Below are 41,069 nucleotides of genomic sequence, written 5' to 3'. Positions count from 1 at the left end.
GGTACCCGCCTTGACCTCGGCCAAGCCCTGTCTCCGGCTGACTGTCGAGAGGTGTGGGTCCTCAGGCCCGTCCGTGGCGCAGTTGACTACCGAGAGGGGGTCGGCGGTGGCCGCGACTGGAGTGATCGCGGGTAGGGAAACGGCAACGAGGAGGCCGATCCCTAGTGTCGCAAGTGTGGTTTTCATGATGCCGGAGCGTACGGCCTGTTAGATCTGAATAAGATTATTTCATGACTTCGCGTCATCGCGCCGAAGGGTGCGACCCCGGTTCAGCCGCCGATTGCCGCGGGCGCTATCTGCGGGGTCGCCCTCAAGTTCGATGGCGGCCTGTCGATAGATGCGGTACTGGCCCCCTCCAAGGCAGCCGAACGCCGGCCCGTCACCTCAGTGACAGGCCGGCGTTCGCACGTTCGTACCGTGTCGGTCAGCGATCCCGGCCGTCGGATCCGGCGCCGAGCTGAGCGGCGGTCCGGTCGTTCCCGGTTCCGGTTCCCAGCTGGGCGGCGGTCCGCTCGTCGGCCTGCGGCGCCGGGTTGCCGGCCACCGCGCTGGCAGCCGCGGCGCGCTCGGCGGCCTGGGCCTCCAGGCCGGACTCCATCCGCAGCTTCACCTCTTTGAGGAAGAAGCTGAGGATGAACGCCGGCAGCACCACGAAGGCGGCCACCAGGAAGACCCGGTCCATCGATTCGGCGAACCCGGCCAGGAACGGCTCGCGCAGCACCATGGCTCCGTGCTGCAGGAAGCTGGTGTCGTTCAGCTGGCTGGTCGAGCCACCGGCCATGGCCCGCAGCGCCCGGGCGATCAGGCCGTTGGCCGGATCGCGCAGCGCGGCCTGGAACTGCGGCGTCTGGCTGGCGGCCTGCACGTTGCCGGTGATGTGGGTGGCCGCGCCGGAGAAGAAGATCGTCAGGAAGATCGCGGTGCCGAAGGTGCCGCCCATCGAGCGGAAGAAGGTCGCCGACGCGGTGGCCACACCCATCTGCGACGGCGGCACCGCGTTCTGGGTCGCCAGCACCAGGGTCTGCATGCAGCAGCCCAGGCCGGCACCCAGCATCAGCATCAGCGGCACCAGCACCGCGTAGTCGGTGGTGTAGCTGATCCGGGACAGGCCCAGCAGCGCCGCGATCAGCACCCCGGTGCCGACGATGGGGAAGATCTTGTACCGGCCGGTCCTGGCGGTGATGATGCCGCTGGCCATCGACACCGTCATGATTCCCACCATCATCGGCAACAGCGACAGGCCGGCCTTGGTCGGGCTGAAGCCCTTGACGATCTGCATGTACAGCGGCAGGCAGATGATGCCGCCGAACATGCCCATCCCGAGGATGAAGTTCATCAGCGACGCCACGTTGAAGACCGGTGAGCGGAACATCTTCATCGGCAGGATCGCCTCGTCGCCGACCCGGCGCTCGATGATCAGGAAGGCGACCAGCAGCACCGCGCCGAGGACGTAGTAGGTGACGGACTTGCCCGAGCCCCAGCCCCAGGTGCGGCCCTGCTCGGCGACCAGCAGTAACGAGGTGACACCCAGCACCAGGGTGATCGCGCCGAGGTAGTCGACCTTGTGCTCCTGGCGCAGGTGCGGGATGTTGAGGAACCGGCTGACCACGGCGAGGGCGACGATGCCGATCGGCAGGTTGACGTAGAAGACCCAGCGCCAGCCGTCGAAGCCGAGCAGCCGGTCCTGGCCGGCCAGCAGGCCGCCGAGCACCGGCCCGGCGACCGAGGAGATCCCGAAGACGGCCATGAAGTAGCCCTGGTACCGGGCCCGCTCCCGCGGCGGGACGATGTCGCCGATGATCGCGAAGGCCAGCGCCATCAGGCCACCGGCGCCCAGGCCCTGCACGGCACGGAACGCCGCCAGCTCCTCCATCGAGTTGGCCATGCCGCTGAGCATCGAGCCGACCAGGAAGATCGAGATGGCGAAGAGGTAGAACTTCTTGCGGCCGTACATGTCGCTCAACTTGCCGTAGAGCGGGGTCGACACCGTCGAGGTGACCAGGTAGGCGGTGGTCGCCCATGCCTGGTTGGTCTGGCCGTTGAGCCGGTCGGCGATGGTGCGCATCGCGGCCGAGACGATGGTCTGGTCCAGGGCAGCCAGGAACATGCCCAGCAGCAGCCCGGAGAGGATCAGCATGATCTGCTGGTGGGTGAGGCGGCCCGAGTTGTCGACCTCGGCGACGCGTGGTTCAGCCATGATTGAGTTCCTGTTCGAGTTCGAGTGCGTTCTGATCGCCGTACTTCTCGGTGTCCGCGTTCAGCTGCGCGAGCAGCCGCCCCAACGTGACGATGTCATCGGGATGCCAGTCGCTGAGCAGCCGCTCGACCCGCCTGCGCCGCCCGCGTGAGAGCCGGTCCAGGACCTGCTGCCCCTCGCCGGTGGCCTTCAGCAGGATGGCCCGGCGGTCCTCCGGGTCGACGTCGCGAGCCAGCAGGCCGGCCTTTTCCAGGTCCGCGACCTGGCGCGAGACGGTGGAGGGATCCAGGCCGGTCCGCTCGGCCACCGTGGTGAGGCGGGACGGCCCGCAGTGGGTCAAGGTGCCCAGCACCATCAGTGCCATCCGGTCGATCCGGTCTCCGTTGACCTGATGCTTGTAGCGGGTCATGTGCATCATCAGCCTGCCGAACTCGCGTTCCACCGTGGAGATCGGGTCATCGCAGTCTGCGCCATGGGGCAGCTGGGTCGGCCGTTTATATGCTTGCTGCATGCATCTAAATTAGCTGCGACCCGCAACTAAGTCAAACCGCCGGGGGGTGTGGCCCCTCGACCTTGCCCGCTCAGCTCGGGCGCCGCGCCCAGTGCAGCGCCACCACCCCACCGGTCAGGTTGCGGTAGTGCACCTCCTGCCAGCCCGCCGCGGCGATGGTCCAGGCCAGCTGCTGTTGGTCCGGCCAGCTGCGGATCGACTCGGCGAGGTAGACGTAGGCCTCGGGATTGCTCGACACCCGGCGGGCCACCCACGGCAGCGCCCGCATCAGGTAGTTCAGGTAGAGCTGCCGGAAACCCGGGATCACCGGGGTGGAGAACTCGGCGACCACCAGCCGGCCGCCCGGCTTGGTGACCCGGGCGAACTCGGTCAGCGCAGCGGACACGTCGGCGATGTTGCGCAGGCCGAAGGAGATCGTGACCGCGTCGAAGGCCTCGTCGGCGAACGGCAGCCGCAGCGCGTCGGCAGCCACGAACGGCAGCTGCCGCCGGCCGGGTCGCCGGGCGCCGGCCCGCAACATGCCGAGGGAGAAGTCACTGGCCACCGCCTCAGCCCCCGAGCGGGCGAGCTCGGCGGTGGACACCCCGGTGCCGGCCGCGACGTCGAGCACCCGTTCTCCTGGCCGCAGGCCCAGCGCGTCCCGGGTAGCGCGCCGCCAGCGCCGGTCCTGCGCGAAGGACAGCACCGTGTTGGTCAGGTCGTAGCGTTTGGCGACCCCGTCGAACATCCGGGCGACGTCGTGGGGTTCCTTGGCCAGGGTTGCGCGCGTCATCAGGCTTCCATTGTCGTTGATCCGCCGGTTACCGCCATACCCGCGCCGGTGCGCGGCAGCGGCGCTCAGCTGACCGCGGCTCGGGCGGTCGGCAGCAGGGTGAGCGCGGTGGATGCGAAGTGCGAGTGAACCCGGTCGTCCACCGGGTCATCGGCCGGGTCGGTGTGCACCAGCAGGTGGTTGTAGAGCGTGTCCCGCTGAGCCGGGATCCGGCCCGCCGAGCGGATCAGCTCGATCAGCTCGGTGCGGTTGGACCGGTGCCGGGCCCCGGCCGAGGACACCACGTTCTCCTCCAGCATCACCGAGCCGAGGTCGTCGGCCCCGTAGTGCAGGGTCAGCTGGCCGATGTCCTTGCCGGTTGTCAGCCACGAGCCCTGCAGGTGGTTGACGTTGTCGAAGAACAGCCGGGCCAGCGCGATCATCCGCAGGTACTCCAGCGAGGTCGCCTGGGTGCGGCCCTTGAGGTGGTTGTTCTCAGGCTGGTAGGTCCACGGGATGAACGAGCGGAAGCCGCCGGTGCGGTCCTGCACGTCGCGCACCATCCGCAGGTGCTCGATCCGCTCGGCGTTGGTCTCACCGGTGCCCATCATGAAGGTGGCGGTGGATTCCACCCCCAGGGTGTGGGCGGTCTCCATCACCGACAGCCACACCTCGCCGGACTCCTTCAGCGGCGCGATCGCGGTGCGCGGCCGGCTGACCAGGATCTCCGCACCCGCACCGGCGAAGGAGTCCAGGCCCGCGGCGTGCAGCCGGGCGATCACCTCGGCATGCTCCAGCCCGGAGACCTTGCCGATGTGCACCACCTCGGAGGCGCCGAGGGAGTGCAGGGTCAGCGACGGGTACTCCCGCTTGATGGCGGCGAAGATCCGCTCGTAGAACTCGATGCCGAGTTCGGGAGAGTGGCCGCCCTGCAACATGATCTGGGTCGCGCCGAGCTCGACCGCCTCGCCGCAGCGGCGCAGGATCTCGGCGTCGGTGTGCGTCCAGCCCTCGCGGTGCCCGGGCGCGCGGTAGAAGGCGCAGAACTTGCAGGCGGTCAGGCAGACGTTGGTGTAGTTGATGTTGCGGTCGATGATGTAGGTCGCGACGTTGTCGGGGTAGCGCCGCCGGCGGACGGTGTCGGCGGCCTCGCCGAGCGCGTGCAGCGGAGCGTCGGTGTAGAGCAGCAGGGCCTGCTCCGGCGTGAGCCGGCCGCCGTCGGCGGCATGCTGGAGCAGGTTCGCGATCTCGACGGGGTCCGCGCGCAGGGTCACCCGCTCAGGGTAGACGGACGCCCTGTTCCCGGTCCGGCGGCGTCCACAGGTAGGGCGTCGTGGTGGCCACCGCCACGAATCCCAGCCGTTGCAGGATCGGGGCGCTGTCGGCGGATGCGTCCACCTGCAGGTAGCGGTTACCCACCTGGACGGCGTACTGGGCCCGCCGCGCGACCAGGGCCCGGTAGATCCCCCTGCCGCGCCAGTCCGCCAGCGTCGCCCCGCCCCACAGGGTGGCGAAGTCGGTGCCGGGGCTGCGGATCAGCCAGGCCGCGCTGACCAGCCGGGAACCGGCCTCGGCCACGAAGATGGCAAGGTCATCCGGGTCGGCGGCCTGCCGCTCGGCGAGGTCGTCGGCCAGCCAGTGCCAGTCCTCGTTCCAGATCTCGGTCTGCAGCGCCCCGATGCGGTCGAAGTCCACCTGGTCGCTGACCCGGCGGATCCGCACGTCCGCGGGCAACTCGGGCTCCTCGGTCAGCTGCCCGGCCGGGCCGACCACCACGGTCTCGACCTCACCGGCCACGAACCCGGCGGCCACGAGCCGGCCGGGCAGGTCGGCCGGCTCGTCGTAGGAGTGGGTCTTCCACTCGAAGGCCTCACCGTGGCCGGCGAAGAATTCGCAGGTCCGCCGGATCAGGGCGTCGAGTGCCGGCCCGGTCAGGCCCGCCAGGTCGCGGTAGTCGACCCAGCCGTAGTGCTTGCCGCCGGTGATCCGCAGCAGTGGCCCGTCCCGGTCCACCCGCATGCTCTCGGGCTGCCTGGCGGGCAGGACGCCGCGGACCTGCTGGTGGTAGGCGGCGCGGAGTTCATCTGCGCTGGCCACCGGCCTAGTGTGCGGCACCGGGCTGGTGGTCCGCGCCGGGGACGGCCCGCTAATCCGAACCACCGGCCAGCAGGTTCCGCAGGTCCTCCGCGGCCTGCGCGGCGGCGCCATCGGCCACTGCCGACACCCCGCCGAAGCCGAAGTAGGAGTGGTTCAGGGTCGGCCACTCGCGGCTGATCACCCGGACGCCGGCCTTGCGCAGCGCATCGGCATAGAAGTTCCCCTCGGTGCGCAGCACGTCCAGGGTGGCGGTATGGATCACGGCCGGCGCGACGCCGCTGAGGTCAGGCGCTCGCATCGGTGAGACCCGCCAGTCATAGGAGGACTCCTCGTCCACGTAGTTGGTGGCGAAGTTGACCATCCCCTGCAAGGTCAACCCGAAGTTGCGTCCGGTGGTGCGCCGGGACATGTAACGGGCGTTGATCTCCGGGTCGGTGTACCGGCCCGCGACGTCGGTGACCGGATAGAGCAGCAGCTGGGCCGAGACCGGCTGGCCGGCATCCCGGCGAGCGATCGCCACCGACGCTGCCAGCTGGGCCCCGGCACTGTCGCCGGCCAGGACCAGCGTGCCGGCATCCCCACCGAGTTCGGCGGTCCGCTGCGCGACCCACTCGGTGGCCAGCACGGCGTCCTCGAACGCGGCCGGGAACGGGTGCTCGGGCGCCAGCCGGTAGCCGACCGACACGACCACCATGTCGGCCTGCGTACAGATCCGGCGGGCGTGGTGGAGATGGGTGTCGATGGTGCCCGAGATCCAGCCACCGCCATGGAAGTAGACCACCGTGGGCCTGGTGGCTCCAGCCTCGGTGCCGGCCGGTCGCAGCACCCGGATGGGCAGCCGGCCGTGCGGGCTGTCGATCTCCTGATCGGTCTCCGATGCCGGGATCAGCGCCGGGTGCATCCTCTCCCGGGCCAGCAGATGGGCTCTGCCCGCGACCGCTCGGGACTCCTCGATGGTGGCTTCCTCGTCAGCCTCCACGGGCGTGGTGGCCAGCCATTCCGCGAGTTCGGCGTCCATGGTGGGTTCTGTCACGAGAGGCCTTCCAGATCGATCGTGCGTCGCAAGCCGGTCGGGTGCCGGTCGGTCCAGCTACCGGCGCGCCACCTTCATTGAAGCAGCCGCCGAGCCGGCACCGATGCGCGCGCGGGGCCCGGCGGGCGGGACTGGCCCGGGCCGGAAATTCAGCGCGGTGGCTGTCCGGGGGGTGGCCCATCTCATGGCCGGAAACGGCTACCGGATCCACACCGGAGCACTACGCTGAGTTCTGCACAAGCTAGACCTTCAGGACGAAACCCTGGCTGGGGGATGGCAGCTGGTCCCGTCTTGCTCCACCCTCATGAGGATGGCGGAGTCTCGCATGCCCGCGCACGAGACTCCGTCATTCTCAGCCCGGTCTTGCTCAGCCCGGTCCTTTCGGCCCCAGCGTGCGGTGAGCGGATCGTCAGACCTGCGCGAACTCCGGAATCACCGGGCCGGCGACCGCGCCGACCGCGGCGGCCCGGCGCGCGAACTCCGTCAGGCCGGCCAGCTGGCGTGCGCCGAGTGAGAAGTCCAGCGTCCGGAAGTAGTTCGCCAGGGTCGGGGCGTCGAAGACCTCCCAGCGAGCGGCCTGGGCCGCCACCTCGTCCACGTGTGCCAGCGCCTCGTCCCGACTGCCGACGAAGGCGGCGTGCACGTCTTTGACCAGGCCGGGGTTCTCGGCCGCGAACTCGCGCCGGACCGCCCACACCGCGAAGACCATCGGCAGGCCGGTCCACGATCGCCAGGCCTGCCCCAGGTCGTGCACGTCCAGGCCCTTGCTGGCGCCCTCGTAGGTGGCCCGTAGCGCGACGTCGCCGATCACCACGGCGGCGTCGGCTTCGAGCATCATCGCGGTCAGGTCCGGTGGGCAGCTGAAGTACTCGGGCTCGACCTGGTGAACCTCGCGCAGCCACAGCTGGGCCAGCAGCACCGAGGTCCGCGACGTCGAGCCCAACGCGACCGGCCGGCCGCCCAGCTCGGCCAGCGGGCGCTGCGACACCAGGTCGACCGACAGCACCGGGCCGTCCGAGCCGACTGCGATGTCGGGCAGCAGCAGCAGCTCATCCGAATGCCGCAGGTACTCCACCAGTGAGATCGGACCGATGTCGAGCGCGCCCCGCACCAGCAGCTGATTGAGGTTGTCCGGGGTGTCCTTGGTCAGCTCCAGGTCGAGCAGGGCACCCGAGCGCACCAGCCCCCAGTAGATCGGCAGGCAGTTCAAGAACTGGATATGGCCGACCCGCGGCCTGGCGGTGGGGGGCTCGGTCACGCCACTGAGGCTACGCGGGCAAGGATGGGCAGGTAGCCGATCGGGCTAGGCTCGCGATCGTGACCGACGATCTGGAACTGGCCGGCGAACTGGTGCGCCAGGCCGGCCGGTTGGCGGCCTGGATGTTGCGGGAGGGCCTGGAGACCCATCACAAGAGTTCGGTGTCCGACGTCGTCTCCGACGCCGACCATGCCGCCGAGGACCTGATCGTGGGGGCCCTGCGGGCCGCGCGGCCCGACGACGGCCTGATCGGTGAGGAGGGAGCCAACCAGCCGGCGGTCGGTGGACGCACCTGGTACATCGACCCGGTGGACGGCACCTACAACTTCCTGTCGGGGTTGCCGTACTGGTGTTCGGCGCTCGCGCTGGCCTGCGGGGCCACCGGCGCCGGCGAGCCGGTACTGGGCGCGGTCTATCACCCGTCCACCGACGAGCTGTGGCTGGGCGGCGCCGACCAGCCGACCACCTGCAACGGGGTGCCGGTTCGGCAGCTGGCGGACGCGCCGCTGTCGCGGTTGTCCTTGGCCAGTTACCTGCATCCGGCGACGCTGCCCGACGACGACGCCCGCGAACCGCTGCTTGCCGTGCTGCGTGGCGCGGCAACGGTCCGGATGCTGGGCTCGGGATCGCTGGAACTGGCGGCGGTGGCCGGCGGCCGGCTGGGCGTCTGGGCCCAACTGGACACCCTCGAGTGGGACTGGCTACCCGGTGTGGCGCTGGTGCGGGCTGCCGGCGGTGTGACCGAGGTGGTGCATCACCGCGGGCATCGGTGGCACCTGGCCGGCAACCGGCAGGCCGTCGCCGAAGTGCGAGCGTTGCTACGGGGCTGACTCGTCCTCCGGCTCGCCGGAGAGCTGGGCGTCGAGGTTGTGCCGCTGCGCCTGCCGGGCCGCCACCCTGGCTTCGAGGTTGGCCGCCAGCCGGGCGCGCTGCTTGTTCAGCAGGATGTAGGACAGCGGGATCGACAGGACCACCGCAATGGCTCCGGCCAGCAGTCCCGGAACCCGCGCGACGTAGAGCAGGCCCCAGAGCGCCAGGAACAAGCCGAAGCGCAGCACGGTGTACAGCCACATCGCACCCAGCGTCTGCCCCGGCGACGGCGCCCGAAGCTCGCTGCGATCCTCACTCATGGACCCTGGCTCTTCGCGCACGCGCTCATCGCGACTCGCTCCGGTCCTCGCTCGCTGGCGCTCGCTGCGATCCTCACTCATGCCCAGACAGCCTGCGGTTCGGCGCGGCGCTGTGCCAGCGGCACCGGCGGCTCGTACTCGCGGATCACCTCGTAGCGGGTGTTGCGTTCCTTCGGCTGGAAGCCGGCGTCGCGGATCAACTCCAGCAGGTTCTCCCGGGTGAGCTTGTCCGGCGTGCCGAAGCCGTCCGCGTCGTGGGTGATCTTGTACTCGACCACCGAGCCGTCCATGTCGTCAGCGCCGTAGTTCAACGCCAGCTGCGAGGTGGACAGGCCGTGCATCACCCAGAACACCTTCACGTGCGCGAAGTTGTCCAGCAGCAGCCTGGACACCGCGAAGGTCCTGAGCACGTCGGCCGGCGCTGCCATCTTCAGGTGCGAGAGCCGGTTGTTGTCGTTGTGGAACCGCAGGGGGATGAAGACCTGGAAACCACCGGTCTCATCCTGCAGTTCGCGCAGCCGCAGCACATGGTCGACCCGGTGCCGCGGTTCCTCGATATGGCCGTAGAGCATGGTGGCCGGCGTCTTGAGCCCCTTCTGGTGAGCCAGCCGGTGGATCCGTGACCAGTCCTCCCAGTGGGTGTTGTGGTCGACGATCTGCTTGCGCACCTCCCAGTCGAAGATCTCGGCGCCGCCGCCGGTCAGGGACTCCAGCCCGGCGTCGATCAGCTCGTCGAGGATGTCGCTGGCGGGCAGGCCGGAGATCTCTTCGAAGTAGTGCACCTCGGTGGCCGTGAAGGCCTTGAGCGCGACTCCGGGCAGCGCCGCCTTGAGCTCGCGCAGCACCCGCGGGTAGTACTTCCACGGCAGGGTCGGGTGCAGGCCGTTGACGATGTGCAGCTCGGTGAGACCGTCGTCCTTCATCGCCAATGCCAGCTCGACGGCCTCCTCGACCCGCATGGTGTAGGCATCCTTGGCCCCGGGCTTGCGCTCGAACGAGCAGTAGGCGCACGACGCCCGGCAGACGTTGGTCAGGTTGAGGTGACGGTTGACGTTGAAGTACACCGCGTCACCGTTCTTCTCGGTCCGCACCCGGTGCGCCTGCCCACCCAGCCAGGCCAGGTCATCGCAGTCGTAGAGGTCCTCGCCGTCCTGGCGGGTCAGCCGCTCGCCGGCGGCGACCTTCTCGGTGAGTTCGGCCTTGCGGAGCGCGTTCCATGCCATGGGCTCACCCTACGTTCCGGCGCTGGCGGTAGCACCCACACCGCGGCATCCGCGCTGCCATGCTGGTCACATGTACGTTCCCGCGCATTTCGCGATGTCGCCGGCCGAGGTGAGCGACCTGCTGTCGGCCATCATCGCGGTGGACCTGATCAGCACCACCCCGGACGGCCTGACGGCGACCTTCCTGCCGATGCTCTACGACCGGCAGGCCGGCACGCTGCAGGGCCATGTCGCCCGCAACAACCCGCACTGGCGCGACGCCACCGGCACGTCCCTGGTGATCGCGCACGGCCCGGATGCCTACGTGTCACCGTCGTGGTATCCCGCCAAGGCAGAACACGGGCGGGTGGTGCCCACCTGGAACTACGTCACCGCGCACGTCTATGGCCAGCTCGTGGTGCATGACGACGTCGAGTGGCTGCGGTCGCTGGTCGGCCGGCTGACGGCCCGGCACGAGGAGCCCCGAACCGAACCGTGGGCGATGTCGGACGGGCCTGCTGACTACATGGAGGGCCAGCTTCGCGCGATCGTCGGCCTGGAGTTGGTGATCGAGCGGATCGAGGCGAAGTCCAAGCTGAGCCAGAACCGTTCGGTGGCTGATCAGGAGGGCGTGCGGGCCGCGCTGGCGGCCGGCACCCCGCCCGAGCAGGCGCTCGCCGAGCGGATGACCGGGGTATACCGCTATCCTAGCTGAGCTGAGTGCTACTGTGTGCTACATGAAGGACGACGCGGAGGACGACGACGCGGAGGACATAGAGCAGGTCGGTGTTCGAGAGCTACGCCAGAACGCCAGCGCGCTGCTGGACCGGGTGGCGACCGGCGTGACGATCCGCATCACCAACCACGGCCATCCGGTCGCGCAGCTGGTGCCGATCGGCGGCCAGCGCCAGGGTCGTGCCGACCTGATCGCCGGCGGCGAGCTGCAGCCCGGACGTGGGAACGTGCTCGGCGTCGAACCGGTCCAGGCCCCGGAGGGCTCCCCCGGTACCGACGAGCTGCTCGCCGGCCTGCGCGAGGACCGTTGATCTACGCCGACACCTCCGCCCTGGCCAAGCTGCTGATCGCCGAGGCCGAGACGCCGGCCCTGCGCGACTGGATCGCCGGGCAGGATGGCCGGCTGGTGACCAACTCCGTCGGGGTCGTGGAACTGCGCAGGCTGGCCGCCCGGGTCAGCCAGCAGGCGGTGGGGGCGGCCACCGTGCTCCTCGGCCGGATCGACCGGCTGGCGTTGACACCGGCGGCGCTGGCGCTGGCCGGCGAGCTGCCGCCTCCCGAGGTGCGCACGCTGGACGCCCTGCACATCGCCTCGGCGGCGGAGTTGCTCGACCTCCAGGTACTGCTGACCTATGACCATCGGATGGTTGAGGCAGCGACGCAATACGGCCTGCCGGTGGAATCCCCGCGCTAGCCGGTGGCCGTCCGCCGATCGCGCCGGCGTCAGCCCATCGCGCCGGCGTCAGCCCATCGCGCCGGCGTCGCCCATTGCGGCGGCGTCGCCCTCGATGACCGCCGCCGGCAGTTGCAGCACCCGGGTGTCGGGTGTCGCGCTCGCCACCGCGGCGGCGCCCGCGTACCCGGCCGGGACCGGCACGTCCAGCACGCTCCAGCCGTCCGGAAGCGGCGCCAGCCCGGTGGTGCCCAGGTAGTCGGTGGCCAGGCCCCCGGACAGCCCGGTGCCGATGCCTTTCAGATAGGCCTCCTTGCGCGTCCACACCGTGGCGAAGGCCAGCTCCGGGCGCTGCGCAGTGGCGATCTCGCGCTGCTCGACCGGATGCAGCCGGGCGGTCAGGTCCCAAGCGACCTGCGGGTCGGGCACCTCCTCGACATCGACCCCGACCGGCGTGGCGGCAACGCCGATCAGTACCAGGTCACCGCCGTGGGACAGCGAGAACTGCACCGCGGGGTCGGGTTCGGCCAGTACCGGGCGGCCGTGCATCGCACCGCAGTTCGGGCAGGCGTCCCGGGCCAACGTTACCTGCCCCGGCGGCAGGCCCAGATGCCGGCTCAGGACGTAGCGCAGCGCGATATGCGCGGCCAAGTAGCTGTGCCGGTCGACGTCCCGGACGAACTTCACCGCCCGCTCCCGCTCGCGCTCGTCCAGTACCGACAGGTCCGCATGGTCGGCGCGCACACCGGACACCGACAGCACCCAGACGTCGAGAAAGCCGCTCCGCGGCCCGGCCGCGACGGCGGCGGGCGACTCGTGCAGGTAACCGGCGCCTGGCACTACGGCCTCCTCGCGGGCTGGGCGGTCCGAGAACGCACCATCGTGACCGGCTCGATGGGCACGTTATGAAATCGACACCAATGTAGTACCCGGCGGCTGTCCCAGCTCAGCGCCTTGCCGGGAGGCGGTGGCCATGCAGGAGCCTTGAGAGGGGCGCAGTTTCCGTTGCCTCACGGCACCGCCGCTACCTCACCGGCGCTGCTCCGGCTCGCTCGACTCAGGTGTGCGATGCCCCGCCGACTGGACCCGTCCCTCGAACCTGGTCGAGAGCACCACCGTCGAACGGGTCCGGCCCACTCCGTTGATCTTGGCCAGCGCCCGGATGGCCTTCTCCAGACCGCCGACATCAGGCACCCGGACCTTCACCACGAAGGACTCCTCGCCCGCGACGAACCAGCAGTCCTCGACCGCGGCAAGCGCCGCCAGCTCGTCGGCCACCAGATCCTCATCGGCGGTGTCGGACAGGAAGATGCCGACCAGCGCGCTCATCGAGTAGCCGAGCGACTCGGGAGCCACCGCCGCGTGGTAGCCGGTGATCACGTTCTGGGCCTCCAGCTTGTTGACCCGCTCGTGCACGGCCGGCGCGGACAGGCCGACCTCCCGGGCCAGCTCGGCGAAGGTCGCGCGGGCGTTGGCCCGCAGGGCATCCAGAATCGCGCGGTCGACGGCGTCCATGGCTGGAGTCTGTCAGGCCGTCCCGGGCCCGGGAGGACCGGATTCAGCCACCGCGGCCGGTTCAGCCACCGCGCCGGGCTCGGAGGCTTGGGCGTCGCCGGGCTCGGAGGCCCGGCCGGCACCGAGCTGACCGGTCCACCGGGTGATCAGCGAGTGCGGGACGCCGAGCACGTCGAGCACCTTGGCCGCCACGAAGTCGACGAGTTGCTGAACCGAGCCGGCACCGGCGTAGAAGGCGGGGCTGGCTGGCAGCACCACCGCGCCCGCGTCGTACAGCTCGATCAGGTGGGTCAGGGTGGCCCGGGTGTAGGGCGTCTCGCGCGGCACCACCACCAGTGGCCGGCGCTCCTTGAGCGTCACGTCGGCGGCTCGCTGCAGCAGGTCCTTCGACAGGCCGAGCGCGATGCCGGCCACCGCCGCCGTCGAGGCCGGCACCACCACCATTCCGCGGGCCGGGTACGAGCCGCTGGCCGGACCGGCGCTGAGGTCGGTTGCCGTCCAGTACCGCAGGTCGCCGCCGAACACGCCAGCAGCATCGGCGCCGAACGAGCCAGCAGCATCAGCGCCGAGGGCGCCGGCCGCATCGGCGCCGAGCCATAACGCCGCATCCTCGGTCCAATGGTTGTCGCGGAAGGCGATGCCGGTCTCGTCCAGGATGGTCAGCCGGGCGGCCCGCGACACGATCAGATCCACCGGGTGGCCGGCCTGCAGCAGCGCTCTGATCACCGCCTTGGCGTACGGGGTTCCCGACGCCCCGGACACCCCGACGATCCAGGGCAGCCGGTGTGAGTCCCCGATCGCTCCACTCACAGCCGCAGGCCCTGCACGATCAGGTCGGCCAGGGCGAAGACGAACAGCTGGATGCCGACGAAGCCGTTGGCGGTGAAGAACGCCCGGTTCACCCTGGACAGGTCCTCGGCCCGGACGATCAGGTGCTCATAGGCCAGCACGGCGGCGGTGATCGCCAGGCCCAGCCACCACAGCCAGCCCAGGCCCGCGGCCAGCCCGAACCAGGCGTAGCAGCCGACGGTGACCAGGTGGGTGATGCTGGACCAGCGCAGCGCGGCCGCGATGCCGAACCGGGCCGGGACCGACCGGGAGCCGATCACCCGGTCGATCTCGGCGTCCTGGCAGGAATAGATCAGGTCGAAGCCGCCGATCCAGGTGCCGACCGCGAGCCCGAGCGCGGTGGCCGGCCAGGCGAAACCACCGGTCACCGCCATCCAGGCGCCGATCGGCGCCACCGCCTGGGCCAGCGCCAGCAGCACCTGCGGAAAGTCGGTGAAGCGCTTGCCGTAGGAGTAGAGGATCAGCAGGCCGACCGCCACCGGCGACAGCAGCAGCGGCAACGGCCCGAGGGCGGCGGCACACGCCAGGAAGATCACCAGCGCGATCGCGAAACCGCGCCAGGCCACCGCCACCGGCAGGGCCCCGGTCACCAGCTCGCGCTGGGCGGTCCTCGGGTTCAGCGCATCGAAGCGGCGGTCCAGGATCCGGTTGCCGGCCATCGCCACCGTCCGGGCCGACACCATCGCCAGCACGATCAGCACCAGTTCGACCCAGTGCATCGACCGGGTCCGGGCCCACATCGCGGTGCATCCGGCGATCAGCGCGAACGGCAGCGCGAACACCGAGTGCTCGATCATCACCAGCCGGAGGAACGCCCGGGTCCTGCTGGGTACCGGCGCGGTGATCGGGGCGGCTGACACGCCTTAAGAGTCTGCCAGCCCGGCCGCCACGGCGCGGCCAGGGAGCCGGGTTAGCTGATGCCGTACTCCCGCCAGCGGCGCTGGACCAGCTCCACCGTCGCCTGGTCCAGCACGCACGGTTCGGGCCAGCCGCCCTCGCGCCGGTAGCCCTCGGACGGCAGCTTCGCGGTCGCGTCGATGCCCAGCTTGCCGCCGTAGAACTGCTCGTAGGAGGAGTGGTCCAGATGGTCCACCGGCCCGGTCATGTGCACCACGTCGTGGGCGTAGTCGACATTGCCGAACGCGCGCCAGGCGACCTCGTTGTAATCGTGCACGTCACAATCGGCATCGACCACCACGATCAACTTCGACAGGGACAGCAGCCCGGCGCCCCAGATCGCGTTCATCACCTTGTGCGCGTGCTTGGGGAACCGCTTGTGGATCGAGACGATGGTGCAGTTGTGGAACACGCCGGCCTCAGGCAGGTCATAGTCCACGATCTCGGGGATGGTGAGCTTGATCAGCGGCCGGAAGATCCGCTCGGTCGCCTTGCCCAGCGGCCCGTCCTCCTGCGGTGGCCGGCCCACCACGATGGACTGGTAGATCGGTTGCTCGCGGGTGGTCATCACGTCCACCCGCATATAGGGGAACTGTTCGACGGGGGTGTAGAAGCCGGTGTGGTCGCCGAACGGGCCCTCGGGCAGCCGAGCACCCGGCTCGACCCACCCCTCCAGCACCACCTGGGCGTGGGCCGGCACCTGCAGCGGCACCGTCAGGCAGTCCACCAGCTCCACCCGTTCCCGTTGCAGGAACCCGGCGAACAGGTACTCGTCGATGTCAGCCGGCAGCGGCGCGGACGCGGCGTAGGTGACCGCCGGCGGGCAGCCGAAGGCGATCGCCACCGGCAGCCGGTCCCCGCGGCGCTCGGCGATCGCGGCATGCGAGGTCGAGTCCTTGTGGATCTGCCAGTGCAGGCTGACCGTCCGGCGATCCTGCTGCTGCAACCGGTACATGCCGAGATTGCGGGCGCCGGTCTCGGGATGCTTGGTGTGGGTCAGGCCGAGGTTGAGGAATACCCCGCCGTCACCGGGCCAGGACTTGATTCCGGGCAGCAGGCCGAGGTCGACCTCATCGCCTCGCAGCACGACCTCCTGGCAGCGGGCCCGCTTGCCGTGGCGCGGTGGGACGTTGCGCAGCTGGGCGGCCTTGCCCAGCGCATCCCGAAATCCGCCGAAGCCCTGCGGCAGTTCCGGTTTGAGCAGGCCGGCGATCCGGTCGCCGATCTCGTCCAGGCTTCGCACCCCGAGCGCCTGGCACATCCGCGAGGTGGTGCCGAACAGGTTCATCAGCAGCGGCATCCGGCCCCGGGTCGGGTTCTCGAACAGCAGCGCCGGGCCATGATCGCGCACGACCTTTTGGACGATGCCGGCGACTTCTAGATGTGGATCGACCGGCGCCTTGACCCGGATCAGCTCACCGGAGCGCTCCAGGGCACGGACGAAGTCAGCCAGGTCGGTGAATGCCACCGTGCCAGTATCCCTGCCTGCTCAATCCGGCGCCGTCAGGGCGCGGACGACCTAAGCTAGTGCCCATGCTTCTGAAGCTGGGTGGCCTCTTCTTCATCGTCAGTGTGGTGTTCTGGCTCTGGGCGATCTTCGATTCCTTGACCTGCGACGACAAGCGGGTGCGCAATCTGCCCCGGTGGGCGTGGGTGGTGGTGATCCTGCTGTTCCTGGAGTTCGGCGCGCTGGCCTGGGCCATCTTCGGACGGCCGCGTAGCGGGCAGTTGGTCGCGCGGGGCAGCAGCCAGCCACAGGCGTCGCCTCGCCGGCCGCAGGCGCCGCCTCGCGGCAGGCCGGTCGGCCCGGACGACGACCCGGAGTTCCTGCGCAACATCAACCGTCCCTGACAGACCTCCGGGGCCGGGTGCCGCGTTCCAGGTGCCGCGTTCCAGGTGCCCCGTTCCGGGTGCCGCGTTTCAGCGCCCGCGCCCCGGTGCCGGCCTCAGGTGCCGGCTTCAGGTGCCAACTGTGCCGACATAGGCGGCCAGGTGCTCGCCGGTGAGGGTGGGGCGGGCCGCGACGAGGTCGGCGGGCGTGCCCTGGAATACGATCCGGCCGCCGTCGTGGCCGGCGCCGGGGCCTAGATCGATGATCCAGTCGGCGTGCGCCATCACCGCCTGGTGGTGCTCGATGACGATGACCGACTTGCCGGAGTCGACGAGCCGGTCGAGCAGGCCGAGCAGCTGCTCGACGTCGGCGAGGTGCAGCCCGGCGGTCGGCTCGTCGAGCACGTAGACGCCGCCCTTCTCGGCCATCTGGGTGGCCAGCTTGAGCCGTTGCCGCTCGCCGCCGGACAGCGTGGTGAGCGGTTGCCCGAGGCTGAGGTAGCCGAGCCCGACGTCGGCGAGCCGGGTGAGGATCCGGTGCGCGGCCGGCGTCTTGGCCTCGCCGTCGCCGAAGAACTCCTCGGCCTCGGTCACCGGCATCGCGAGCACCTCGCTGATGTCCTTGCCGCCGAAGCGATAGCCGAGCACCTCCGCCTGGAACCGCTTGCCGTCGCACTCCTCGCAGACGGTGGCGACGCCGGCCATCATCGCCAGGTCGGTGTAGATGACCCCGGCTCCGTTGCAGGTGGGGCAGGCGCCCTCGGAGTTGGCGCTGAACAGCGCGGGCTTGACGCCATTGGCGCTCGCGAACGCCTTGCGGATCGGCTCCAGCAGTCCCGTGTAGGTCGCCGGGTTGCTCCGCCGTGAGCCACGGATCGGGGCCTGGTCGACCGACACCACCCCGTCCCGGCCCGACACCGAGCCGTGGATCAGCGAGCTCTTGCCCGAGCCGGCCACCCCGGTGACGACGACCAGCACGCCGAGCGGGATGTCGACGTCGACGTCGCGCAGGTTGTGCCGGTTCGCGCCGCGGACCTCGAGCGCCCCGGACGGCGTCCGCACCGAGGGCTTCAGGCGCGCGCGGTCGTCCAGGTGCCGCCCGGTGAGCGTGCCGCTGGCCCGCAGCTCCTCGACGGTGCCCTCGAACACCACCTCGCCGCCCTCGGTGCCGGCGCGCGGGCCGAGGTCGACGACGTGGTCGGCGATCGCGATCACCTCCGGCTTGTGCTCCACGACCAGCACGGTGTTGCCCTTGTCGCGCAGCCGCAGCAGCAGGTCGTTCATCCGCTGGATGTCGTGCGGGTGCAGCCCGATCGTCGGCTCGTCGAAGACGTACGTCACGTCGGTCAGCGACGACCCCAGGTGCCGGATCATCTTGGTGCGCTGCGCCTCGCCGCCCGACAGCGTGCCCGACGGCCGCTCGAGTGAGAGGTAGCCCAGCCCGATCTCCACGAACGAGTCCAGCGTCTCCCCCAGCGCCACCAGCAGCGGCGCCACCGACCGTTCCTCCAGCCCGCGAACCCACCCGGCCAGGTCGCTGATCTGCATCGCGCAGGCGTCGGCGATGCTGATCCCCTTGATCTTGGACGACCGGGCCTCCTTGGCCAGCCGGGTCCCGTCGCACTCGGGACAGGTCGTGAACGTCACCGCCCGCTCCACGAAAGCCCGGATGTGCGGCTGCAGCGCGTCCACGTCCTTGGACAGCATCGACTTCTGCAGGCGTGGGATCAGCCCCTCGTACGTCAGGTTGATCCCGTCGACCTTGATCTTGGTCGGCTCCTTGTACAGCAGGTCGTGCAGCTCCTTCCTGGTGAACTTCTTGATCGGCTTGTCCGGGTCGAAGAAGCCACAGCCGGTGAAGATCCGGCCGTACCAGCCCTCCATGCTGTAGCCCGGGATCGTGAGCGCACCCTCGTTGAGCGACAGGCTGTCCTCGTACAGCGCGGACAGGTCGAAGTCGGTGACCGAGCCCATGCCCTCGCAGCGCGGGCACATGCCCCCGAGACGGTTGAAGGTCGCTTTGACGGCCTTGCGGTTGCCGCGTTCGACCGTGATCGCCCCGCTCGCCCGGACCGAGGCGACGTTGAAGGCGAACGCGCTGGGCGGGCCGATGTGCGGCTGCCCGAGCCGGCTGAACAGGATGCGCAGCATCGCGTTGGCGTCCGTGGCGGTGCCGACGGTGGAGCGGGCGTCGGCGCCCATCCGCTGCTGGTCCACGATGATCGCGGTCGTCAGCCCTTCGAGGACGTCGACCTCGGGCCGCGGCAGCGTCGGCATGAACCCCTGGACGAAGGCGCTGTAGGTCTCGTTGATCAGTCGCTGCGACTCCGCGGCGATCGTGTCGAACACCAGAGAACTCTTGCCCGAGCCCGAGACGCCGGTGAACACCGTCAGCCGGCGCTTCGGGATCTCGACATGCAAGTCCTTGAGGTTGTTCTCGCGCGCGCCGTGCACCCGGATCACATCGTGGCTGTCGGCACGATGCAACGCCGGCGACTGCGGATCCGTCCGTACGCTCATCAGGTCCATGTCGGTCACGCTAGCCGCGGCTCGGGGGCCCGCGCTTCCGGATTCCTGATCGATCTGCACACCGTCGATAGCCACCCGGGCGGCGGCTAGCTCAGACCGGCGTAGGAGTGCAGCCCGGAGATCACGATGTTCACCACGAAGAAGTTGAACGTCATGGCCCCGAAGCCGAGCAGGTTGATGTAGGCCGCCCGGTTGCCCTTCCAGCCGGCAGTCGCCCGGGCGTGCAGGTAGGTGGCATAGACCACCCAGGCGATGAAGGCCCAGGTCTCCTTGGGGTCCCAGCCCCAGTACCGGCCCCAGGCCGCCTCGGCCCAGATGGCGCCGAAGATGACCCCGGCGGTGTAGATCGGGAACGCGAACGCCACGGTGCGGTAGGCGGCCTTGTCCAGTGCCGCGGCAGCCGGCAGCCGGGACCCCAGGCCGGCGAACCGGGCCGGCGCCTTCCCGGTCGCGGCGATCCGTTCGAAACGGGCCCGTGCCAGGTACATCATGGTGATCGCCGCCGAGGTCAGCAGGATCCCCTCCGCGACCGCCACCGCGGAGACATGGATCGCCAGCCAGTACGACTGCAGCGCCGGCACCAGCTTGGACGCCTTGGTGTAGAGCGTGCCGGCCAGGAACATCACCAGCAGTACCGGCATCATGACGAACAGGCCGAGGTAGCGCAGCTGCGGCATCTTCACGAGGGTGGCCAGCCAGGCGACCGTCGCCATGAGGCCGACCACCAGGGTGAACTCGTACATGTTGCCCCACGGCACCCGGTCCACGGCAATGCCGCGGATGGCGACGCAGGCCAGGTGGAACGCGGCGGCCAGCAGCGTCAAGCCGACCGCGGCCCGGCCCCAACGCCGGCCGCCCCGGCCATCGGGTTCCACGGATCCGGTGCCGTGACCCGGCTGGTCGGGCGGCTCGCTCAGCCGGCTGGCCGGTTCGGTTCCGCCCACCAGCGCCGGCTGCCGGGCAGCGCTGGGCTTCCCGGCACCGATCGCGGCGGCACCGATCGCGGCGGCACCGATCACGGCGGCATCGGTGCGAACCGCACCGGCCTGCACCGCACCGGCCTGCACCGCGCTGGTCTGGGCGATCCGGCCGTTCTTGCCGAAGGCGTACTCGCCGGTGTAGGCGACCACGGCGAGCATGTAGGTGCCGGTGGCCGCCGTCCACAGTGATTCGGACAACGAAGCCAAGCCGCCGTCGATGGCCATCTCAGTCCTTTCCCGCGCCGATCTTCTCAGCAGCCGTCGAGGCCGCCGCCGGGGCTGCCGCCACCGTGTCGGGCTGCGGGCCGGCGCCCAGGACGGCCGCCAGCTCCGCGACGATCGCCTGGAACTCGGTGCTGAAGTTCCCGCCGTCGTTGCGAGCCAAACCGCCTACCCAGACCACACTACGAGCCGAGGCGTCCGGTGGAGCAACGCGCACCCACAGCCGGCGCCGGCGGACCGCCAGGGAGCCGAGCAGGCCCGCCACCATCAGGATCGCCGCGAGGAGCAACCTGGCCTGGGTCGGGTCGTGTGAGACCTGCAGGTTGGCCCATTGCCGGTAGCCGTCGAAGCGGATCACGGTGCCGTCCGGCAGCGTCATGGACTGCCCGATCGCCAGGTTCCGGGCGCCGACCTGCTTGAGCTTGCCGGACGCGATCTGCTTCTGGTCGAGGGAGTAGACCGACTGCGGCTGGCCGCCCGGATTCAGCTCGCCGGTGTAGGCCAGCACCGCCAGCACCGGGTTGGTGGCCTGCGGCGAGATCGACGTGACGACCCCACCGCTGATCACCGGGGTGGGGGCGAAGACGGCACTCAGCCCCAGGTCGTCGTCTTTGGTGCCGTCCCTGCCGGGCAGCTTGAAGGCGCCCTCGCTGGTGAGCACCTCGTCCTGGGGCAGGAACGCCTGGGTGTCGGTGACCGGAGTGCGGCCCGGGCGGGTGATGGTGACGGTCGGCGAGAAGCCGTGGTTGAGCAGGTAGACCCGGTCGCCCTCGAGCCGCAGCGGGTGGTTGACCTCGATCACGGCGTGCCGGGGCGGCCCCGCCAGGTCCTCGGAGTAGCTGACGTCCGCCTTGAACTGGGCGGGCGTGCCGTCCTCGCGGTAGGTGGCCGTGAACTTCTCGAGCCGGTCGACGCAGAAGTCGGCCAGCCCGCCGGACTTGACCCAGCGCCCGGCGGTGAAGGAGTCGTAGGAGATCGGGCGGTTGCAGAACCCCGACCCCTCGGTGGCGACGATCGAGCCTTCGTAGCTGAGCAGCCGGCCGGCGGCGATCAGGACCAGGGCGACCAGCAGCGAGACGTGGAACAGCAGGTTGCCGGCCTCCCGGCTGTAGCCCTTCTCCGCCGAGACGGCCACCGCGCCGCTCTCCTCGGTGCGAACCACCGTGCGCCAGCGCGGCCGCAGCGCCCGGCTGATCCGGGCCGCCGCCTGGTCGGGGTCCAGGCCGGTGCTGAGTGCGGTGTTCTCCGCCAGCCGGTCCAGATTGCGGGGGGCCTTCAGCGGCCGGGCGCGCAGGGCGCGGGCGTAGACGGTGATCCGCGGGATCAGGCAGCCGATCAGCGAGGCGAACAGCAGCAGGTAGACCGCCGAGAACCAGATCGAGCCGAAGACGTCGTAGGCGCCGATCCGGTCCAGGAACCTGCCCCAGGCGCCGTGGGTGGCCAGGTACTGCTGCACCTTCGGCGGGTTGAGCGGGCGTTGCGGCAGCAGCGAACCGGGCACCGAGGCCAGCGCCAGCAGGAACAGCAGCACCAGCGCGGTCCGCATCGAGACCAGCCGCCGCCACAGCTGGCGCGCGGTAGGCGGTACCGGCAACCGCACCGACCGGTGCCCGGTGCCGCGGGGCGAGCTCATCTACAGCCCCGATCCGACGCCGACACCGGCGAATTCCAGCCGCAGGTAGTTCATCCAGTGGTCCCAGACCCCGCTGAACAGCAGCAGGCCCATCACGATCAGCACGGCACCGCCGGCCTGGCTGACCAGCCGGGCGTGCCGGCGAACGACGGCCAGAGCACCGCTCACCCATCCCAGGCCCATCGCCACCAGCAGGAACGGCACGCCCAGGCCGAGGCAGTACGCCGCCGACAGCAGCGCGCCGCGGCCGGCCGTGCCCTGGCTGGCGGCGAGGGCGTACACCGCGCCGAAGGTCGGCGTCAGGCACGGCGTCCAGGCCAGGCCGAAGGTGAGGCCCAGCAGCGGGGCCCCGACCAGGCCGGCCGGCGGCAACCGGTGCAGCTTGGCCTCCCGCTGCAGGAACCGGAACCTGCCGAGAAACACCAGGCCCATCCCGATCGTGACGACGCCGAAGATCCGTTCCAGCAGCAGCCGGTGCACGCTGATGCTGGAGCCGAGGGTGCCGAACAGCGCACCGGTCGCGACGAACACCACGGTGAACCCGAGCACGAACAGGAACGCCCCGGCGACCATCCGGCGCTGCCGGTGCGCGTGCCTACCGGCGCTGTCGCCGGCGCTGTCACCGGCACTGTCACCGCCACCGGCACTGTCACCTGCCAGGCCCGCGACATAGGAGAGGTAGCCAGGCACCAGCGGCAGCACGCACGGCGACAGGAAGCCGAGCACTCCGACCAGCAGCGCCACGCCCGCGGCGGGCACCAGCGCACCGTCGGTGACGGTGTTGCTGAACCCGCTGGCGAGCACGGCCGGCTGCACCGCTCAGGCCTCTTCGGTCAGCTCGTCGAGCGCCGGGGTGAGGTCTGCCGGCAGCACCGAGCCGACGTAGACCGCGGCGACCCGGCCCTGCTTGTCGATCACCACGGTCGAGGGCAACGCGGCCATCGGCACGTCGCCGAGCTGGATGGCCGTCCTGGCGGCCTCGTCGTAGACCACCGGGAAGGTGACGCCCTTGTCCTTGATCCAGGACTGCGCCGCGCTCTTGGACGGGTCCTTGACGTCCATGCCGATGAACTGGACGCCGGCGGACTTGCGCTGGCGGTAGATCGAGTCGAACTGCGGGGTTTCGGACTGGCACGGCGGGCACCAGGACGCGAAGTAGTTCAGGACGACGACCTTGCCCCGGTCATCGCTGAGCCGGTAGTTCCCGCCGGCCAGCAGGGTGCCCGTGACGGGGCCGGCCTGCTTGCGCTGGGCCGCCTCGATCACCGAGCCCTTCTTGTTGGCCTGGACGTAGCGGAACTGGTTGCCGGCGCTCTGGTCCACGGCGTTCTTCCCGCCGCTGCACGCCGACAGGCCGAGCACGGCCGACAGCGCCGTGGCCAGCACGGCGGCACGAGATGTCATAGCCATCCCAGTGTGCAACGGGTTCACTCCCACAGTGTGATGCGTGCGCTATCGCACAGCCGCACTGCCCCGTTTTCCTGAGCACCGGCTGTGCCGGCGCTCAGAGATCGGCTGAGGAGGCGGGGCTGGTCCGCCCGAGCCGCCCAGGGCGCCAAGTTGCGCAGGCGCGGTCTTTCTCAGGCGCCTGGGGGTTGCTCCTCCAACCGGTTCGGGGTCGACCCGGCAGGCTCGGCGTAGCCAACTCCGACGATCCGGTCGTCCTCGAACGTCAGCGAGGTGAGCGAGGCCAGTGAGCACTGCCGGCGGCGCGGGTCGTGGAAGAGCCGCTTGCCCTCGGCGTAGCGGCGCAGGCAGACGATCGGAAGTTGGTGGGAGACGCAGACCGCCTCGTGACCCTCCGCCTGCTTGCGGGCGCGCTGCGCGGCGGCCAGCATCCGCCGCAGGACCTGCTGGTAGGGCTCACCCCAGGACGGCCGGGTCGGATTGCGGAACTTCGACCAGTTGTTCGGGTGCTTCAACACCCCGCCGGGCCCGGCGACCCGCTTGCCTTCGAAGGCGTTGGCGGCCTCGATGAGGTCCTCGTCGAGCACCACGTCCAGACCGAACTCGGCGGCGATCGGCTTCGCGGTCTGCTGCGCGCGCTCCAGCGGCGAGGAGGCCAGGTAGGTCACGTCCCGGCCGGCAAGGTAACCGGCGGCTCGCTCGGCCATCGCCTCGCCGGCCTCGGACAGCCGGAACCCGGCCAGCCGGCCGTAGAGCACCTTGTCCGGGTTGAACACCTCGCCGTGGCGCAGCAGGTGGACCGTGGTCCGAGTCACTGTCGGGCTCATCGCGCCGCAGTCACTGTCGTCCAGCGGGCGCGGCGGCTGCCGCGGCCCGGGCGGCGGCCGGCAGCGCGTCGGCGATCCGGGCGATCGCGTCGTCGTCGTGCGCGGCGGTGACGAACCAGGCTTCGAAGGCGCTGGGTGGCAGGTACACCCCGGCATCGAGCATCGAGTGGAAGAACGGGCCGTACCGGAACGTCTCGCTGGCCTGGACCTGGACGAAGTTGGTCACCGGGGACTCGCCGAAGAAGATCGAGAACAGGTTGCCGGCGTACTGCACCTGGTGGGCGACGCCCTCGGCGGTCAGCGCCTCGGAGGCCAGCCGGCCGACCGTGAACGCGGTGGCGTCCAACCGGGCGTAGACCTCGGCGTCGGCGTTGCGCAGGGTGGCCAGTCCCGCGGCGACCGCCACCGGATTACCGGACAGGGTGCCCGCCTGGTAGACCGGCCCGGCCGGCGCCAGGTAGGCCATCAGCTCGCCCCGGCCACCGAACGCCGCCGCCGGCAGCCCGCCCGACATCACCTTGCCGAAGGTGAACAGGTCGGCCTCGACCGGATCGAGGCCGTACCAACCGGCCCTGCTGACCCGGAAGCCGGTCATCACCTCATCCATCACCAGCAGCGCACCGTGCCTGGCGGTGATGTCCCGCAGCGCCTGGTTGAAGCCGGGCAGCGGCGCCACCGCACCCATGTTGCCCGCCGCCGCCTCGGTGATGACGCACGCGATCTCAGGCCCGTTCAGCTCGAAGGCCGCTTCGACGGCGGCCACGTCGTTGTAGGGCAGCACGATCGTCTCGCCGGCCTGGGCGCCGGTGACCCCGGGGGTGTCGGGCAGCCCCAGGGTGAGCACCCCCGAGCCGGCGCTGGCCAGCAGCGAATCGACGTGGCCGTGGTAGCAGCCGGCGAACTTGATCACCTTGCTGCGGCCGGTGGCGCCACGCGCCAGCCGGATCGCCGACATGGTGGCCTCGGTGCCGGAGTTGACCAGCCGTACCTCCTGCACCGGCGCCACCCGGGCGATCAGCTCCTCGGCCAGTTCCACCTCACCGACCGTCGGGGTGCCGAAGGACAGCCCGTGGCCCGCCGCCTGGCGAACCGCCTCGACCACCGCCGGATGGGCATGGCCCAGGATCATCGGCCCCCAGGAGGCGACCAGGTCGACGTAGGTCCGGCCGTCGGCGTCGGTCAGGTACGCGCCCTGGCCGCTGACCATGAACCTGGGGGTGCCGCCGACCGCCCGGAAGGCCCGGACCGGGGAGTTGACCCCACCGGGGATGACCTTCTGGGCCCGGGCGAACAGTTCCGCTGAGATCGGTGCGTCGCTCACCTGCCCAGTGTTCCAGCTTCGCCGGACCGCCTCGACCATGCCTGTCACAGCCGGCCGGCCTTGTCACAGCCAGCCTGGTCACAGCCAGCCTGGTCACAGCCAGCCTGGTCATAGGCGGCCGGCCTCGATGATCCGGGACAGGAACTGCCGGGTGCGGGCCTCGTGCGGGTCGTGCAGTACCTGGGCCGGCGGGCCGACCTCCAGCAGCCGGCCGGCGTCGAGGAAGCACACCGTGTCGGCGACCTGCCTGGCGAAGCCCATCTCGTGGGTGGCGATCAGCATCGTCATGCCCTCGTCCTTGAGCTCGCGCAGCAGGCTCAGCACCTCGCCGACGAGCTCCGGATCCAGCGCGGAGGTCACCTCGTCCAGCAGCATCAGGACCGGGGAGTTCACCAGTGCCCGGGCGATCGCCACCCGCTGCTGCTGGCCGCCGGACAGCTCGTCGGGCTTGGCCGCCGCCTTGTCCGAGAGTCCCACCCGCTCGAGTATCGCCAGCGACCGCGCCTCGGCCTCGGCGCGCGGCAGGCCGTGCACCTTGATCGGCGACAGGGTGACGTTCCGCAGCACCGACAGGTGCGGGAACAGGTTGAACGCCTGGAACACGATGCCGACCCGGGAGCGCACCTCGTCGGCGTTGACCCGTGGGTCGGTGATGTCTGTCCCGGCCAGCTCGATGACGCCGTCGTCGACGACTTCGAGCAGGTTGACGCAGCGCAGCAGGGTGGACTTGCCGGAGCCGGACGCACCGATCAGGACGACGCAGTCGCCTTGGCCGACGTCCAGGCTGACATCGTCGAGCACCAGGTTTGCCCCGAAGGACTTGCGCAGGTTGCGGATCGACAGTAGGGGACCGGCTGGGGCATCGCCAGGCACTGCCGGGGCCTCGCCGGGCGCGGCTTCGGCCTGGCCAGGCGCGGCTGGGGCATCGCCAGGCACTGCCGGGGCCTCGCCGGGCAGGGCTTCGACCTCGCCGGGCGCGGCTTCGGCCTGCCCAGGCGCTACGAGGCCGGCTTGGGCATGCCCAGTGTTTGCCGGGCCATGGCCGGGCACCGCCAGGGACCAGCCACGGAACCGCCGCCGTCTCATACCGCGCTGCCTCCGCCGCCGTACCAGCCCTGCCGCCGGGCGACCCAGTCGGTCAGCCTGGTGAGCGGGATGGTCAGGCAGACGAAGAGGAAACCGGCCACGATGTAGGGCGTGTAGTTGAAGTCGGTTGCGGTCGAGATCTGCGCCGCCCGGATCGCGTCGATGACGCCGAGGATGGAGATCAGGCCGGAATCCTTCTGCAGCGACACGAAGTCGTTGAGCAGCGGCGGCAGTACCCGGCGTACCGCCTGCGGCAGCACCACGTACCGCAGCGACTGGGAATTGGTCAGGCCCAGCGAGCGAGCCGCCGCACGTTGCGAGGGATGCACCGATTCGATCCCGGCACGAAACACCTCGGCGACGTAAGCGGAATAGGTGAGGACGAGCGCGGCGCCGCCGTAGACCACCACCGGCTGGAACGAGACCCCGCCGAGGCTGAGCGCGGGCACCCCGAACCCGAGCAGCAGCAACACCAGGATCAGCGGCAGCCCGCGGAACAGGTCGGTGTAGGCGGCGGCGAACATCCGTAGCGGGAAGAACACCGGCCCGCGCAGGGTCCGCATGATTGCCAGGGCCAGCCCGAGGAAGACCACGACCACGGCGCAGATGAGCATTACCCGCAGGTTCAGCCACAGTCCGGCTACCACGTCGGGAAAGGACTCTTTGGCCTTGTCCCAGTTGAAGAAAGTCTCCTGGACCCGGGGCCAGCCCGGGGAGGAGGTGACGCCGCCGATCACTATCGCGAGCAGTACCACGGTGCTCAGGGCAGCGGTGATGCCCGACCGGATCGTCCTGCCTCGCCGGTAGGCCAACCGCTGGCGCTGCAGCTCGGAGGGTCGCCAGCTGGAGGTGCCGGACGGCGCGGTCGGCTGCGGCGCCGGCGCCATCACTTCAGTTCAGGCGCGCCACCCGCGGTGGCCAGCCACTGTTCCTGCAACCGGGCGAGCGCACCCTCACCGCGCAGCGCGTCGACGGCCTTGGACACGCAGGCGGTGAGCTTGGAGCCCTTGGTCAGCACGAAACCGAACTGCTCGGGCGAGCTGCCGGAGGAGATCTGGCCGACGATCTTGCCGTTGTCGAGCTGCGCGGCGCTCATGTAGAAGCCGGTCGGCAGGTCCACCACGATGCCGTCGATCTGCTTGTTCTTCAGGGCCTGCACGGCGAGGTCGTTGGTGTCATAGACCGACGGCTTCTGGGACGGCTTGATGGTGTCGGTGATGGTGGCGTAGCTGGTGGTGCCGACCTGCGCGCCCAGCTTGGCTGCCTTGAGGTCGGCGAGCGAGGTGGCGTTGGCGATCTTGCTGCCCTGATAGGTGACCACCGACTGGGCGACGTCGTAGTAGCCGGTGGAGAAGTCGACGGCCTTCTTGCGCTCCGCGCTGATCGAGACCTGGTTGATGTCGACGTCGAAGTTCTTGCGGCCAGGGGTCACCACGCTGTTGAACGAGGCGGTGACCCACTTGACCTCCGACGGCTGGAAGCCGAGCTGCTCGGCCACCGCGTAGGCGACGGCGGACTCGTAGCCCTTGCCGTTGCTGGGTTTGTTGTCGGAGAACCACGGTTCGTAGGCGGGGTTGTCGGTGGCCACGGTGAAGGTACCGGGCCTCAGCAGGCTCAGCTTCGACTTGTCACAGTCGTCGGGTGCCGCGCTGACGGCGGGGCTGTCGCTGCTGTCGGTCTTGCTGTCGGTCTTGCTGTCGGTCGGTGAGCAACCGGCTGCGCCGAGCAGGGCGAGGAGTGCCAGCGACGCGGCGGCGACGGAACGGACCAGCATGTACGGCTCCTTGCTGTGGTGAGCTCACAGCATACGGCCGTTTCCCTACCTAGTTGATAGGCAAGTCCGCTGGGCTGACCGAGCCGCCGGTCCGGTCGAGCGAGCGCCGCATCACGCATCGGCGACCCATCCCGTCCAAGCCCAGCCTCACCTCGCGTTGCCGCAGCGCCCGCAGTGCTGGGCTGGGGGCGGGGATTTCGGTGAAGCCCAGCCTGGCGTAGAACGGCCCGTTCCACGGCACGTCCCCGAAGGTGCACAGCGTGATCTCGCGGTATCCCTGCTCGGTGGCCCACTGACAGGCGGCGTTGACCAGGGCAGTGCCGATGCCGCGGCGCATCTCCCTGGGACGTACCGACAGGCCCTCGATGTGCGGCTGGCCGTCGATGAGTTCGAGCCTGATGTAGCCGACCGGCGGGTCGGGCGGTTGCTCCACCGGGTGGTCCGGGGGTTGCTCCACCGGGTGGTCCGGCGGTTGCTCCGCCGAAGGGGCCGGGGGTTGCTCCGCCGAAGGGTCCGGGGGTTGCCCGCTGGGTAGCCGGCGAGCTACCAGCAGCAGCCGCGCCGAGGCCAGCTCGTCGAGGCTGGCCGGTCCGGGGGTGCTGCCGTAGCCGGCTACCTCGAAGAGTGTGTCGGCGGCGACTTCGACCTCGATCAGGCGCGGCAGGTCCTGCGCGGTAGCCGGTTCGATGACGATCTGCCCAGCGGGCCTCGGTGCGGTGGCCGGTGGCGGTTCCGGGTCGGCCGCGCCTCGGGTGGCGAGCAAGCTGACGCCGCCGACCACGATCACCGCGCCGAACCAGGCGGCTGCGTGCGCCCGGCCGCCACCGAGCGCGAGGTCCCAGAGCCAGCCCAGGACGATCAGACCGGTCAGCAGGGCGGCGCCGCGGTACTTGGAGAGTCGCCTGGCCATCAGGGTGATCGCCTGATCATCAGGGATGGTCGACTGGCCAGTCGCCGAGTCATCAGAAGCCTCCGTGCCGGGGCGCGGGCGAGGTCATTGCAGCAGGATGGCAGCCTCGTGTGCCCAGTAGGTGAGGATCATGGCGGCTCCGGCCCGGCGGATCGAGAGCAGTGTCTCGAGCATGACCCGTTCGCGGTCGATCCACCCGCGCTCGGCGGCGGCCTCGACCATCGCGTACTCGCCGGACACCTGGTAGGCCGCGACCGGAACCGGTGAGGCCGCCGACACGGCGGCCAGAATGTCGAGGTAGGGCAACGCAGGCTTGACCATGACCATGTCGGCGCCCTCGGCCACGTCCAGTGCGGCCTCGGCCAGCGCCTCACGGACGCCCCGGCTCGGATCCTGCTGGTAGGTCAGCCGGTCGCCGGTCAGCGAGGAGTCCACTGCCTCCCGGAACGGTCCGTAGAACGCTGATGCGTACTTCGGCGCGTACGCCAGGACGCCGACATCGGACCGCCTCACCTCATCCAGAGCGTTCCGGACGACGCCGACCTGGCCGTCCATCATTCCGCTGGTGCCCAGCAGGTCAGCGCCGGCCTCGGCTTGCGCCCGCGCCATCGAGGCGTAGCGCTGCAGGGTGGCGTCATTGTCGACCGATCCATCGGTGGACAGCACACCGCAGTGGCCGTGGTCGGTGAACTCGTCCAGGCACAGGTCGCCCATCAGAACGGTCGCGTCGCCGAGCTCGAACTTCAGCCGAGCCAGTGCGAGGTTGAGGATGCCGTCGGGGTCGTCGGCGCCCGAGCCGGTGGGGTCCTTGTAGGCGGGAATCCCGAACAGCATCAGCCCGCCGACGCCGGCCTCGACGGCGCCGATCGCGGCCTTGGCGAGCGAGTCGAGGGAGTGCTGGACGACCCCTGGCATGGTGCCGACGTGGCGTGGCTCTGAAGCGTTCTCGGCCACGAACATCGGCAGGATCAGATCGCCCGGCCGCACCGAGATCTCACCGGCAAGCCGGCGCAAGGCAGCCGTCCGCCGCAGCCGCCGGGGCCGCGATACCGGGAAGGCGGGGAGCGCAGGAAGATCGTTCACGGGTCAAGCCTAACTCGCACCCGTTCGCTCACAGGAGTTATCCACAAGTCGGTGGGCGGTTGGGAGGGTCAAGATCCAATCGGGCATCATGTCCGTTATGAGTGAGCGGGGGTGGGTGGCCGGCTGGGCGCTGGCGGGTGCCTTGCTGGTGCTGGCCACCGGGTGCACCGGCGAGGCGACACCGAACACCTCGACGGTGCCGGTGGCCAGTTCGGCGGCTCCCACCAGCACGGCGGCCACGTCGGCGAGCCCTCGCCCGACTGCCCGGGCCTATCCGGCGGACGTGCCGCTGACCGGGCACAACGTCAACCCGGGCGAGAAGCCACCGCTGTATCCCGCCGCCGCCAAGGCCCGCACCCAGGCCGGCGCCAACGCCTTCGCCGAGTTCTACATGCACACCCTGGACTGGGCCTACGCCACCACCAACCCCTCCTACATGAAGCACTACACCGGCCCCTCGTGCGGACTGTGCACCGGCCTGGCCACCGGCATCAGCAAGACCGCCGCACAACACCACTGGTACCTCGGAGGCCGTTTTACCGTCCACACGGCGGCCTTCACAACGGTGGCACCTGTGACGGCACCTGCTGATTACTGCTCACACGTAAATGTGGATACCACTGCTGAGTCGGTCGTAGACCGAACAGGAAAGGTTTTTAGTGGTGACGGTGCTTATAAAAACCTAAAGGTCAAGATTTGCGCCAAGTTCATTAATTCGAAATGGCAAACTACCTATCTAGCACGCCCATGAACCGTCAGAAGATCACAGCTGTGCCGGCCCTCGTAGGCGCAGTCCTCCTGTGTTTAACGCAAGCGCCATCAGCGGGGGCTACTCCGCCTGGGGGTTGCGGTTCAGTCGGTGGAGGGTCCTTTGGAGGAGAACTAGGTGACGGCAACGTTGGCGTGTCCGGGACGTGTGGGGTGGTGTCGACGGATCTGCGGGACGGTGGCGGTTCGCCGGTGCTGGTCATCGATTGCGGTTATGCCACGGCCACCGATGACCACACCCACTGGAACCGGGCGTGCGGGCCGACCGGATTTCCGTGCCCACCGGTAGCCGGCACCGCCCACCCGCACCAGTTCATCACCGTGATCTCCCCGGCCGACACCGCCGTCCCGATCGCGGCCTGGTGCGCCGGCACGGCCACCCCGATGCCCTCCACAGCAGCGCTACGCGATGAGGTGATCCGGCTGCTGCACCCACCCCCGGTCGGCGTCTCACCCAGCACCGGCACCGCCCTGATCAACCTGCGAACCCTGTTCTGGATCAGCACACCCACCCAGGTCAACCTCGGCCAAGCCGCCCTGATCGGCTTCCCGGTCGACCTGCGCGTCAGCTACCAGCACACCGACTTCGACTTCGGCGACGGCACCACCGACACCCTCACCACCCCCGGCACCCCGTATCACCCGGCCACCGACTGCGGCCCCTGCACCGACCGGTTCGGCCACAACTACACCCACCGCGGCCCGGTCACCATCACCGCCCGCACCTACTGGCACGCCCAATTCCGCATCGGCACCGGCACCTGGACCGACATCCCCGGCGACGTCACCGCCACCCAACCCTCCCGAACCACCCTCACCGTCAAACAATCCCGAGCCACCCTCACCCCACCACGCTAAAACCACGCTGAAGCCACGGCAGGCGCGCACAACCATGGCTAGCGCCGGTTTCCGGCAGCGAGTTGAATCCGTCCATGACCTCCGCACCGCCGCCCGTCCTGCTCTCCTATGCCAGCGGCACCTCGACTTCTGCCCTGCTCGGCGACACCATCGGCGCCAACCTGGCCCGCACCGCCGCCTGGTATCCCGATCGTGACGCCGTCGTCGAGTGCGCCTCCGGGCGTCGGCTCAGCTACGCCGAGCTCGACGCCGCGGTCACCGACCTGGCCCGTGGCCTGCTCGCGCACCGGATCGGAGTCGGTGAGCGGGTGGGTATCTGGGCGCCGAACTGCATCGACTGGATGCTGGTGCAGTACGCCACCGCTCGGATCGGCGTGATCGCCGTCAACATCAACCCTGCCTACCGCAGCCACGAGCTGGCCTACGTGTTGAAACAGTCCGGTACCTGCGTGCTGTTCTCGGCCGTGGAGCACAAGGGCAGCGACTACCGCGCGATGGTGACGGAGGTCGCCGGCGACTGCCCCGAGCTACGCGAGGTCATCTACCTCGGCGAGCCCGGTTGGGCCGAGCTGATCGCCGACGGCGGGCCGGTACCGCCTGCCGAGGTGCAGGCGGTGGCCGACGGCCTGGACCCCGACGACCCGATCAACATCCAGTACACCTCCGGCACCACCGGCTTCCCCAAGGGCGCCACCCTCAGCCACCACAACATCCTCAACAACGGCTACCTGGTCGGCGAGGGCTGCTCGTACACCGAGCAGGACCGGATCTGCGTGCCGGTGCCCTTCTACCACTGCTTCGGCATGGTGATGGGCAATCTGGCGGCCACCAGCCACGGTGCCTGCGTGGTCATCCCGGCCGCCGGCTTCGACCCGGCCGCCACCCTGCGGGCGGTGCAGGACGAGCGCTGCACGTCGCTCTACGGGGTGCCCACGATGTTCATCGCCGAACTGGCGCTGGCCGATTTCGCCGACTACGACCTGTCCTCGCTGCGCACCGGGATCATGGCCGGGTCACCCTGCCCGGTCGAGGTGATGAAGCGGGTGATCAGCGAGATGCACATGGCGGAGGTGACGATCTGCTACGGGATGACCGAGACGTCACCGGTCTCGACCCAGACCCGGGCCGACGACTCGCTCGACCGCCGGACCTCCACCGTCGGCCGGGTGCATCCCCACGTCGAGGTTAAGGTGATCGATCCGGTCACCGGCCGGTTGGTGCCGCGGGGCACGACGGGTGAGCTGTGCACCCGGGGCTATTCGGTGATGCGCGGGTACTGGAGCCAGCCGGATCAGACTGCCGAGGTGTTGCTCAACGGTTGGATGCACACCGGCGACCTGGCGGTGATGGACGAGGAGGGGTACCTCGCCATCGTCGGGCGGAGCAAGGACATGGTGATCCGGGGCGGCGAGAACGTCTACCCCCGCGAGGTGGAGGAGTTCCTCTACTCCCATCCCGAGATCGAGGACGTCCAGGTGGTGGGCGTGCCGGATCCCAAGTACGGCGAGGAACTGCTGGCGGCGGTGCGGCTGCGCCCTGGTGCCGCGCTCACCGACCAGGACGTGCGGGACTACTGCCGCGGCCGGCTCGCGCACTACAAGGTGCCGCGCTACGTCCAGTTCGTCACCGAGTACCCGATGACCGTGACCGGCAAGATCCAGAAGTTCAAGATTCGCGACGCCGCGGTGGCCGAGCTGGGCCTGACAGCTGACGGCTGAGCGACCGCCGGTATCCAGATGGCACGCTGGCGGCATGATGCCGGCATGCTGAGTGACACCGAACGCCGCGCGCTGGACGCCCTGGACGAGCAGGCGCTGCACCGCAACCTGCTCGACCTGCTCGCGGTGCCCTCCATCACCGGCAGCGCCGCCGAGACCGAGTTGCTGCACACCCTCGCCGGGCAGGCCGAGCGGCTGGATCTCGAGGTGGACCTGTGGCAGCCGGACCTGGCCGAGCTGCGGGCCGATCCGGACTTCCCCGGCACCGAGGCCGAGCGGTCCGAGATCTGGGGTCTGGTGGCCGGCACGGAGCAGTCTGACGGCCCCACGGTGATCCTGCAGGGCCACGTCGACGTGGTGCCGCCCGGCGATCGGGCCGCCTGGCCGGGTGATCCGTTCACCCCGCGGCTGGAGGGCGAGCTGGTGCATGCGCGCGGCGCCTGCGACATGAAGGCCGGGGTGGCGGCCAACCTGGCCGCGCTGGCGGCGATCCGGGCCAGCGGCGTGCGGCTGACCGGCCGGCTCGCGCTGCACCTGGTGGCCAGCGAGGAGGACGGCGGGCTGGGCGCGTTCGCCACCCTGCGCCGGGGGCATCGCGGTGATGCCTGCCTGATCCCCGAACCCACCGCGCTCAGCATGATCACCGCCAACTGCGGCGCGCTGACCTTCGAGTTGAGCGTGCCCGGCGCGGCGGCGCACGGCAGCATCCGCACGGCCGGAGTCAGCGCCATCGAGAAGTTCCTGCCGCTCTTCGCCGGGTTGCAAGCGCTGGAGACCGAACGCAATGCCGACCCGGATCCGCTGCTGGCCGGCTACCAGATCGCGGCGCCGCTGTCGATCGGCCAGCTGTCCGCCGGTGACTGGCCGAGCACGGTGCCGGACCTGCTGGTGGCGCACGGCCGGTACGGGGTACTGCTGGACGAGGACCCGGCGGCGGCCCGGGCCGCGTTCGAGCAGCGGGTGGCCGAGGTGTGCGCCGCCGATCCGTGGCTGCGCGCGCACCCGGCCGCGGTGCGCTGGAGCGGCGGCCAGTTCGCCAGTGGCCGGCTGCCCGCCGGGAACCCGCTGCGGGAGGTGGTGGCCGGGGCACATGCCGACACGGTGGGCGGTCCGGTGACCGAGCGCGGCGCGCCGTACGGCAGCGACCTGCGGCTCTACGCCGGGGCCGGCATTCCGACCCTGCACTACGGGCCGGGCGATCCGGCGGTCGCGCACAGCGCGCAGGAACGGGTGTCCCTGACCGAGACCACGCAGACAGCCCGCACCCTGATCGTCGCCGCGCTGCGGCTGACCGGCAGCGCGAGCTAGGCCCACGTCTTATGGGCAAGCAGGCTCGGTCGGCGGTCATGGCACTGCTCGGTGCTGTGGCGCTGCTGGTCACCGGCTGCACGGGTGACGCCGCGCCGAACACGTCCAAGGTGGCCAGTTCGGCACCCGCCACCAGCACGGCGCCGACCCCGACCAGTCCGACCCCGACCAGTCCGACCCCGGCCAGTCCGACCCCGGCCAGCCCCGCCCCGACTGCCCAGCCGTATCCGGCGGACGTGCCGCTGACCGGGCACAACGTCAAGCCCGGCGAGAAGCCACCGCTGTATCCGGCCGCCGCCAAGGCCCGCACCCAGGCCGGCGCCAACGCCTTCGCCGAGTTCTATATGCGCACCCTGGACTGGGCCTACGCCACCACCAACCCGTCCTACCTGAAGCACTACTCGGCAGCCTCGTGCGGTTTATGCACCGGGTTGGCTACCGGCATCACCCGCACTGCCACCCAGAGACACCGGTACCTCGGCGGCCGGCTCACCATCCACCCCGCCACGACAACCGCCATCGGCCCGGCCACGGCGCCAGCCGACTACTGCTCCATAGTGACCGTCGATATCACGGCGCAGTCGATCGTGGACCGCACCGGCGAAGTCGTAGATGTGGAACCAGCCCATCCGAACCTGCGATGGAAGGTATGCGCACAATCGTTCACAACCCTATGGCGAGCCACCTACCTTGCAGGCGCGAAGTGACCCGCGCGAAGTGACCCGCGCGAAGTGACCGGTAGCCGCCGACCAAACGTGAACGCCGACTTACTCAGAAGACGGTGTAACCGCCATCGATGACCAGCACCGTGCCGGTCATGAACGACGACGCGCGGCTGGCCAGGAAGACCACTGACGGAGCGATCTCCTCCGGTTCGGCCGCCCGCTGCTGCGGTGCGTCGCCGATCCAATGTTGGGCGAACTCCGGACGGTCGACCGGCGCCATCTCGGTCCGGACATAGCCCGGCGCGACCGCGTTGACCCGGACACCGTGGGGAGCCCACTCAGCCGCGAGCGACTTCGTGAGCTGATGCACCGCGGCCTTGGACGCGTTGTACCCCGGCTGCCACTGCGGACGGTTCACGATCTGGCCGGATATCGACCCCACGTTCACGATGGCGCCGCTGCCGGCCCGCACCATCAGCGCCCCGAAGACCTGGCAGCCGTTCCATACGCCGGTCACGTTCACGTCGAGAACCGTGCGCCATTCCTCGTCGCTCACCTCCAGCGCGGGCCGGTGGATGCACGTTCCGGCATTGTTGACCAGGATGTCCACGCGTCCGAACTCCGCCGTGATCTGCTCGGCGGCACTGGCAACCGCAGAACGGTCGGCGACATCGGCCGAGAACGCCGCCGCACGAATACCCTTGGCGCTCAGTTCCGATACGACGTCAGCATTCGCCGCCTCGTTGCGGGCCACGATCGCTATCGAGGCGCCGGCCTCACCGAGCGCGTGCGCGAACGCACGTCCCAAGCCGCGATTGCCGCCGGTGACCACGGCGACCTGATCCTTGACGGCGAACGTGTCCAGCACCGGCATCTGCTCCACCAACCTCAGCTAGCTCATCGGAGGGCGCCTCGCGTACCGGAGGTCCCCTCCGACTCACGCTAATGCCCTGCTGACTCCGGCCGCGTCACGCACGTCGCCCAAAAGCCCGGCTTCCGCCGGAAAGGACAGAGCCCGCCCCAATTCATCGACGCTGGCGCCCCAACCCGCCCGGTCCTAGGCTCCGGGATCACCCAACCCGAGGAGGAGTTCATGAAGGTACGCCGAGGTCAGGCCCTAGCCCTGGCGGTCGCCGCCGCGAGCGGCTCGCTGGTGTTCATGGCGCCGCCGGCATTGGCCGACGGTTCGTTGTTCGGCCAGACCTGCTGCGATCCGGGGGGTGCCAAGGTCACCGCGTACGCGAACTTCATCAGCCGGTATCACGTCAGAGTCGAGGACATCAAACTCACCGACCTGTGCCCTGCTGACGGGCACAGCGTCTACGTCCAGTTCCAGTACCAGCAGAGTAGCGGCGACTGGGTCGTGCGCGGCGACAACCGCGAGAACCACGCAAGCTGCGACGCCGGCGCCACTTCGGAGACCCCCTACGACTTCACAGCCACCTCCGGACGGATCAACGCCGTCCGGCTGAAGGTCTGTGTCGACGAGACCTGGCCGAACGCCGACGACTGCCAGTACACCAACTACCGCTACAACCAGTACGACTGAGCAACCTGCCTGCCGAGTCCGGCGGTAAGTGCTGCGGGGCACCGGCGGCACGGCCCGAAGGCCTGCGACCGGTGCCCCGCTCGTACAGCGAATTGCCTCGTACAGCGAACCAGCTACCGGACGGTGCGACTCCGCGATCCGGTACGGGACCGGCGGGCCGGTGCGGCGGCCGCCTTCTCCCGCTCCTCCTCGGCCCGCTTGACCGCGAACTCGGCGAGCGCGTCGATCAGCGCGGACACGCTGGCGATCTCGGGCTGCACGTCCACCCGCAAACCGAACTCCCGCGCGGTCGCCGCGGTCTGCGGGCCGATGCAGGCCACCACCGTCTTGTTGTGCGGCTTGCCGGCGATCCCGACCAGGTTGCGCACCGTCGAGGACGAGGTGAAGCAGACGGCCTGGAAGCCGCCGGACTTGATGGCGTCCCGGATCTCGGCCGCCGGCGGCGCCGCTCGCACCGTCCGGTAGGCCGTCACGTCGTCGATCTCCCAACCGCGCTCGCGCAAACCTTCGGCGAGGGTCTCGGTGGCGATGTCGGCCCGCGGCAGCAGCACCCGGTCGATCGGGTCCAGCACGTCGTCATACGGCGGGAAGTCGGCCAGCAGGCCTTCCGAGGACTGCTCACCGGAGGGCACCAGCTCCGGCCGGATGCCGAAGGCCCGCACCGCCTCGGCCGTCTGATCCCCCACGCAGGCGATCTTCACCCCGGCGAACGCCCGGGCGTCCAGGCCGAACTCCTCGAACTTCTCCCGGACCGCCTTCACGGCATTGGTCGAGGTGAACACGATCCACTCGTACCGTCCGGTCACCAGGCCCTTGATCGCGCGCTCCATCTGGGTCGGCGTCCGCGGCGGCTCGACGGCGATGGTCGGAACCTCGACCGGTACCGCGCCGAAGTCCCGCAGCCGGTCGCTCATCGCGCCGGCCTGCTCCTTGGTGCGCGGCACCAGGATCTTCCAGCCGAACAGCGCCCGCGACTCCCACCAGGCCAGCTTCTCCAGTGCCGCGGCGCCCTTGCCGATGCTCAGCACCACCGAGCCCTGCATGCCCGCTGCCGACAGCTCGGCCTCGGCCAGGGTTCCGGCGACGGTGACCTGAGCGGTCGTGGTCCCCGCCGACGTCACCACCATCGGGCTGTCCGGCTTGAGCCCCGAGGCGACCAACTGCTCGGCCACCGAACCGACCTCGACCGCCTCCAGGGTGAGCACCAGGGTGCCCGGCGTCGCCGCCAGCGCCTCGAAGTCGACCGGCTGGCCCTGCCGCAGGTCCACTTCGGTGTGCATCGGCCCGCTCGGCACGCCGGCGTAGCTGGTGGTAGCCGCCGCCATCGACAGCGCCGGAACGACCTCGAACGGCACCGCGGTCTTGCCGACGGCCAGCACCTCGCGGGTGACCGCGTCGGAGCCGAACGGATCGCCGCAGACCACCCGCACCACCACCAGGCCGTTGCGAGCCTCCGCCAGCACCGCCTTGGCAGCTTCGGCGGGTATCGGGTCCGCCGGCCGGATCTCGCCGCGGATCAGAGCCCGCACGGCTTCGGAGACCTGGGCGTCGACAAAGGCCACCTGGGCCGATGCCAGCACCTCGGCGGCGCGCACGGTGAGCAATCCAGCGTCGCCCGTGCCGGTGCCCACGAAGGACACCTTGCCGACGGACTTACGCGCTCGCGTCATTTCGAGCTCCCCATCATGATGTTCGCGCCGAGATCGATCAGTTCAGCGGCCAACCGCTGCCCGACCTCCTCGGCATTGTTGAGTGGACCGGTAGCCGACAACCGGACGGCGTCGCTGCCGTCGATCGCGGTGACCGAGCCACGAAGGAAAACTTCGAGCAGGCCGTCCTCACCCTCGGTGACTTCGGCGAGTGCCCCCACCGGGGCGGTGCAGCCTGCCTCCAGGGCAGTGAGCAACGACCGCTCGGCAGCGACCGCCGCCCTGGTCGGGTGGTCATCCAGCGGCGCCAGCATCGACCGGGCATCCTCGTCGGACGCCCGGCATTCGACGGCCAGCGCCCCCTGCGCCGCTGCCGGCAGCAGCTGGATCGGGTCGAGCAGCTCGGTGATCACCTCGGTCCGGCCGAGCCGGTGCAGGCCGGCCACCGCGAGCACCACGGCATCGAGCTGACCGGCGCCGGTGCCGACCTTGGCCAGCCGGGTGTCGACGTTGCCGCGGATCGGCACGATCTCCAGGCCGAGGTCCAGCGCGCGCAGCTGCGCGCCGCGGCGTGGCGAGCCGGTGCCGACCCGGGCGCCGGTAGGCAGCTCCAGCAGGGTCAGCCCGTCACGGGCGCACAGCGCGTCGCGCGGGTCCTCGCGCCGCGGCACGGCCGCCACCGCGATCCCCGGGGCCGCAGCGGTGGGCAGGTCCTTGAACGAGTGCACGGCAACGTCGATCTCACCCGCCAGCAGCGCCTCACGCAGCGCCGAGACGAAGACCCCGGTACCGCCGATCTGCTCCAGCGGGCTGCTGGAGCGGTCACCCTCGGTCGAGACCAGGACGGTCTGCACCGGCACGTCGGGATTGCTGTCGGCGAAGGCGTCCACCACCAGCTGGGTCTGGGTGCGGGCCAGCAGGCTGGCCCGGGTGCCGACCCGGATGGTGCGAGTGGTCATCATCTATCCGCTCACCGCCCCGGAGTCGCCGGTGCCGTCATCCAGGACAGCCCCGTCATCCAGGACAGCCCCGTCCGGCAGGACAGCACCGGCCAGCGGCTCGCCGTCGGCGAAGTCGGCGTCCAGCGGTTCGGCCCGCCGTACCGCGGTCACCGAGCCCGGCCGGGCCGGGTCGAGGTCGAACAGCTCCCGCAGCGCGGCGGCATAGGAGTTGCCCTCCGGCGTGGCAGCGAGTTCCTTCACCCGGACGGTCGGGGCGTGCAGCACCTTGTCGACGGCTCGGCGGACGACGCTGGCGAGCTCGTCGCGGACCGCGGGGTCCAAGCCGGGCAGCCGGCTGTCCAGCCGCACCAGCTCGCTCTCCACCACCTGAGCGGCCCGGGCGCGCAGCGCGGTGACGGTCGGCGCGACCGCCCGTACCTGCTGACTGGTCAGGTAGCTGCGCAGCTCGGTGGCCACGATCGCCATCGCGGCCGCCACTTCGGCGTCGCTGACCATCGCCCCGGAGTTGCGCAGCACGTCGAGGTCGACGTAGTGCACGTCGGCCATCAGCGACACCGCCGGGTCGACGTCGCGGGGCAGCGCCAGGTCGAGCACCACCAGCGGCCGGCCGGCCCGTCGGCGCACGTCCGGCGCCTCCACCACCAGTCCGGTGGCGCCGGTGCACGAGATCAGGACGTCAGCGGCGGCGATCTCGTCGGCCAGGAACTCCATCGAACCGGTCCGGCCGCCGAGGCCGGCTGCCAGCCGGAGCGCCCGGTCGGGGGTGCGGTTGATCACCACCGCGTCCAGGTCGGCACCGCCGGCCAGCCGCTGCAGCGTCGCACCGGCCAGGGCGCCCATCGAGCCCGCGCCCAGGATCACGACCCGCTTGCCGACCAGCTGCTCGGTTCCGCCCACGGCGTCGGCGGCCTGCTGCAGCGCCACCGAGACCACCGACGCGCCGGCCCGGTCGATGCCGGTCTCGGCATGCACCCGCTTGCCGACCCGCAGCGCGGTCTGGCTCGCCTCGTGCAGCACCTTGCCGACCGTTCCGGCCTGGGTACCGCTGGCGTAGGCGTTGCGAAGCTGGCCGAGGATCTGGGACTCACCGACCACCATCGAATCCAGCCCGGCCGCGACCTGCAGCAGGTGGTCGGCGGCGG

At 70.2% G+C, this 41,069-nt stretch carries 42 protein-coding genes; 11 read left to right on the top strand and 31 right to left on the bottom strand.

All coding sequences use genetic code 11. The features are described 5' to 3' along the window. The 8 genes from VF542_RS16820 to VF542_RS16785 all read right to left on the bottom strand — a co-directional run. Positions 1-186 (bottom strand): hypothetical protein (locus VF542_RS16820; RefSeq protein WP_408652846.1); only part of this gene is annotated, 186 nt, incomplete at its 3' end. A 238-nt stretch (positions 187-424) separates the two neighbouring features. Next, positions 425-2,197: an MDR family MFS transporter gene (locus VF542_RS16815; RefSeq protein ID WP_408652845.1), complete on the bottom strand. Its 1,773-nt coding sequence runs from the start codon at positions 2,195-2,197 to the stop codon at positions 425-427. Beyond that, the gene (locus VF542_RS16810) at positions 2,190-2,708 is read right to left on the bottom strand and encodes a MarR family winged helix-turn-helix transcriptional regulator (protein WP_408652844.1); all 519 of its coding nucleotides are present in this window, start codon (positions 2,706-2,708) and stop codon (positions 2,190-2,192) included. Before VF542_RS16810 ends, VF542_RS16815 begins: the two co-directional genes overlap by 8 nt. A 70-nt stretch (positions 2,709-2,778) precedes the next feature. Beyond that, positions 2,779-3,480 carry a demethylmenaquinone methyltransferase gene (locus VF542_RS16805; RefSeq protein WP_408652843.1) on the bottom strand — a complete coding sequence of 234 codons (702 nt, stop codon included), beginning with the start codon at positions 3,478-3,480 and terminating at the stop codon, positions 2,779-2,781. Between the two features lie 65 nt (positions 3,481-3,545). Then, entirely contained in the window at positions 3,546-4,733 is a 1,188-nt protein-coding gene (gene mqnC, locus VF542_RS16800) for a cyclic dehypoxanthinyl futalosine synthase (protein WP_408652842.1), read from the bottom strand. A gap of 4 nt (positions 4,734-4,737) precedes the next feature. Next, positions 4,738-5,556, bottom strand: a complete 819-nt coding sequence (locus VF542_RS16795) for a GNAT family N-acetyltransferase (protein ID WP_408652841.1) — start codon at positions 5,554-5,556, stop codon at positions 4,738-4,740. A 49-nt stretch (positions 5,557-5,605) separates the two neighbouring features. Continuing rightward, on the bottom strand, positions 5,606-6,589 hold the full coding sequence (locus VF542_RS16790) for an alpha/beta hydrolase (protein ID WP_408652840.1): 984 nt from the start codon (positions 6,587-6,589) through the stop codon (positions 5,606-5,608). Between the two features lie 409 nt (positions 6,590-6,998). After that, on the bottom strand, positions 6,999-7,847 hold the full coding sequence (locus VF542_RS16785) for a menaquinone biosynthetic enzyme MqnA/MqnD family protein (protein WP_408652839.1): 849 nt from the start codon (positions 7,845-7,847) through the stop codon (positions 6,999-7,001). Between the two features lie 59 nt (positions 7,848-7,906). Here VF542_RS16785 and VF542_RS16780 point away from each other — a divergent pair, with 59 nt between their 5' ends. Beyond that, entirely contained in the window at positions 7,907-8,677 is a 771-nt protein-coding gene (locus tag VF542_RS16780; protein ID WP_408652838.1) for an inositol monophosphatase family protein, read from the top strand. Here VF542_RS16780 and VF542_RS16775 read toward each other — a convergent pair. After that, positions 8,666-8,977: a DUF4229 domain-containing protein gene (locus tag VF542_RS16775; protein WP_408652837.1), complete on the bottom strand. Its 312-nt coding sequence runs from the start codon at positions 8,975-8,977 to the stop codon at positions 8,666-8,668. The genes VF542_RS16780 and VF542_RS16775 overlap by 12 nt on opposite strands. 77 nt (positions 8,978-9,054) lie before the next feature. Continuing rightward, positions 9,055-10,200, bottom strand: coding sequence for an aminofutalosine synthase MqnE (gene mqnE / locus VF542_RS16770; RefSeq protein ID WP_408652836.1), 1,146 nt, complete (start codon positions 10,198-10,200; stop codon positions 9,055-9,057). A 70-nt stretch (positions 10,201-10,270) separates the two neighbouring features. Between mqnE and VF542_RS16765 the strand changes: the two genes are divergently transcribed. The 3 genes from VF542_RS16765 to VF542_RS16755 are packed head-to-tail and all read left to right on the top strand — an operon-like array spanning position 10,271 to position 11,608. Then, the gene (locus tag VF542_RS16765) at positions 10,271-10,894 is read left to right on the top strand and encodes an FMN-binding negative transcriptional regulator (protein ID WP_408652835.1); all 624 of its coding nucleotides are present in this window, start codon (positions 10,271-10,273) and stop codon (positions 10,892-10,894) included. 22 nt (positions 10,895-10,916) lie between these two features. After that, the gene (locus tag VF542_RS16760; protein WP_408652834.1) at positions 10,917-11,225 is read left to right on the top strand and encodes a type II toxin-antitoxin system Phd/YefM family antitoxin; all 309 of its coding nucleotides are present in this window, start codon (positions 10,917-10,919) and stop codon (positions 11,223-11,225) included. Further along, positions 11,222-11,608 carry a type II toxin-antitoxin system VapC family toxin gene (locus VF542_RS16755; protein ID WP_408652833.1) on the top strand — a complete coding sequence of 129 codons (387 nt, stop codon included), beginning with the start codon at positions 11,222-11,224 and terminating at the stop codon, positions 11,606-11,608. Before VF542_RS16760 ends, VF542_RS16755 begins: the two co-directional genes overlap by 4 nt. A gap of 48 nt (positions 11,609-11,656) precedes the next feature. Here VF542_RS16755 and VF542_RS16750 read toward each other — a convergent pair whose 3' ends face one another. The 5 genes from VF542_RS16750 to VF542_RS16730 all read right to left on the bottom strand — a co-directional run bounded on the left by VF542_RS16750 (position 11,657) and on the right by VF542_RS16730 (position 16,316). Continuing rightward, positions 11,657-12,427, bottom strand: coding sequence for a 4'-phosphopantetheinyl transferase family protein (locus tag VF542_RS16750; protein ID WP_408652832.1), 771 nt, complete (start codon positions 12,425-12,427; stop codon positions 11,657-11,659). Positions 12,428-12,616: 189 nt separating this feature from the next. Beyond that, the gene (locus VF542_RS16745; RefSeq protein WP_408652831.1) at positions 12,617-13,102 is read right to left on the bottom strand and encodes an Lrp/AsnC family transcriptional regulator; all 486 of its coding nucleotides are present in this window, start codon (positions 13,100-13,102) and stop codon (positions 12,617-12,619) included. A 12-nt stretch (positions 13,103-13,114) separates the two neighbouring features. Further along, positions 13,115-13,900 (bottom strand): UbiX family flavin prenyltransferase, encoded by a 786-nt coding sequence (locus tag VF542_RS16740; protein ID WP_408652850.1) that lies wholly within the window; start codon positions 13,898-13,900, stop codon positions 13,115-13,117. Between the two features lie 8 nt (positions 13,901-13,908). Further along, positions 13,909-14,811, bottom strand: a complete 903-nt coding sequence (gene mqnP / locus VF542_RS16735; RefSeq protein WP_408652830.1) for a menaquinone biosynthesis prenyltransferase MqnP — start codon at positions 14,809-14,811, stop codon at positions 13,909-13,911. Positions 14,812-14,861: 50 nt separating this feature from the next. After that, positions 14,862-16,316 carry a menaquinone biosynthesis decarboxylase gene (locus VF542_RS16730; RefSeq protein ID WP_408652829.1) on the bottom strand — a complete coding sequence of 485 codons (1,455 nt, stop codon included), beginning with the start codon at positions 16,314-16,316 and terminating at the stop codon, positions 14,862-14,864. Positions 16,317-16,381: 65 nt separating this feature from the next. Here VF542_RS16730 and VF542_RS16725 point away from each other — a divergent pair, with 65 nt between their 5' ends. Next, positions 16,382-16,699: a PLD nuclease N-terminal domain-containing protein gene (locus VF542_RS16725; protein ID WP_408652828.1), complete on the top strand. Its 318-nt coding sequence runs from the start codon at positions 16,382-16,384 to the stop codon at positions 16,697-16,699. 108 nt (positions 16,700-16,807) lie between these two features. On the opposite strand, the gene VF542_RS16720 is transcribed toward VF542_RS16725, so the two are convergent. The 12 genes from VF542_RS16720 to hemB all read right to left on the bottom strand — a co-directional run bounded on the left by VF542_RS16720 (position 16,808) and on the right by hemB (position 30,450). Next, a complete protein-coding gene (locus VF542_RS16720) occupies positions 16,808-19,198 on the bottom strand; it encodes an ATP-binding cassette domain-containing protein (RefSeq protein ID WP_408652849.1) in 2,391 nt (796 codons plus the stop codon). Between the two features lie 95 nt (positions 19,199-19,293). After that, the gene (gene ccsB, locus VF542_RS16715) at positions 19,294-20,412 is read right to left on the bottom strand and encodes a c-type cytochrome biogenesis protein CcsB (protein WP_408652827.1); all 1,119 of its coding nucleotides are present in this window, start codon (positions 20,410-20,412) and stop codon (positions 19,294-19,296) included. 1 nt (position 20,413) lies between these two features. Continuing rightward, entirely contained in the window at positions 20,414-22,042 is a 1,629-nt protein-coding gene (gene resB / locus VF542_RS16710) for a cytochrome c biogenesis protein ResB (RefSeq protein ID WP_408652826.1), read from the bottom strand. Further along, positions 22,043-22,858, bottom strand: coding sequence for a cytochrome c biogenesis CcdA family protein (locus tag VF542_RS16705; protein WP_408652825.1), 816 nt, complete (start codon positions 22,856-22,858; stop codon positions 22,043-22,045). Positions 22,859-22,861: 3 nt separating this feature from the next. Further along, positions 22,862-23,446, bottom strand: coding sequence for a TlpA disulfide reductase family protein (locus VF542_RS16700; protein ID WP_408652824.1), 585 nt, complete (start codon positions 23,444-23,446; stop codon positions 22,862-22,864). A gap of 176 nt (positions 23,447-23,622) precedes the next feature. Next, positions 23,623-24,264 (bottom strand): histidine phosphatase family protein, encoded by a 642-nt coding sequence (locus VF542_RS16695; protein WP_408652823.1) that lies wholly within the window; start codon positions 24,262-24,264, stop codon positions 23,623-23,625. A gap of 22 nt (positions 24,265-24,286) precedes the next feature. After that, complete coding sequence (gene hemL, locus VF542_RS16690) at positions 24,287-25,636, bottom strand: glutamate-1-semialdehyde 2,1-aminomutase (RefSeq protein WP_408652848.1); 1,350 nt, start codon at positions 25,634-25,636, stop codon at positions 24,287-24,289. A 69-nt stretch (positions 25,637-25,705) separates the two neighbouring features. Then, on the bottom strand, positions 25,706-26,470 hold the full coding sequence (locus VF542_RS16685) for an amino acid ABC transporter ATP-binding protein (protein WP_408652847.1): 765 nt from the start codon (positions 26,468-26,470) through the stop codon (positions 25,706-25,708). A gap of 209 nt (positions 26,471-26,679) precedes the next feature. After that, the gene (locus VF542_RS16680; protein ID WP_408652822.1) at positions 26,680-27,570 is read right to left on the bottom strand and encodes an amino acid ABC transporter permease; all 891 of its coding nucleotides are present in this window, start codon (positions 27,568-27,570) and stop codon (positions 26,680-26,682) included. Beyond that, on the bottom strand, positions 27,570-28,457 hold the full coding sequence (locus VF542_RS16675) for an ABC transporter substrate-binding protein (protein WP_408652821.1): 888 nt from the start codon (positions 28,455-28,457) through the stop codon (positions 27,570-27,572). The genes VF542_RS16680 and VF542_RS16675 overlap by 1 nt, the downstream gene beginning before the upstream one ends. Before the next feature lie 49 nt (positions 28,458-28,506). After that, positions 28,507-29,367, bottom strand: coding sequence for a GNAT family N-acetyltransferase (locus VF542_RS16670; protein ID WP_408652820.1), 861 nt, complete (start codon positions 29,365-29,367; stop codon positions 28,507-28,509). Between the two features lie 84 nt (positions 29,368-29,451). Next, entirely contained in the window at positions 29,452-30,450 is a 999-nt protein-coding gene (hemB, locus tag VF542_RS16665; protein WP_408652819.1) for a porphobilinogen synthase, read from the bottom strand. 115 nt (positions 30,451-30,565) lie between these two features. Here hemB and VF542_RS16660 point away from each other — a divergent pair, with 115 nt between their 5' ends. From VF542_RS16660 to VF542_RS16640, 5 genes are all read left to right on the top strand, one after another. Beyond that, positions 30,566-31,201 carry a DUF6318 family protein gene (locus tag VF542_RS16660; protein WP_408652818.1) on the top strand — a complete coding sequence of 212 codons (636 nt, stop codon included), beginning with the start codon at positions 30,566-30,568 and terminating at the stop codon, positions 31,199-31,201. Positions 31,202-31,374: 173 nt separating this feature from the next. Then, positions 31,375-32,076, top strand: coding sequence for a hypothetical protein (locus tag VF542_RS16655; RefSeq protein ID WP_408652817.1), 702 nt, complete (start codon positions 31,375-31,377; stop codon positions 32,074-32,076). Between the two features lie 74 nt (positions 32,077-32,150). Continuing rightward, positions 32,151-33,794: an AMP-binding protein gene (locus tag VF542_RS16650; RefSeq protein WP_408652816.1), complete on the top strand. Its 1,644-nt coding sequence runs from the start codon at positions 32,151-32,153 to the stop codon at positions 33,792-33,794. Between the two features lie 45 nt (positions 33,795-33,839). Continuing rightward, on the top strand, positions 33,840-35,102 hold the full coding sequence (locus VF542_RS16645) for an ArgE/DapE family deacylase (protein ID WP_408652815.1): 1,263 nt from the start codon (positions 33,840-33,842) through the stop codon (positions 35,100-35,102). A 38-nt stretch (positions 35,103-35,140) separates the two neighbouring features. Further along, complete coding sequence (locus VF542_RS16640; protein ID WP_408652814.1) at positions 35,141-35,809, top strand: DUF6318 family protein; 669 nt, start codon at positions 35,141-35,143, stop codon at positions 35,807-35,809. Positions 35,810-35,873: 64 nt separating this feature from the next. On the opposite strand, the gene VF542_RS16635 is transcribed toward VF542_RS16640, so the two are convergent. Further along, positions 35,874-36,641 (bottom strand): SDR family NAD(P)-dependent oxidoreductase, encoded by a 768-nt coding sequence (locus VF542_RS16635; protein WP_408652813.1) that lies wholly within the window; start codon positions 36,639-36,641, stop codon positions 35,874-35,876. Between the two features lie 219 nt (positions 36,642-36,860). Here VF542_RS16635 and VF542_RS16630 point away from each other — a divergent pair, with 219 nt between their 5' ends. Continuing rightward, positions 36,861-37,316: a hypothetical protein gene (locus tag VF542_RS16630; protein WP_408652812.1), complete on the top strand. Its 456-nt coding sequence runs from the start codon at positions 36,861-36,863 to the stop codon at positions 37,314-37,316. Between the two features lie 113 nt (positions 37,317-37,429). On the opposite strand, the gene VF542_RS16625 is transcribed toward VF542_RS16630, so the two are convergent. The 3 genes from VF542_RS16625 to hemA form a co-directional block, all read right to left on the bottom strand. Further along, positions 37,430-38,986, bottom strand: coding sequence for a uroporphyrinogen-III synthase (locus VF542_RS16625; protein WP_408652811.1), 1,557 nt, complete (start codon positions 38,984-38,986; stop codon positions 37,430-37,432). Then, positions 38,983-39,924: a hydroxymethylbilane synthase gene (hemC, locus tag VF542_RS16620; protein WP_408652810.1), complete on the bottom strand. Its 942-nt coding sequence runs from the start codon at positions 39,922-39,924 to the stop codon at positions 38,983-38,985. The genes VF542_RS16625 and hemC overlap by 4 nt, the downstream gene beginning before the upstream one ends. A gap of 3 nt (positions 39,925-39,927) precedes the next feature. Continuing rightward, a partial coding sequence (gene hemA, locus VF542_RS16615) for a glutamyl-tRNA reductase (protein WP_408652809.1) occupies positions 39,928-41,069 on the bottom strand: 1,142 nt, incomplete at its 5' end.

It is taken from the genome of Jatrophihabitans sp. (genome assembly GCF_036389215.1).
Taxonomy (GTDB): Bacteria; Actinomycetota; Actinomycetes; order Mycobacteriales; family Jatrophihabitantaceae; genus Jatrophihabitans_A.
This window is presented reverse-complemented; position numbering and strand designations above follow the sequence as displayed.

What these genes read in the sequence shown, in the direction of transcription:
- ccsB (WP_408652827.1), bottom strand. Translation starts at nt 20,412, where the DNA reads ATGGCCATCGACGGCGGCTTGGCTTCGTTGTCCGAATCACTGTGGACG.
- VF542_RS16670 (WP_408652820.1), bottom strand. Translation starts at nt 29,367, where the DNA reads ATGGCCAGGCGACTCTCCAAGTACCGCGGCGCCGCCCTGCTGACCGGT.
- VF542_RS16760 (WP_408652834.1), top strand. Translation starts at nt 10,917, where the DNA reads ATGAAGGACGACGCGGAGGACGACGACGCGGAGGACATAGAGCAGGTC.
- VF542_RS16625 (WP_408652811.1), bottom strand. Translation starts at nt 38,986, where the DNA reads ATGACGCGAGCGCGTAAGTCCGTCGGCAAGGTGTCCTTCGTGGGCACC.
- VF542_RS16805 (WP_408652843.1), bottom strand. Translation starts at nt 3,480, where the DNA reads ATGACGCGCGCAACCCTGGCCAAGGAACCCCACGACGTCGCCCGGATG.
- mqnE (WP_408652836.1), bottom strand. Translation starts at nt 10,200, where the DNA reads ATGGCATGGAACGCGCTCCGCAAGGCCGAACTCACCGAGAAGGTCGCC.
- VF542_RS16645 (WP_408652815.1), top strand. Translation starts at nt 33,840, where the DNA reads ATGCTGAGTGACACCGAACGCCGCGCGCTGGACGCCCTGGACGAGCAG.
- hemL (WP_408652848.1), bottom strand. Translation starts at nt 25,636, where the DNA reads ATGGTCGAGGCGGTCCGGCGAAGCTGGAACACTGGGCAGGTGAGCGAC.
- VF542_RS16650 (WP_408652816.1), top strand. Translation starts at nt 32,151, where the DNA reads ATGACCTCCGCACCGCCGCCCGTCCTGCTCTCCTATGCCAGCGGCACC.
- VF542_RS16720 (WP_408652849.1), bottom strand. Translation starts at nt 19,198, where the DNA reads ATGAGCGTACGGACGGATCCGCAGTCGCCGGCGTTGCATCGTGCCGAC.
- VF542_RS16635 (WP_408652813.1), bottom strand. Translation starts at nt 36,641, where the DNA reads ATGCCGGTGCTGGACACGTTCGCCGTCAAGGATCAGGTCGCCGTGGTC.
- VF542_RS16745 (WP_408652831.1), bottom strand. Translation starts at nt 13,102, where the DNA reads ATGGACGCCGTCGACCGCGCGATTCTGGATGCCCTGCGGGCCAACGCC.
- hemC (WP_408652810.1), bottom strand. Translation starts at nt 39,924, where the DNA reads ATGACCACTCGCACCATCCGGGTCGGCACCCGGGCCAGCCTGCTGGCC.
- VF542_RS16725 (WP_408652828.1), top strand. Translation starts at nt 16,382, where the DNA reads ATGCTTCTGAAGCTGGGTGGCCTCTTCTTCATCGTCAGTGTGGTGTTC.
- VF542_RS16765 (WP_408652835.1), top strand. Translation starts at nt 10,271, where the DNA reads ATGTACGTTCCCGCGCATTTCGCGATGTCGCCGGCCGAGGTGAGCGAC.
- VF542_RS16675 (WP_408652821.1), bottom strand. Translation starts at nt 28,457, where the DNA reads ATGCTGGTCCGTTCCGTCGCCGCCGCGTCGCTGGCACTCCTCGCCCTG.
- VF542_RS16700 (WP_408652824.1), bottom strand. Translation starts at nt 23,446, where the DNA reads ATGACATCTCGTGCCGCCGTGCTGGCCACGGCGCTGTCGGCCGTGCTC.
- VF542_RS16815 (WP_408652845.1), bottom strand. Translation starts at nt 2,197, where the DNA reads ATGGCTGAACCACGCGTCGCCGAGGTCGACAACTCGGGCCGCCTCACC.
- VF542_RS16630 (WP_408652812.1), top strand. Translation starts at nt 36,861, where the DNA reads ATGAAGGTACGCCGAGGTCAGGCCCTAGCCCTGGCGGTCGCCGCCGCG.
- VF542_RS16775 (WP_408652837.1), bottom strand. Translation starts at nt 8,977, where the DNA reads ATGAGTGAGGATCGCAGCGAGCTTCGGGCGCCGTCGCCGGGGCAGACG.
- resB (WP_408652826.1), bottom strand. Translation starts at nt 22,042, where the DNA reads ATGAGCTCGCCCCGCGGCACCGGGCACCGGTCGGTGCGGTTGCCGGTA.
- VF542_RS16640 (WP_408652814.1), top strand. Translation starts at nt 35,141, where the DNA reads ATGGCACTGCTCGGTGCTGTGGCGCTGCTGGTCACCGGCTGCACGGGT.
- VF542_RS16680 (WP_408652822.1), bottom strand. Translation starts at nt 27,570, where the DNA reads ATGGCGCCGGCGCCGCAGCCGACCGCGCCGTCCGGCACCTCCAGCTGG.
- VF542_RS16810 (WP_408652844.1), bottom strand. Translation starts at nt 2,708, where the DNA reads ATGCAGCAAGCATATAAACGGCCGACCCAGCTGCCCCATGGCGCAGAC.